The sequence below is a fragment of the Mesorhizobium sp. M1307 genome (assembly GCF_040318155.1).
In the GTDB taxonomy this organism is placed as follows: domain Bacteria; phylum Pseudomonadota; class Alphaproteobacteria; order Rhizobiales; family Rhizobiaceae; genus Mesorhizobium.
Genome location: NZ_JAMYLR010000026.1, coordinates 1 through 53,291, shown reverse-complemented (window position 1 = coordinate 53,291; position 53,291 = coordinate 1). Strand labels below are relative to the sequence as shown.

At 63.8% G+C, this 53,291-nt stretch carries 65 protein-coding genes and 1 pseudogene (1 of these 66 running past the window's edge); 30 read left to right on the top strand and 36 right to left on the bottom strand.

From position 1 onward, the window contains the following. A protein-coding gene (locus NKH16_RS23730; RefSeq protein ID WP_352744153.1) for a xanthine dehydrogenase family protein molybdopterin-binding subunit crosses the window boundary here: on the top strand, window positions 1-1,117 show its end. 1,205 nt of this gene lie to the left of the window's left edge; the window shows 1,117 of its 2,322 coding nt (coding positions 1,206-2,322); its start codon lies beyond the left edge, outside the window; it ends in the stop codon at window positions 1,115-1,117. 109 nt (window positions 1,118-1,226) lie between these two features. Here the strand turns inward: NKH16_RS23730 and NKH16_RS23725 are convergent, their stop codons facing one another. Further along, the gene (locus NKH16_RS23725) at window positions 1,227-2,237 is read right to left on the bottom strand and encodes a zinc-dependent alcohol dehydrogenase family protein (RefSeq protein WP_352744154.1); all 1,011 of its coding nucleotides are present in this window, start codon (window positions 2,235-2,237) and stop codon (window positions 1,227-1,229) included. Window positions 2,238-2,342: 105 nt separating this feature from the next. Between NKH16_RS23725 and NKH16_RS23720 the strand changes: the two genes are divergently transcribed. Further along, a complete protein-coding gene (locus NKH16_RS23720; RefSeq protein ID WP_352744156.1) occupies window positions 2,343-3,272 on the top strand; it encodes a LysR family transcriptional regulator in 930 nt (309 codons plus the stop codon). A gap of 126 nt (window positions 3,273-3,398) precedes the next feature. On the opposite strand, the gene NKH16_RS23715 is transcribed toward NKH16_RS23720, so the two are convergent. Together NKH16_RS23715 and NKH16_RS23710 are read right to left on the bottom strand one after the other, a co-directional pair. Next, window positions 3,399-4,169 (bottom strand): slipin family protein, encoded by a 771-nt coding sequence (locus NKH16_RS23715; protein ID WP_023680344.1) that lies wholly within the window; start codon window positions 4,167-4,169, stop codon window positions 3,399-3,401. Further along, window positions 4,166-5,557, bottom strand: coding sequence for an NfeD family protein (locus NKH16_RS23710; RefSeq protein WP_352451433.1), 1,392 nt, complete (start codon window positions 5,555-5,557; stop codon window positions 4,166-4,168). The genes NKH16_RS23715 and NKH16_RS23710 overlap by 4 nt, the downstream gene beginning before the upstream one ends. 88 nt (window positions 5,558-5,645) lie before the next feature. Here NKH16_RS23710 and NKH16_RS23705 point away from each other — a divergent pair. Then, window positions 5,646-5,772 (top strand): annotated as a pseudogene (locus NKH16_RS23705) (HAD family hydrolase); the annotation flags it as partial. Between the two features lie 74 nt (window positions 5,773-5,846). On the opposite strand, the gene NKH16_RS23700 reads toward NKH16_RS23705, so the two are convergent. The 4 genes from NKH16_RS23700 to NKH16_RS23685 form a co-directional block, all read right to left on the bottom strand. Then, on the bottom strand, window positions 5,847-6,134 hold the full coding sequence (locus NKH16_RS23700) for a hypothetical protein (RefSeq protein ID WP_352472174.1): 288 nt from the start codon (window positions 6,132-6,134) through the stop codon (window positions 5,847-5,849). A gap of 69 nt (window positions 6,135-6,203) precedes the next feature. Next, entirely contained in the window at window positions 6,204-6,794 is a 591-nt protein-coding gene (locus NKH16_RS23695; RefSeq protein WP_352579470.1) for an RES family NAD+ phosphorylase, read from the bottom strand. After that, the gene (locus NKH16_RS23690) at window positions 6,795-7,142 is read right to left on the bottom strand and encodes an antitoxin Xre/MbcA/ParS toxin-binding domain-containing protein (protein WP_254819704.1); all 348 of its coding nucleotides are present in this window, start codon (window positions 7,140-7,142) and stop codon (window positions 6,795-6,797) included. A gap of 157 nt (window positions 7,143-7,299) precedes the next feature. Next, window positions 7,300-7,467 (bottom strand): pseudouridine synthase family protein, encoded by a 168-nt coding sequence (locus NKH16_RS23685; RefSeq protein ID WP_502911738.1) that lies wholly within the window; start codon window positions 7,465-7,467, stop codon window positions 7,300-7,302. Window positions 7,468-7,634: 167 nt separating this feature from the next. On the opposite strand from NKH16_RS23685, the gene NKH16_RS23680 reads away from it, so the two are divergent. After that, window positions 7,635-8,144, top strand: a complete 510-nt coding sequence (locus NKH16_RS23680; RefSeq protein ID WP_245274855.1) for a hypothetical protein — start codon at window positions 7,635-7,637, stop codon at window positions 8,142-8,144. Window positions 8,145-8,364: 220 nt separating this feature from the next. On the opposite strand, the gene NKH16_RS23675 is transcribed toward NKH16_RS23680, so the two are convergent. Further along, complete coding sequence (locus tag NKH16_RS23675) at window positions 8,365-9,129, bottom strand: pseudouridine synthase (protein ID WP_352451429.1); 765 nt, start codon at window positions 9,127-9,129, stop codon at window positions 8,365-8,367. Between the two features lie 115 nt (window positions 9,130-9,244). Between NKH16_RS23675 and NKH16_RS23670 the strand changes: the two genes are divergently transcribed. Then, on the top strand, window positions 9,245-9,835 hold the full coding sequence (locus NKH16_RS23670) for a DUF922 domain-containing Zn-dependent protease (RefSeq protein ID WP_352451428.1): 591 nt from the start codon (window positions 9,245-9,247) through the stop codon (window positions 9,833-9,835). A 46-nt stretch (window positions 9,836-9,881) separates the two neighbouring features. Here NKH16_RS23670 and NKH16_RS23665 read toward each other — a convergent pair whose 3' ends face one another. Then, entirely contained in the window at window positions 9,882-10,625 is a 744-nt protein-coding gene (locus tag NKH16_RS23665) for an SDR family oxidoreductase (RefSeq protein ID WP_352743728.1), read from the bottom strand. A 283-nt stretch (window positions 10,626-10,908) separates the two neighbouring features. Between NKH16_RS23665 and NKH16_RS23660 the strand changes: the two genes are divergently transcribed. From NKH16_RS23660 to NKH16_RS23625, 8 genes are all read left to right on the top strand, one after another. Beyond that, a complete protein-coding gene (locus NKH16_RS23660; RefSeq protein WP_352614374.1) occupies window positions 10,909-11,532 on the top strand; it encodes an NAD(P)H-dependent oxidoreductase in 624 nt (207 codons plus the stop codon). Between the two features lie 55 nt (window positions 11,533-11,587). Continuing rightward, window positions 11,588-13,675: a tetratricopeptide repeat protein gene (locus NKH16_RS23655; protein WP_352902050.1), complete on the top strand. Its 2,088-nt coding sequence runs from the start codon at window positions 11,588-11,590 to the stop codon at window positions 13,673-13,675. A gap of 99 nt (window positions 13,676-13,774) precedes the next feature. After that, a complete protein-coding gene (locus NKH16_RS23650) occupies window positions 13,775-14,107 on the top strand; it encodes an ArsR/SmtB family transcription factor (RefSeq protein WP_352744160.1) in 333 nt (110 codons plus the stop codon). A 4-nt stretch (window positions 14,108-14,111) separates the two neighbouring features. Next, window positions 14,112-14,804 carry an aquaporin gene (locus NKH16_RS23645; protein WP_352822058.1) on the top strand — a complete coding sequence of 231 codons (693 nt, stop codon included), beginning with the start codon at window positions 14,112-14,114 and terminating at the stop codon, window positions 14,802-14,804. Continuing rightward, complete coding sequence (gene arsC / locus NKH16_RS23640; protein WP_352744162.1) at window positions 14,801-15,223, top strand: arsenate reductase (glutaredoxin); 423 nt, start codon at window positions 14,801-14,803, stop codon at window positions 15,221-15,223. The genes NKH16_RS23645 and arsC overlap by 4 nt, the downstream gene beginning before the upstream one ends. 69 nt (window positions 15,224-15,292) lie before the next feature. Then, window positions 15,293-15,625 (top strand): ArsR/SmtB family transcription factor, encoded by a 333-nt coding sequence (locus tag NKH16_RS23635; RefSeq protein WP_352744163.1) that lies wholly within the window; start codon window positions 15,293-15,295, stop codon window positions 15,623-15,625. A gap of 50 nt (window positions 15,626-15,675) precedes the next feature. Next, window positions 15,676-17,052 (top strand): NAD(P)-binding domain-containing protein, encoded by a 1,377-nt coding sequence (locus tag NKH16_RS23630; RefSeq protein ID WP_502911740.1) that lies wholly within the window; start codon window positions 15,676-15,678, stop codon window positions 17,050-17,052. Beyond that, window positions 17,049-18,272: an MFS transporter gene (locus NKH16_RS23625; RefSeq protein ID WP_352451419.1), complete on the top strand. Its 1,224-nt coding sequence runs from the start codon at window positions 17,049-17,051 to the stop codon at window positions 18,270-18,272. The genes NKH16_RS23630 and NKH16_RS23625 overlap by 4 nt, the downstream gene beginning before the upstream one ends. A 24-nt stretch (window positions 18,273-18,296) precedes the next feature. Here the strand turns inward: NKH16_RS23625 and NKH16_RS23620 are convergent, their stop codons facing one another. Together NKH16_RS23620 and NKH16_RS23615 are read right to left on the bottom strand one after the other, a co-directional pair. After that, on the bottom strand, window positions 18,297-18,521 hold the full coding sequence (locus tag NKH16_RS23620; RefSeq protein WP_031213090.1) for a hypothetical protein: 225 nt from the start codon (window positions 18,519-18,521) through the stop codon (window positions 18,297-18,299). Between the two features lie 229 nt (window positions 18,522-18,750). Continuing rightward, window positions 18,751-19,116 (bottom strand): VOC family protein, encoded by a 366-nt coding sequence (locus NKH16_RS23615; protein ID WP_023680367.1) that lies wholly within the window; start codon window positions 19,114-19,116, stop codon window positions 18,751-18,753. Here NKH16_RS23615 and NKH16_RS23610 point away from each other — a divergent pair. After that, window positions 19,111-19,572, top strand: coding sequence for a hypothetical protein (locus NKH16_RS23610; protein ID WP_352744167.1), 462 nt, complete (start codon window positions 19,111-19,113; stop codon window positions 19,570-19,572). The genes NKH16_RS23615 and NKH16_RS23610 overlap by 6 nt on opposite strands. Window positions 19,573-19,580: 8 nt before the next feature. Beyond that, window positions 19,581-20,492, top strand: coding sequence for a sigma-70 family RNA polymerase sigma factor (locus NKH16_RS23605; protein WP_352744169.1), 912 nt, complete (start codon window positions 19,581-19,583; stop codon window positions 20,490-20,492). Between the two features lie 188 nt (window positions 20,493-20,680). Here the strand turns inward: NKH16_RS23605 and NKH16_RS23600 are convergent, their stop codons facing one another. Then, the gene (locus tag NKH16_RS23600) at window positions 20,681-21,838 is read right to left on the bottom strand and encodes a sulfite oxidase (RefSeq protein WP_352744171.1); all 1,158 of its coding nucleotides are present in this window, start codon (window positions 21,836-21,838) and stop codon (window positions 20,681-20,683) included. A gap of 250 nt (window positions 21,839-22,088) precedes the next feature. Here NKH16_RS23600 and NKH16_RS23595 point away from each other — a divergent pair, with 250 nt between their 5' ends. After that, the gene (locus NKH16_RS23595; RefSeq protein WP_352744173.1) at window positions 22,089-22,268 is read left to right on the top strand and encodes a hypothetical protein; all 180 of its coding nucleotides are present in this window, start codon (window positions 22,089-22,091) and stop codon (window positions 22,266-22,268) included. Window positions 22,269-22,429: 161 nt separating this feature from the next. Here the strand turns inward: NKH16_RS23595 and NKH16_RS23590 are convergent, their stop codons facing one another. The 4 genes from NKH16_RS23590 to NKH16_RS23575 form a co-directional block, all read right to left on the bottom strand. Then, window positions 22,430-23,074, bottom strand: a complete 645-nt coding sequence (locus NKH16_RS23590) for a hypothetical protein (protein ID WP_352744175.1) — start codon at window positions 23,072-23,074, stop codon at window positions 22,430-22,432. A 168-nt stretch (window positions 23,075-23,242) separates the two neighbouring features. Beyond that, window positions 23,243-24,484, bottom strand: coding sequence for a DNA polymerase IV (gene dinB, locus NKH16_RS23585; protein WP_352453495.1), 1,242 nt, complete (start codon window positions 24,482-24,484; stop codon window positions 23,243-23,245). 130 nt (window positions 24,485-24,614) lie between these two features. After that, complete coding sequence (gene ybiA / locus NKH16_RS23580) at window positions 24,615-25,163, bottom strand: riboflavin biosynthesis intermediates N-glycosidase (RefSeq protein WP_352453496.1); 549 nt, start codon at window positions 25,161-25,163, stop codon at window positions 24,615-24,617. A gap of 98 nt (window positions 25,164-25,261) precedes the next feature. After that, window positions 25,262-25,720 carry a GNAT family N-acetyltransferase gene (locus NKH16_RS23575; RefSeq protein WP_352453497.1) on the bottom strand — a complete coding sequence of 153 codons (459 nt, stop codon included), beginning with the start codon at window positions 25,718-25,720 and terminating at the stop codon, window positions 25,262-25,264. 119 nt (window positions 25,721-25,839) lie between these two features. Here NKH16_RS23575 and NKH16_RS23570 point away from each other — a divergent pair, with 119 nt between their 5' ends. Both NKH16_RS23570 and NKH16_RS23565 read left to right on the top strand, forming a co-directional pair. After that, complete coding sequence (locus NKH16_RS23570; RefSeq protein WP_352744178.1) at window positions 25,840-26,289, top strand: hypothetical protein; 450 nt, start codon at window positions 25,840-25,842, stop codon at window positions 26,287-26,289. Window positions 26,290-26,331: 42 nt separating this feature from the next. Further along, complete coding sequence (locus tag NKH16_RS23565; RefSeq protein ID WP_352744179.1) at window positions 26,332-26,718, top strand: hypothetical protein; 387 nt, start codon at window positions 26,332-26,334, stop codon at window positions 26,716-26,718. A 27-nt stretch (window positions 26,719-26,745) separates the two neighbouring features. Here the strand turns inward: NKH16_RS23565 and NKH16_RS23560 are convergent, their stop codons facing one another. Beyond that, window positions 26,746-27,108: a hypothetical protein gene (locus tag NKH16_RS23560; protein ID WP_352744181.1), complete on the bottom strand. Its 363-nt coding sequence runs from the start codon at window positions 27,106-27,108 to the stop codon at window positions 26,746-26,748. Window positions 27,109-27,301: 193 nt separating this feature from the next. Here NKH16_RS23560 and NKH16_RS23555 point away from each other — a divergent pair, with 193 nt between their 5' ends. Continuing rightward, complete coding sequence (locus tag NKH16_RS23555; protein WP_352638087.1) at window positions 27,302-27,601, top strand: hypothetical protein; 300 nt, start codon at window positions 27,302-27,304, stop codon at window positions 27,599-27,601. A gap of 219 nt (window positions 27,602-27,820) precedes the next feature. Here the strand turns inward: NKH16_RS23555 and NKH16_RS23550 are convergent, their stop codons facing one another. After that, window positions 27,821-28,516 (bottom strand): XRE family transcriptional regulator, encoded by a 696-nt coding sequence (locus NKH16_RS23550; protein WP_352579488.1) that lies wholly within the window; start codon window positions 28,514-28,516, stop codon window positions 27,821-27,823. 238 nt (window positions 28,517-28,754) lie between these two features. On the opposite strand from NKH16_RS23550, the gene NKH16_RS23545 reads away from it, so the two are divergent. From NKH16_RS23545 to NKH16_RS23535, 3 genes are all read left to right on the top strand, one after another. After that, complete coding sequence (locus NKH16_RS23545; RefSeq protein WP_352744183.1) at window positions 28,755-29,015, top strand: hypothetical protein; 261 nt, start codon at window positions 28,755-28,757, stop codon at window positions 29,013-29,015. 52 nt (window positions 29,016-29,067) lie between these two features. Beyond that, complete coding sequence (locus NKH16_RS23540) at window positions 29,068-29,691, top strand: high mobility group family protein (RefSeq protein ID WP_352453501.1); 624 nt, start codon at window positions 29,068-29,070, stop codon at window positions 29,689-29,691. A gap of 65 nt (window positions 29,692-29,756) precedes the next feature. Beyond that, window positions 29,757-30,362 carry a DUF6456 domain-containing protein gene (locus NKH16_RS23535; protein ID WP_352902034.1) on the top strand — a complete coding sequence of 202 codons (606 nt, stop codon included), beginning with the start codon at window positions 29,757-29,759 and terminating at the stop codon, window positions 30,360-30,362. Between the two features lie 44 nt (window positions 30,363-30,406). Here the strand turns inward: NKH16_RS23535 and NKH16_RS23530 are convergent, their stop codons facing one another. Together NKH16_RS23530 and NKH16_RS23525 are read right to left on the bottom strand one after the other, a co-directional pair. Then, window positions 30,407-30,712, bottom strand: coding sequence for a hypothetical protein (locus NKH16_RS23530; RefSeq protein ID WP_352453503.1), 306 nt, complete (start codon window positions 30,710-30,712; stop codon window positions 30,407-30,409). Window positions 30,713-30,935: 223 nt separating this feature from the next. After that, on the bottom strand, window positions 30,936-31,253 hold the full coding sequence (locus NKH16_RS23525) for a hypothetical protein (protein ID WP_352453504.1): 318 nt from the start codon (window positions 31,251-31,253) through the stop codon (window positions 30,936-30,938). Window positions 31,254-31,474: 221 nt separating this feature from the next. Here NKH16_RS23525 and NKH16_RS23520 point away from each other — a divergent pair, with 221 nt between their 5' ends. Beyond that, entirely contained in the window at window positions 31,475-31,753 is a 279-nt protein-coding gene (locus tag NKH16_RS23520) for a hypothetical protein (protein ID WP_352453505.1), read from the top strand. A gap of 228 nt (window positions 31,754-31,981) precedes the next feature. Here NKH16_RS23520 and NKH16_RS23515 read toward each other — a convergent pair whose 3' ends face one another. The 3 genes from NKH16_RS23515 to NKH16_RS23505 all read right to left on the bottom strand — a co-directional run bounded on the left by NKH16_RS23515 (window position 31,982) and on the right by NKH16_RS23505 (window position 35,050). Next, window positions 31,982-33,955: an acyltransferase family protein gene (locus NKH16_RS23515; protein WP_352902031.1), complete on the bottom strand. Its 1,974-nt coding sequence runs from the start codon at window positions 33,953-33,955 to the stop codon at window positions 31,982-31,984. A gap of 192 nt (window positions 33,956-34,147) precedes the next feature. Then, complete coding sequence (locus tag NKH16_RS23510) at window positions 34,148-34,369, bottom strand: alkylphosphonate utilization protein (RefSeq protein WP_023675660.1); 222 nt, start codon at window positions 34,367-34,369, stop codon at window positions 34,148-34,150. Between the two features lie 384 nt (window positions 34,370-34,753). After that, on the bottom strand, window positions 34,754-35,050 hold the full coding sequence (locus NKH16_RS23505; protein WP_352453507.1) for a hypothetical protein: 297 nt from the start codon (window positions 35,048-35,050) through the stop codon (window positions 34,754-34,756). Between the two features lie 260 nt (window positions 35,051-35,310). Between NKH16_RS23505 and NKH16_RS23500 the strand changes: the two genes are divergently transcribed. Next, a complete protein-coding gene (locus NKH16_RS23500; protein WP_502911735.1) occupies window positions 35,311-37,308 on the top strand; it encodes an AI-2E family transporter in 1,998 nt (665 codons plus the stop codon). 124 nt (window positions 37,309-37,432) lie between these two features. Here the strand turns inward: NKH16_RS23500 and NKH16_RS23495 are convergent, their stop codons facing one another. The 9 genes from NKH16_RS23495 to NKH16_RS23455 all read right to left on the bottom strand — a co-directional run bounded on the left by NKH16_RS23495 (window position 37,433) and on the right by NKH16_RS23455 (window position 45,126). Continuing rightward, the gene (locus NKH16_RS23495) at window positions 37,433-38,368 is read right to left on the bottom strand and encodes a phosphatidate cytidylyltransferase (protein WP_352472202.1); all 936 of its coding nucleotides are present in this window, start codon (window positions 38,366-38,368) and stop codon (window positions 37,433-37,435) included. Window positions 38,369-38,390: 22 nt separating this feature from the next. Beyond that, window positions 38,391-39,053 (bottom strand): lysophospholipid acyltransferase family protein, encoded by a 663-nt coding sequence (locus NKH16_RS23490; protein WP_352453509.1) that lies wholly within the window; start codon window positions 39,051-39,053, stop codon window positions 38,391-38,393. Between the two features lie 8 nt (window positions 39,054-39,061). Further along, window positions 39,062-39,490, bottom strand: a complete 429-nt coding sequence (locus tag NKH16_RS23485; protein WP_352902028.1) for a hypothetical protein — start codon at window positions 39,488-39,490, stop codon at window positions 39,062-39,064. Next, window positions 39,487-40,788: a phosphatase PAP2/dual specificity phosphatase family protein gene (locus NKH16_RS23480; RefSeq protein ID WP_502894855.1), complete on the bottom strand. Its 1,302-nt coding sequence runs from the start codon at window positions 40,786-40,788 to the stop codon at window positions 39,487-39,489. The genes NKH16_RS23485 and NKH16_RS23480 overlap by 4 nt, the downstream gene beginning before the upstream one ends. Before the next feature lie 44 nt (window positions 40,789-40,832). Further along, window positions 40,833-42,620: a bifunctional alpha/beta hydrolase/class I SAM-dependent methyltransferase gene (locus NKH16_RS23475; protein ID WP_352822047.1), complete on the bottom strand. Its 1,788-nt coding sequence runs from the start codon at window positions 42,618-42,620 to the stop codon at window positions 40,833-40,835. Window positions 42,621-42,646: 26 nt separating this feature from the next. Further along, complete coding sequence (locus NKH16_RS23470) at window positions 42,647-43,249, bottom strand: CDP-alcohol phosphatidyltransferase family protein (RefSeq protein WP_352902025.1); 603 nt, start codon at window positions 43,247-43,249, stop codon at window positions 42,647-42,649. 105 nt (window positions 43,250-43,354) lie between these two features. Beyond that, window positions 43,355-44,035, bottom strand: coding sequence for a hypothetical protein (locus NKH16_RS23465; protein ID WP_352744207.1), 681 nt, complete (start codon window positions 44,033-44,035; stop codon window positions 43,355-43,357). A gap of 63 nt (window positions 44,036-44,098) precedes the next feature. Continuing rightward, window positions 44,099-44,620 carry an Hsp20/alpha crystallin family protein gene (locus NKH16_RS23460; protein ID WP_352685157.1) on the bottom strand — a complete coding sequence of 174 codons (522 nt, stop codon included), beginning with the start codon at window positions 44,618-44,620 and terminating at the stop codon, window positions 44,099-44,101. A gap of 29 nt (window positions 44,621-44,649) precedes the next feature. Beyond that, window positions 44,650-45,126, bottom strand: coding sequence for an Hsp20 family protein (locus tag NKH16_RS23455; RefSeq protein ID WP_352744210.1), 477 nt, complete (start codon window positions 45,124-45,126; stop codon window positions 44,650-44,652). Window positions 45,127-45,470: 344 nt separating this feature from the next. Here NKH16_RS23455 and NKH16_RS23450 point away from each other — a divergent pair, with 344 nt between their 5' ends. Further along, on the top strand, window positions 45,471-45,683 hold the full coding sequence (locus tag NKH16_RS23450; RefSeq protein ID WP_245274651.1) for a hypothetical protein: 213 nt from the start codon (window positions 45,471-45,473) through the stop codon (window positions 45,681-45,683). Between the two features lie 137 nt (window positions 45,684-45,820). Next, window positions 45,821-46,090, top strand: a complete 270-nt coding sequence (locus tag NKH16_RS23445; protein WP_352744213.1) for a DUF982 domain-containing protein — start codon at window positions 45,821-45,823, stop codon at window positions 46,088-46,090. 108 nt (window positions 46,091-46,198) lie between these two features. Here NKH16_RS23445 and NKH16_RS23440 read toward each other — a convergent pair whose 3' ends face one another. Continuing rightward, window positions 46,199-46,468: an usg protein gene (locus NKH16_RS23440; protein ID WP_023675672.1), complete on the bottom strand. Its 270-nt coding sequence runs from the start codon at window positions 46,466-46,468 to the stop codon at window positions 46,199-46,201. A 338-nt stretch (window positions 46,469-46,806) separates the two neighbouring features. On the opposite strand from NKH16_RS23440, the gene NKH16_RS23435 reads away from it, so the two are divergent. The 4 genes from NKH16_RS23435 to NKH16_RS23420 all read left to right on the top strand — a co-directional run bounded on the left by NKH16_RS23435 (window position 46,807) and on the right by NKH16_RS23420 (window position 49,754). Further along, a complete protein-coding gene (locus NKH16_RS23435) occupies window positions 46,807-47,121 on the top strand; it encodes a co-chaperone GroES (RefSeq protein WP_352453513.1) in 315 nt (104 codons plus the stop codon). A 58-nt stretch (window positions 47,122-47,179) separates the two neighbouring features. Beyond that, window positions 47,180-48,811: a chaperonin GroEL gene (groL, locus tag NKH16_RS23430; protein WP_352902020.1), complete on the top strand. Its 1,632-nt coding sequence runs from the start codon at window positions 47,180-47,182 to the stop codon at window positions 48,809-48,811. 103 nt (window positions 48,812-48,914) lie between these two features. Further along, a complete protein-coding gene (locus NKH16_RS23425) occupies window positions 48,915-49,130 on the top strand; it encodes a hypothetical protein (protein WP_352453516.1) in 216 nt (71 codons plus the stop codon). 291 nt (window positions 49,131-49,421) lie between these two features. Then, window positions 49,422-49,754 (top strand): DUF982 domain-containing protein, encoded by a 333-nt coding sequence (locus NKH16_RS23420; RefSeq protein ID WP_352744216.1) that lies wholly within the window; start codon window positions 49,422-49,424, stop codon window positions 49,752-49,754. Between the two features lie 171 nt (window positions 49,755-49,925). On the opposite strand, the gene NKH16_RS23415 is transcribed toward NKH16_RS23420, so the two are convergent. From NKH16_RS23415 to NKH16_RS23405, 3 genes are read right to left on the bottom strand one after another with little or no spacing between them, the layout of a single operon-like run. Next, a complete protein-coding gene (locus NKH16_RS23415; RefSeq protein ID WP_352744219.1) occupies window positions 49,926-50,417 on the bottom strand; it encodes a GNAT family N-acetyltransferase in 492 nt (163 codons plus the stop codon). Window positions 50,418-50,463: 46 nt separating this feature from the next. Then, window positions 50,464-51,480: an ABC transporter permease gene (locus tag NKH16_RS23410; protein WP_352453856.1), complete on the bottom strand. Its 1,017-nt coding sequence runs from the start codon at window positions 51,478-51,480 to the stop codon at window positions 50,464-50,466. Then, window positions 51,477-53,051 carry a sugar ABC transporter ATP-binding protein gene (locus NKH16_RS23405; RefSeq protein ID WP_352744222.1) on the bottom strand — a complete coding sequence of 525 codons (1,575 nt, stop codon included), beginning with the start codon at window positions 53,049-53,051 and terminating at the stop codon, window positions 51,477-51,479. Before NKH16_RS23405 ends, NKH16_RS23410 begins: the two co-directional genes overlap by 4 nt. Window positions 53,052-53,291: the final 240 nt, after the last annotated feature.

Here is a 53,291-nt window from a genome sequence, read left to right as displayed (position 1 = left end):
GGATCCGCATGCGAAGAAGCCGTGGTCGACACGGCAACTGCGTGAGGCCTTCGCGGCCGGCGCCGAAGCCTTTGGCTGGTCGAAGCGGAACCCCCGGCCGCGTTCGATGCGCGACGGCAACCAGCTGATCGGCTGGGGTGTCGCGGCAGGCACCTACCCGGTGCGGCGCGCCTATGGCGAGGCGGTCGTGCGCATTCTCGCCGACGGCTCGGTCGAGGTCGAAAGCTCATCGATCGACATGGGGCAGGGCACCTACACGATCCTGGCGCAGACCGCCGCCGAGGTGGTGGGCGTGCCGGCGGAAAACGTCGTCGTCAAGCTTGGCGATTCCCGCTATGCCCGTGCCGGCGTCACCGGCGGTTCGCGGCTGGCCGGGGTGATGACCGGCGCCGTCCACAAGGCGGCGAGTGCCGCGCTCGACCAACTGATCGGGCTCGCCATCAGCGATCCGGCTTCGCCGTTCCATGCACTGCAGGCCAACACGCTCGTCGTCGCCAATGGCCGCGTCGCTTCACCGCGCGGCAACGGCCCCGAAGTTTCCATCGCCGAACTGCTCAGCAGCGTCGGGCGCGAGCATATCGAGGCGAAGGGCGACACCATGCCGGCCAATTCGACGGTCGAGGACCGCTACAAGAACTACACCACCATAGCCATGGCGCTGCCGCACACCGAGGGCGACTATTCCCGCCACAGCTGGTGCGCGCATTTCATCGAAGTCCGCGTCGACGAGGACTTTGGCACGGTTCGCGTCTCCCGCGTGGTGTCGGCGCTGGATTCGGGCCGGCTCTACAACCCCAAGCTCGCCGAAAGCCAATGGAAGGGCGGCATCATCATGGGCATCGGCCAGGCGCTGCTCGAGGAGGGCATCGTCGACCGCCGCCACGGCCGCATCGTCAACAACAATCTCGCCGACTATCTCATCGCCACCAATGCCGACATTCCCGACATCGAGGTGATCTCGGTCGGTATTCCCGATCCGCATTCCTCGGCGCTTGGCGGCAAGGGGGTCGGCGAGCTGGGCATTGTCGGCGTGGCGCCGGCGATCGCCAACGCGGTATTCCACGCCACCGGGAAAAGGGTGCGGGACCTGCCGATCACGCTGGAGAAGCTGATTTAGGCGGAGGTCGGGACTGTCGGCGCATTGGCGATTGGCGAAAGCCGAGGTGACGACCGATCTCCCCACGAGAGGGGAGATCGGCAGCTTCAACGCTCTGCCTTTTTCAGGCTCACCACGACAGACTGAACGCGAGCTTGCCGAAATGCCGGCCGCCGGCCGCCATGTGGGCGTAGGCCTCGGTCGCCTGGTGCTGGCTGTAGACCGTGTCGATGACCGGATCGATACGGGCGGCGCCGATGGCGCGCGCCGCGTCGCACAGGTCGGATACCGAACCGGTGTTGTTGCCCACAACCTTGAGTGCCTTGATGATGATCGGCAGCAGGTTCGTGGTGGCCTCGGCGCCGGTGACGAAGCCGATGGCGAACACCGTGCCGCCGGGCGCCGCGGCATTGATGGAGCGGGCGAAGGTAGCCGCGCCGGCGGTTTCGACGATCAGATCGGCGCCGAGCCCGTCGGTCAACTCGAGCACCTTGGCGTCCCAGTCCGGCGTCTCACGATAATTAATGAGATGATCCGCACCCAAGGCCTTGGCGCGCGCCAGCTTTTCGTCAGACGACGAGGTGATGATGACCGTGGCGCCGGCTGCCTTGGCCAGCTGCAGGGTCAGGATCGAGACACCGCCGGTACCGAGCAGGACGACGACCGACCCCGGCCCGACATCGGCGGCGCGAAGCGCATTCCACGCGGTGGTGCCGGCGATCGGCAGCGTCGCTGCCGATTCGAAGGACAGATGCGCCGGCATCGGCACGACGGCATTGGCCGGCAGCGCGACGTATTCGGCGAGCGAGCCGGGCAGTGTCAGCCCGCGCATCTCTCTGGTCTCATAAGGCCGCGGACGGCCGCCGATCCAGCGCGGTTTTGCATGGGCGATGACGCGGTCGTTGATGGCGAGCCTCGACACGCCCTCGCCGATGCCGACGATCTCGCCGGCGCCGTCGACGACGGGAATGAGCGGAAAGCTCGGACCTGGATAGTTGCCGCTCGCTATCGCGACATCGACAAAATTGAGGCTTGCGGCGCGCAGGCGGATCAGCACTTCGCCGCGCTGCGGTTCAGGCGTGGGAACGGTGGCCGCGCGAAACGCGTCCAGTCTCGGGGCAGTCAGTTCGATCGCTTTCATGTCTCACTCCGGTTGATGGCCGATTGACGGGCCGGGATTGAATGAAACTAGCTGCTGCGCTATTGGTATATAATCCTTGTGTTTTACATTTGAGCTCTGCGCCTGATGCAGCAATCGCACGAACCGGCAGCATTGGTCGAAATGGCCGCCTTCGCGGCAATCGCCGAAGCACGCTCCTTCACCAAGGCGGCTGCTCGCATCGGCCGCGACGCGACGATCCTGTCGCGGCGCCTTGCCTCGCTGGAAGAGCGGTTGGGCGTGCGCCTGCTGCACCGGACGACACGAAGCGTGTCGCTAACCGAGGCGGGTTCGGAATTTCTCGTTCGCGTCCGCGCCATCCTGGCTGCGGTCGACGAGGCCGAGGCTGCCGCGTCGGCGCATGCCGGCGGCGGGCCGCGCGGCGTGCTGCGGCTGGCGCTGCCCGGCTCGTTCGGGCGCATGTGGATCGGGCCGCTGCTGCCGCAGTTTCTCGCCGAATTTCCCGACGTTCGTATCGAGGCCGAGTTCTCCAACCGTTTCGTCGATCTCGTCGCCGAGAATTTCGATGTCGCCGTGCGTCTCGGCGCGCTGCAGGATTCGCGGCTGGTGGCGCGTAAGGTCGCGACACGCCGGCGGCTGCTGTGCGCCGCGCCGTCCTACCTCGCCCGCCGGGGCACGCCGACTGAACCTGAAGCACTGCTGGAACACAGTTGCCTGGGCTTCTCAGGTTTCCAGACCTTTCCGGCCTGGGAGATGACCGACAGTTCGGGCCGGCGCGTCAGTATCGAGGTCTCCGGGCCGCTGGTCACCGACGACGCCGAGGTGCTGGTCGAAGCCGCCGTGCAAGGCGTCGGACTGATGATGAGCACGGATTGGCTGGTCGGACGCGAGCTCGCCGACGGCCGGCTGGTGCCAGTGCTGGAGGACTGGACGCTTGCCGACGAGGGCGCCGTCTATGTCGTCATGCCTTCGGCCAAGGGGCAAGCCGCCAAGACACGTGCCTTCGCCGACTGGATCGGCAAACGCTTTGCGCCGGTCCCGCCGTGGCGGAGGTGAGGGTGGGTCGCGGCGCGTGGAGCGTCAGCGCCGTCTCTCGTAGAGGAAGGCGTCGGCGATCTATGTGAGACGACCCCCTCTGGCCGCTTCGCGGCCATCTCCCCCTCGAGGGGGGAGATTACGCGCTCAGCCGCCTCCGCCTCCACCACCCTGCTTGATGAAATGACCGAGCAGATCCATCGGCACCGGAAACACGACCGTCGACGAGCGCTCACCGGCGATGTCATGGAGAGCCTCGAAATAGCGTAGCTGCATGGCCTGCGGTGCTTCGGCCAGCATCTTGCCGGCCTCGACGAGCTTTGCCGCCGCCTGCTGTTCGCCGTCGGCATTGATCACTTTCGCACGCCGCAGCCGTTCCGCCTCGGCCTGCTTGGCGATGGCGCGGACCATGTTCTCGTTGAGGTCGACATGCTTGATCTCGACATCGGAGACCTTGATGCCCCAGGCATCGGTGCGCTGGTCGAGAATCTCCTGGATATCGCTGTTGAGCTTGTCACGTTCGGCCAGCATTTCATCGAGCTCATGCTTGCCGAGCACCGACCGCAACGTGGTCTGTGCCAGCTGGTTGGTGGCGGTCATGAAGTCTTCAACCTGGATCACCGCCCGCTCGGCGTCGACGATACGAAAATACAGCACCGCGTTGACCTTCACCGAGACGTTGTCGCGCGAGATCACGTCCTGCGGCGGGACGTCCTGGACCACCACTCGCAGGTCGACCTTCACCATCTGCTGCACGAAGGGGATGAGGATGATAAGGCCGGGGCCCTTGACCCCGGTGAAGCGGCCGAGCGTGAAGACCACGCCGCGCTCATATTCCCGCAGGATGCGAATGGCCGCGGATAGGAACATGACCACGACGAGCGCTGCTGCCAGATAGGCCACATAACCGATGATCATTGCCTCGCTCCATCGCTTCTCACATTGCGGCGCCGTATCGTCAGCACAAGATCCCTGACATCGGCCACCTCGACGCTGTCGCCCACTGCAAGCGGTTCGTCGGCTTTTGCCCGCCAGCGCTCGCCCCGGGCGAGCACGTGGCCCTCGCTGCCCTGCCAGTCGAGGACCTCCGCCGGCAGCCCCTGCATGGCCTGTGCGCCAACACGCGGAACGTTCTTGCGGGCCGCCCACAGATAGCTGCCGGTCAACAGCGCCAGGCCGAGCGTCAGGACGGCGGCGGTGCCGATAACGGCCCACGACATCTCGAAGCCGGGCCCCTCGATCCTGAGCAACATTGCAGCGCCCAGCAGAAACGCAGCCACGCCTCCCAGCCCAAGGACCACAGTCGGGTTCAAGGCTTCGACGACCAGGAAGATGATGCCAAGCAGCATCAAGGCAAGGCCGGCATAGCTGATCGGCAGGAGATTGAGCGCATAGAGTCCGAGCAGAAGGCAAATCGTGCCGATCACGCCGGGCGCGACCGCGCCCGGGCTCGTGAATTCGAAGACGAGGCCATAGACGCCGACCAGCATCAGGATGACGGCGATGTTCGGGTCCGTGATCACGGCGAGAAGCCGGATGAGCCAGCCTGGCTCGAGCGTTTCGACCGGCAGTCCTTTCGTCGCCATTGCCTCTTTTTTGCCGACGATCTCGACTGTCCGGCCGTCGGCCAGTTGAAGCAGTTCGGTGGTGTCGCGGGCGACGAAGTCGATGACATGCTGCTGCAGCGCCGCGCCGGCCGACAGGCTGGCCGCCTCGCGCACGGCCTTTTCTCCCCATTCGGCATTGCGCCCGCGCAATTCAGCCAGGCTGCGGATCAGGGCAACGGCATCGTTCGTCGCCTTGGCGATCATCGCATCGCCCGCGGGTGCGTTCTTCTTGTCCTTGTCCGCCTCCGGGCCATCGTTCTTGCCGCCGGGAAACGATGGCAGCGGCCCGCCCATCTCGATCGGCGTTGCCGCGCCCAGATTGGTGCCGGGCGCCATCGCCGCCAGATGGGTGGCGTAGAGGATGTAGGTTCCGGCGCTCGCCGCGTGCCCGCCGGCGGGCGCGACATAGCCGATGACGGGAACCGGCGAGGCGAGAATGCCGGCGATCATCTCGCGCATGCTGGTGACCAGCCCGCCGGGCGTGTCCATCTGCAGGATGAGAGCCTGGGCATTTCGGTCCGCGGCCACCGCCAGTGCTTCCTCGAGCTGCCTGGCACTCGCCGGACCGATGGCGCCGTCTATCTCGACGCGCAACACAATTTTCTCCCGGCCGTCCGCCTCTCCGGTTGCGGAAGAGGGACAAACGGCCGCAACAGCCACGAAAGCCGCGGCAAGCAGGACCGCACGCGCGAGTTTCACGCTCAAAGCTCCACATCTAGGAATATGGGCTGGATTTTGCCGAAATCCATGACGCGGCGCGCGGCGGGTGACGCATCGCACGGTCCTACTGGATGTCGGCCTGCTCAGCGGCGGCTACGGCACCGTAGAAGCTCCGCCAATCGGGCACGTTCCGCGTCTATGAAGATCCCGACGACATGCTGCGCCATGTCGACGAAGTCGGCGGCCGCACATGAAGGCGACCGGCGGGCTGTCGCCGTCATTCGATCACACCTATGTTTTGCGCATTGGAGCCATCTCTGGCGGGCTTCTATTGCGCGGCGTCCTCCTGGATTGTCTGTTCCTGGATTCGGGCGGGTGCCCCGAGACACTGATCGTAGCCGATGGTGCAATTATTCAGACATTCGTTGCGCCCCTGGATGGATTTGACGCTGTTGTAGTCGATCGGCACAGCCTGGCATTTCTTCTGGCACGCCTGGTCCTTCTCGGCGCAATTCGTGCCGTGGCCCTTAGGGTACTTCTTCGTGGTCGCTTCAGCGTTCAATGGCAAGACGGCCAGCAGCGCCAGCAGCGTCGGTATCAGTCGGAGCATACGCATGGATCCTCCCTTGCGCGTTAGACCTCTGCACTTGGAGGCAATGTTAGCGCGCCACTTCCGTTGGCCGCATCACCCGTGCGGGGGATGGATGGCAGCGGGGCCGCCGCTAGCCCAGGCAATTTCCCCGTGATCGGTTCTGATCGTCATCGCTCCGGCCGGCAGCCGATCACAAAACGCGACGACGTTCAGGCAATCATATCGCGCGCTGGGCACGATCAGACCGTCATAATCGAGGAAATGCGCGGCCTCGCCGATGTCTTGCGACCTCGGATATTCGGCGTGCTTTTCCTGATACGAAAGCTGCCCGTAGCGCGCGGTGTCGAGGCCAAGGGTCTGCAAGGCTGCCAGGTCGAGCAGTCTGAGCGTCCGGTCCAAAGCAAGATCGATCTCGAAGAGATTGTATCTGACGCGCGAAGGGATCACTGGCTGCCCCCGCGTCAGGTGGAATCTCATCTCGCTCAAGGCACCTTCGCGCTCTTGCGAGGTGTAGAGCACGTCGAACGTTCCATCGTCCCAACGGCCGCCGGAGCTCGAGCACTGGATCGGGCTGCGGCCCTGGCGCACCACACGCCAAACCGTCCCGGAGTATTCGACCGGAACCATTTCCTCGATAGCATCGATGAGCCGACTGTCTCGTCTCATCCGCCCGGCGATCGCCAATTACAGAAAGACCTCGTTCTCAAGCCGGTCGATGACTTTGAGCACGTCGAGGGCGCGGTCGTCGTGAATGAGATCTATCGCCCTTTCACCGTTCAATTGCGGGTGGCGAGCGTAAAGCCAGGTGCGGATATCGCTTGGCTCGTAGAATTCCTGCAGTCGGCCGACGATATAGTGCAGGTCCGACAGAATGAGCTCGCTGCGCGGCTGGGGCTTGATGTCGCCGGCCTTCCACCTCGAAACCGTGGCCTTGGACACGTCGGTGATGTTTGCAATATCGGTTCCCTTGAGGCCGCCAAACGTACCCAATTCGTCCAGGAATCTGGGAACCGCCCGCAACGCAGTAGCCATGTTTTCTCTCCGGCTTCCAAGCCAGCTTCGCCCATGCGTGTCAGCCCTGACACTTTGACTGCATCGGCGCATTTCAGTTTCACAAATGGAAAATATGAAACAGAGATGCAAATGTCAATTGCCGCTTCGGTTCAAGGGGCCTCCAGTGCCTGGTCGCTCAGGCCTGAAGCAGCGCCAGCTCTTCGGCGCTCAGATGGCGTGCCTTGCCCTTGGCAAGGTCGCCGAGTTGCAGAGATCCGATCGCGATCCGTACCAGGCGCAGCACCTCGATATCGTGGGTGGCGAGCAGCCGGCGGATGTGGCGGTTGCCGCCCTCGTCGAGCACGATCTCCAGCCAGGCGGTGCTGGTGCCGCTTCCACTCGATCGAAAATCAATCGCCTGAATTGCTACAGCGCCCTGGTGTCGCCGGTAATGCCACGGGACAATTTGTTTTGTATAGTCCTTGATGCCACGTGGCCGACGATGGTTCGATGACTTGGGAAGGGAAGATCATGCGAAGCGGATTGGCGAAATTCGTCGTGGCGGGTTGCGTCGCCGCTCAGGTCGTCCTGCAAGCGGCGCAGCCGGCGTTTGCCGCGCCGTGCGGCTGGACGGCGAAACTGGAGGAAGAGGAGGGCGGCAAAGTGCTGATGGCGTCGGTCTGCGGCGGCTCGAATGGCGGCGCCCAGCTGACGCTGGCCTGTTTCGGCAAGCCGACGCTGAGCTATGATTTGGGCGACAGCGGTCCGCAACTGGAACCCGGCATCGCTTCGTTCGCGTTCAAGGCCGGCGGCAAGGCGGTGACCAAGACGCTTCAACTCGAAGAAATGTACAACACCTTCACCGTGGAATTGAGCAGCACCGACCCGCTGTTGGCCCTGCTGCGCTCCAAGGGCGAGGTCACGGTCGCCTCGGGCAAATATGGCGAGAACAGCTTTCCGCTTGCCGGCTCATCCGCCGCCATCGGCAAGGTGCTGGCCCAGTGCGGCAAAGCCAAGGCTTCTTCCGACAATGACAACTGATGAGCCCCTTACATTTCAATTTGAACCGCGCGAGACGTTGGTTGCGAAGATAGAGCGTGATCCCGCTAACCTCGATCCCTGGACAGGGCTTGTCGAACCGAGGCCGAGGAAAGCAGCCTGGACACCGCGGTGTCGGTTCTCTTGCGGGCAATTGATGCTGTATCCGACAGGGAACAGCTTTGGCGGGCAGCTGCCTGACAATCGAGTCGCCGCCAGCCGGCTAGGCCTGAAGCAGCGCCAGCTCTTCGGCAGTCAGATGGCGTACCTTGCCCTTGGCAAGGTCGCCGAGTTGCAGAGATCCGATCGCGATCCGTACCAGGCGCAGCACCTCGATATCGTGGGCGGCGAGCAGCCGGCGGATATGGCGGTTGCGGCCCTCGTCGAGCACGATTTCCAGCCAGGCGGTGCTGGTGCCGCCGCGCAGCAGCTCGATGGACCGGGCCGTCAGCAATTCGCCGTCGACCGTCGCGCCGGCGCGCAACCGCGCCAGCATGGCCTCGTCGGGCAGCGCGCCGATCTGCACGTGATAGGTCTTGGCGACATGCGAGGCGGGATCGAGCAGGCGCTGCGCGAAGCGGGTATCGTTGGTCATCAACAGCAGGCCTTCGCTGGCCTTGTCGAGGCGGCCGACCGGCGAGACGAAAGGCAGGTCGAGGCCTGCCAGGCAATCATAGACGGTGCCGCGGTCCTGCGGGTCGTCGCGAGTGGTGACCAGCCCGCGCGGCTTGTTGAGCATCAGATAGACCTTGCGCTCGGCGGCGACGCGGCGGCCGTCGACCTCGATGCGATCGCGGCCTGGATCGACACGCATCGAGCCGTTGCGCACGATCTTGCCGGCGACCCGCACGCGCCCCTCGGCAACCAGAAGCTCGGCCTGCTTGCGCGAGCACAGGCCAAGCTTCGACAGTGCACGACAGAGGCTGACGCCGGGAGGCTGGGCCCCGGGGGCAGGGCGTTGCCGGGCAATGTTCGGTCGCGGCGACATGATGTTGCCTGTGGATTCTTGTATACGAGCATCCCACTATAGCCGGCCGCCGGCTATGTCCACGGAAGGGAACTGCATATCGTTTGCGTCGTGCGCAGCGGCTGCGAGGACTTGCATGAAAACAGCCATTCGCCTTTGCCTGCTGCTCGCCTTCCTGCCGACATCGCCGGCGCATGCCGGCTGGCAGGCGGTCGAGAAGGTCGAGACCTATGCCATCTCAGGGCAATCCGGGCCGGAGCTCTACGCCTCGATCGGCGGGCGCGGGCCGCTGCTCGGCGAACGCCGCGTCATCGCGCATACCAATTTCAAGCTGACCTGGGTGAGGGACTACCAGCCGCAAGGCGACGCCTGCGTGCTGGTGTCGGCGCGGCCGAAGCTGATCATCACCTACACCTTGCCGAAGCCGGCCGCGCAGCTGCCGGGCGCAATCCAGAAGAACTGGGAGGTTTTCGCAGCCGGCCTCGCAGCTCACGAGAAGGTGCATGGCGCCAGCATCGTCGACATGGTGCACAAGATCGAGGCGGCCACCATCGGCCTGACCGTCGCCGATGACCGCGGCTGCAGCAAGATCAGGATCGAAGTGACGAGACGGCTCGCCGGAATCTCGCAGGCACAACGGCAGGCGAGCCGCGATTTCGACCGGGTCGAATTCGGCCCGGGCGGCAAGTTGCGGCAGCTTGTGTTCACGCTGATGATCGGCGGATGATGCTGCAGGGCTGCGGGGGCGGCGCAGGGTACCACCTTTGCGGCCCTCACGCCTGCTCGGTCGGATAGAGCGTCAGGATGTTGACGTTGACCCTTGGCGGCTGCGTCACCGCATAAAGGATGGCGGCGGCGATGTCCTCGCTTTCCAGTTGCTCCATGTCGCCCAGCCTTTGCTCGACCGCCTGGCGCACATCGGCGCGCATATTCTGGGTGAACTCGGTCTTGACGGCGCCAGGCTCGATGCAGGTGACACGGATGCCGTCTTTGCCGATCTCGCGACGCAGCGATTCCGCCATCGCGCTCACCGCGTGCTTGGTGCCGGAATAGACCACCGAAGGGTGGATGTAACGGCCGGTGCCGGACGAGACCACGACGATGTGGCCGGCGCCTTGCCGTTGCATCGTGGGCAGTGCGGCATGGATCGGATAGAGCAGCCCGAGAATGTTGACGTCGACCATCCGGCGGTACTCTTCCGGCGTCGTGTTGCGGAACGGCGCCGCGACGCCAACGCCGGCAATGGCGAGCAGCATGTCGAGCCGGCCGTATTCACGCGCGACCCGTTCGACCATGGCCGAGGCCTGCGCCTCGTCGGTGACGTCGACCGTCATCGGCAGTGCCGCGCTGCCGGTCTCACGGATCCGCCTCGCCAGGTCGTCCAGGCGCTCGGCGCGCCGCGCGGCAATCGCCAGCGTGGCGCCCTCTGCCGCCAGTGCCAGGGCGGTGGCCTCGCCGATGCCGGAAGAGGCGCCAGTCACCAAGGCGATCTTGCCGCTCAGTTTTCCTGTCTGCATCTTTTTCTCCTGACGCTTTGGACCCGCCCTGAAGCTAGGGCGCCGGCTTTCTGGAACAATGCTGATCGAAAAACCGAATCCACCGTTAGGGTTTTGGCCCCAGCAAGCCCACGTCTGCGCATGAACGGGCCTTGACGCGACCGGAGGTGTTGCGTCTTGATATGGGGGCTGCGGGGCTTCGCATGAAAACAGCTGATCGACTACGTCTGCGGGTGGCTTGTTTGCATGCGACGCTTGCATGCACCCCCGCGATCCTCTCGCGACCGACAGGTCTGAGCGCCAGATGAAGGTCCTCGTCGTCCATTGCCATCCCTGCGCCGACAGCTTCAGCGGCGCGGTGCGCGACACGGTGCTGGAGACGCTTGCCGAAAGCGGCCACCAGGTCCACCTGCTCGACCTCTATGCGACCGGCTTCGATCCGGTCATGCGCACGCAGGAATGGCGCGGTTACCACGACAAGGCGGCGAACCTGCAACCGGTGCACGAACATGCGCAGGAGCTGCTCTGGGCGGAGGCGGTCGTCTTCATCTATCCGACCTGGTGGTATGGCCTTCCGGCGATGCTGAAAGGCTGGCTGGAGCGTGTACTGGTGCCGGGCTTCGCTTTCGAGATGCCGACGGCACGACGCGGCCCGCGGCCCAAATTGCGGCACATACGCCGGGTGATGGCAATGACCACATGTGGCGCCACGCCGCTGATGTCGTGGATCATGGGACAGCCCGGCCGGCGGACCCTGCTGCGCGGCTTCCGCTCCGTCTGCCATCCACTATGCCGGACCAAATTCCTGGCGCTCTACCGGATGGACAGCGTCTCGGCCGCCGGACGCCAGGCGCATCTGCAGCGGGTCAGAAAAGCGGTTGCCGGCCTTGGTCGCGCTGATGCGGTCGCCGCCACAGTGCCTGGCTGATTTGGACCAGGCGAGCCGCCGCTGTCTCCGCCGAATGTCACGGGCGGGTGTCGGTTTGGCAAAGGTCAAAAAAATCAAGTCTCACCTTGACCCAAGAATGGTGCAGTGTTGGGTTGCAAAGATCAAGGCCTTCTTGATCAAGCGCACTGCGATGCAAATAAACGACATGATCCATGAGCCGATGATTCGAAAATGGCATAGGTCTTTTTGTCGGTCGCTGCTGCGTGGGCTCATGGTCTTGTTTGCCCTGAGCGGCCCAGCTTTGGCTGCCAGCAGCGATTGTGTCGGGGACGACGAGGCCGATACGGCTCGGCGAATTGGCGCTTGTACACTCATGATAGAGGATGTGACAGAGCCCGCCAGCAGCCGTTTGACGGCCTATTTCAAGCGCGGCGTCGCCTGGGCGAGGCAGAATGATTATGATCGCGCCATTGCCGATTTCGATAAGGCGATCAGCCTCGATCCGGAAGATGCCAGTGCTTATTACTACCGAGGCATCACCTGGGCACTCAAGAGCGACGCTGATCGCGCTATCGCCGATTTCGACCAGGCGATTAACCTCGACCCGAAGAGCGATGCATACCGCATCCGAGGCTCTGCCTGGCTCGACAAAGGCGACAACGACCGAGCTATTGTCGACTACGATCAGGCCATCAGCCTCGAGCCCCGGAATGCCGGAGCTTATGGCGACCGGGGCCTGGCCTGGGCACGCAAGGGCGACAACGACCGCGCTATCGCCGATTTCGGCCAAGCGATCAGCCTCGATCCCCGTGATGGCCGAACTTATAACAACCGAGGTCTCGTGTGGAAAAGGAAGCGGGACTACGACCGTGCGATCGCCGATTATGACCAGGCGATCAGCCTCGATCCGAAGGAAGCCAGCGCCTACGATAATCGGGGCATGGCCTGGCTACTCAAGGGCGACTATGACCATGCCATTTCCGATTTCGGACAGGCGATCAGCCTCGATCCGAATGTCGCCGGAGTCCATCATCATCGAGGCATGGCCTGGTCACTCAGAGGCGATTCTGATTACGCCATTGCCGACTACGACCAGGAAATCAGCCTCAATCCGAAGAACGCCCGTGCCTACCTCGATAGAGGCCTGACTTGGACAATCAAAGGCGATTACAATCGTGCGATCGCCGACTACGACCAAGCGATAAGCCTCGACCCGAAAGACGCCAGTGCCTATGGCAATCGAAGCCGGGCCTGGAAATATAAGGGCGACTACGACCGCGCCATCGCCGACGCCGACCAGGCGATCAGTCTCGATCCGGAACGCGCCAGTGCCTTCTACAACAGAGGCAACGTTTGGGCTGACAAAGGCGACTATGACCGCGCCATCGCCGACTTTGACCAGGCGATCGGCCTCGATTCGAAAGACCCCAATGCTTACGACGATCGAGGTACGGCTTGGGCACACAAAGGCGATGACGACCGCGCGATTGCCGACTTCGATCAGGCAATCCTGCTCGACCCGAAACACGCCAGTGCCTACAGGAAGCGCGGCTGGATATGGGACAAGAATGGCGAATACGACCGCGCCCTCGAGGACTATGGCAAAGCAATTGGGCTCGATCCGAAATATGCCCATGCTTATCTCAGCAGAGGTCTCGTCTGGTCAATAAAAGGCGAATACGTACGTGCAACGGCAGATTACGACCAGGCAATCAGCCTCGATCCGACGATTGTCTACGCCTATTTGGGCCGGGGTATCGTCCATTTCTACTCCGGTGCCATGGAGAAAGCCCAAGCCGATTTCGCGCAAGCCGCCACAGTCAAACCAGAGGATGCGTATGTTGCGATCTGGCTCGATTTTGCCGAGCGTCGCAATGGCGCAGCAGGGCATTTGCAGGAAGCGACCAAGAAGCTCGACATGACGCGATGGCCGGCGCCGGCTGTTCGAATGCTGCTTGGCGAGCAGACTCTCGCCGCGACAATTGCAGAAGCCGACGACCCTGATGCGATAAAGAAACGCGGAAACCTGTGCGAGACAAACATGTTCAGCGCCGAGCTGAGCCGACTGCAGGGGCACAGCGATGAAGCTTTGCGGCTCTATCGGCTCGCCGCCAGCGATTGCCCCAATAACTCCTACGAATTTGTTGCCGCCAACGCAGCCCTGCGCGAGCTGTCGCCTTAGCTGCCGCCGCTACGGACTTCCCCGCCTTCGGTGAGATTTCGTTACTCAACACAGTCTTCGCGCGTTGACTCTATTCCCCATTTCTGGAAATCTGGAAATATGGACAAGACGCTCGCCCTTTCGGCACTTGCCGCGCTCGGCCAGGAGACCCGGCTGGACGTTTTTCGCCTTTTGGTGCGGGCTGGAGCCGACGGCGTGCCGGCGGGCGAGATCGCCACGCGGCTCGCCGCATTTCCGAATACGGTATCGGCTCATCTCAAGATACTGTCGCATGCCGGCCTGGTGCGGACCGAACGGGAGGGCCGCAGCGTGCGCTACTTCGCCGACATGACCAGGTTTCGCGATCTGCTGGCCTATCTCATGGAGGATTGCTGCAATGGCGCGCCGGAACTTTGCCAGCCTGTCGTCCAGGCCGTGACCTGCAACTGCTAGCTAGATGAGCTCCGGCAATCTTCCCCGCCGCCTTGCCGCCGAAGCCCTCGGCACGGCTCTGCTGGTCGCCACCGTGGTCGGTTCCGGCATCATGGCCGACAGGCTGAGCAATGATGTCGCCGTCTCCCTGCTCGGCAACACCTTGCCGACCGGGGCGATCCTGGTCGTGCTCATCACCATATTCGGGCCGATATCCGGAGCGCACTTCAACCCGGCGGTGACGCTGGTATTCGCGCTTCGACGCGAGATCGAAACGAACGCAGCGCTGGCTTACGTCGCCGCCCAGATTGCCGGCGGCATCGCCGGAACATTCCTAGCGCATGCAATGTTCGAATTGCCGATCCTGCAAGTGTCGGCGACGGTGCGGACCGGAAGCGGGCAATGGATTGCGGAGCTGGTCGCCGCATTCGGGCTGGTCTTCACCATCCTTGCCGGCCTGCGTTCCCGTCCGGATTCGATCCCCTGGCTGGTCGGGCTCTATATCACCGCCGCCTACTGGTTCACCGCATCGACATCCTTCGCCAATCCGGCCGTCGCCATCGCCCGTGCGTTCTCCAACACTTTTGCCGGGATCCGCCCCGCCGATCTGCCGGGCTTCATCGGCGCCGAACTTTTGGGCGCGTTGCTCGCCATGGCCTTTGCAGGGTGGCTGCTCGCCCAACCGAAACCAGCCGGACAGATGAAAGCTGCGCAATGACCGTCACCATCTTCCACAACCCCAATTGCGGCACTTCGCGAAACGCGCTGGCCATCATCAGGCAGTCCGGCGAGGAGCCGGAGGTGATCGAATATCTGAAAAATCCGCCGTCGCGCGAAAAGCTCGTCGAGCTGATCGCAGCGATGGGCATGACGCCGCGCCAATTGCTGCGCGAAAAGGGCACGCCCTATGCCGAACTCGGCCTGGGCGATCCGAAGTGGAGCGATGACGAGATCCTCGATTTCATGCTGGCGCATTCGATCCTGATCAACCGGCCGATCGTGGTGACGCCGCTCGGCACCGTGCTCGCCCGACCATCCGAAGCGGTGCTCGATATCCTGCCCAATCCGGATATCGGCCCGTTCACCAAGGAGGACGGCGAGATGGTCATCGACGCCAGCGGCAAGCGCGTCGGCTAGATATCGTCTTATTTCGATCTTTGTCGAAATTCTCTTGACGTGCAGCGATTCTGGAAATAGCTTATTTCCATGAAACTCGAAAAAGCAGCCTCGCAACTCGAAGCCCTCGGCAGCCCGACGCGGTTGCAGCTCTATCGGACGCTGGTGCGGGCGGGCGATGAGGGGCTGCCGGTCGGGCGTATCCAGGACAGATTGGGCATCGCTGCCTCGACGCTCTCGCATCACCTCAAGCGGCTGGTCGACACCGGCCTGGTGACACAGGAGCGCCAGGCGACGACGCTAATCTGCCGGGCCAACTATCCCGCCATGAACGGGCTCATCGGATACCTCGCGGACGAATGCTGCGCCGACGCCACCTGTGCGCCGGCATCGGCGGAAGCGACGGCCAAGACGGCGGCATGATTTTTTTGCCACTATAATTCGAAATTACCGGAAGGATGGAAGACATGGAGATGATCGAAAAACTCCCCGTTGCGGTGATCGGCGCCGGGCCGGTCGGTCTGGCGGCAGCGGTCCACCTGATCGCGCGGGGCATTCCTGTCAAAGTCTACGAAGCCGGCAATGCGGTTGCATCCAATCTCAGGGATTGGCGCCATGTCCGTGTGTTCACGCCCTGGCGCTATTGCGTCGATCAGGCGGCCAGAAACCTGCTCGAGGCGCATGGCTGGCGGATGCCTGAGCCCGGGGCATTCCCAACCGCGGACGACCTCGTCGCGGATTATCTCGAGCCGCTTGCAAAGCTTCCGCAATTGTCGCCGTCGATCGAAACCGGCGCCCGGGTCGTCGGCATTTCGCGCTGGGGCGCCGACAAGGTGCTGAGCAAGGGACGCGAGAACCGGCCGTTCATGCTGGCGGTCGAGACTGCCGATGGTACAAAACGCGACAGCGCACGTGCCGTCATCGATGCTTCGGGAACCTGGCAGATGCCGAACCCGCTCGGCGCCGGCGGAATTCATGCCGAAGGCGAGGCCGAATTTGCCGACCGCATCGCCTACGGCATCCCCGATATTCTCGGCCGCGACCGCAGCCTTTACGCGGGGAAGACGACGCTGGTCGTCGGCTCCGGCCATTCGGCCGCCAATGCGGTGCTGGATCTCGCCAGCCTGGCAAATGTGGAGGCCGGCACCGCTTTCATCTGGACAACGCGCGGCACCGACCTGGTGCGCATCTACGGTGGCGGTGATGCCGACCAATTGCCGGCACGCGGCGAACTCGGCGCCGAAGTGCGCGAACTCGCCGAGAGCGGCGGCGTCAGGCTGGTGACGGGCTTTGCGGCTGTTTCGATCCGCGATGCCAACGGCCGGCTGGTCGTCGAAGGCCAGACCAGGGACGGCTTGCAGGCGCTGGGTCCGGTCGACCGTATCATCGCCGCGACCGGACAACGCCCGGATCTGTCGCTGACCCGTGAGCTTCGGCTCGAGCTCGATCCATGGCTGGAAAGCGTCAAGGCACTGGGACCGTTGATCGATCCCAACGAGCACTCCTGCGGCGACGTGCCGCCGCACGGCCACCGTGAGCTCAGCCATCCAGAGCAAGGGTTCTACACAGTCGGCATCAAGAGCTATGGCCGCGCACCGACCTTCCTGCTGCTGACCGGTTATGAGCAGGTCCGCTCAGTCGCGGCGGCGATCGCCGGAGACATGGTGGCGGCCGACAATGTCCAGCTCGTGCTGCCCGAGACCGGCGTCTGCACGGTGCCGCGGATCGGCGTGGCCGACAAGGGGTGCTGCGGCGGTCCGGCGCCGGCAGCGGTGGATGCGTGCTGTGTCGCCGACGCCAAGGCGAAGGCGGTCGGCAAAGGCGGCTGTGGCTGCAGCGTCGCGGCATGAGTCTTTCGCCGCCTTCGCCGGCCATCCTGCGCAGCCGCGGCGCGATTATCACCGCGCTTGGCCTGACGCAGATCATGGCGTGGGGTTCTTCCTACTATCTTCCCGCGGTCATCGCGCCGGCAGTCTCCTCCGATACCGGCTGGCCGCTGGCATGGGTTGTCGGCGGCCTGTCCCTCGGCTTGCTCACGGCAGGATTGATCTCTCCGCGCGTCGGGTCGTCGATCGAGCGGCATGGCGGCCGCAACGTTCTGGCGTTCAGCGCCGGATGCATCGGGCTCGGCCAGATCGGGCTGGCTCTTGCCCCTAATCTTGCGGCCTATATCGCGGCCTGGCTGGTCATCGGCCTGGGCATGGGGGCGGGGCTCTACGATGCCGCTTTCGCAACGCTTGGCCGCCACTACGGCCACGGCGCGCGCTCCGCCATCACCATGCTGACGCTGTTCGGCGGCCTTGCGAGCACCATCTGCTGGCCGATCTCAGCCTTGCTGCTGGGGGAGGTCGGCTGGCGCGGCACCTGCCTGGTTTACGCCGCCTTTCAGCTGGCAATTGCGCTTCCGCTCTATCTGGTGATCCTGCCCCGGGAGCCGCCGCAACCGGCAGTCAAACCGGGAGTGAAGAAGGCGGCACCCATTCTCGACAACCAAGCCGATCCGTCGATCATGATCGTTCTGGCCGCGACCCTGACACTCGCAGCGGTGATCTCGTCGACACTATCGGTGCATCTGCTCACAATCCTGCAAGGCAGCGGCATGGCGCTTGCCGTAGCCGTCGGGCTCGGCGTGCTGGTTGGTCCATCACAGGTGGCGGCGCGCGCGATCGAGATGATGATCGCGCGCTACCACCATCCGATTTTCACCAAGTTTGCCTCGGTTACGTTTGTGGCGATCGGCGTTTCGACGCTCTGGGCCGGCATGCCAATCATCCCGCTGGCGCTGGGCTTCTACGGCGCAGGCATCGGCCTGGAATCCATCGCGCGGGGGACGTTGCCGCTCGCGCTGTTCGGCTCTAACGGCTACGCGAGACTGATGGGCCGCCTCGCCATGCCGAGCCTGATAGCCCAGGCGGCGGCACCCTCGGCCGGAGCATTGCTGCTGGAGCGCTTCGGCCCGCACGGGACGTTGGCCGCGCTTTCTGGTCTAGCGCTGGCCAACGTCATCCTCGCATGCGGCTTGGGCTGGCGGATGCTCCGCCGGCGGCAATCGCAGGTTCAAACCCGATAGGATTTCGACCTGCGTTCGGCGCCTTCAACTGGAGAGCGGGAGATCTTCCAAGGGATCGACAAGGAAAGACGCGGCGATCAGATCGTCCGCATCGAGGCGCAGTGAGCCTTTGGCGCCGCCCATGATGGCGGCAACCTTTTGAAACGTCTTGATCTCATGCTCGGTAATCTGGGCACTTTGCATTCTGGATTTGAGGTCAGCGACGCGCAGCCCCAAACTGTGGGACATTCCGATTTTACGGTTCGACATGGTAAGATGCTCCTCCCCGGCCCATGTTTGTTTTGCCACCCGCCCTATTCGTATTTCCTCCGCCTGCCTAAATATGAGGCATCGCGATACAGCGCCCGAACGCCCGATGCAAGGGAAGGTTCCGGCGCGCAGAGGTCACGAAATAATAATACGAAGGAAGTACGGCCGATGGTCCGGCCGGAGGTAGGACTTAGGTACGACGCCCCGCCGGACAGAGGGCTCCGGTGCCTTATCGGCTGGCGAGGACCATGCGGTTGCCTTCGCTGTCGCGAAACTCCGCCACCGTTCGCCCCGGCTGCCACGGCGCCTCATGCGCTTCGGTGATGATCTCGACGCCGCCCGCTTTCATGGCCGCGATCATTGCCCCGACATTTTCGTCGACCAGCACCAATACCGGCTCCGCGCCGGGTGCGTCGTCGGCGCGCCTGACAAAATGCAGGTTCGTCACGGCATGCGGAAATGCCAGCTCGATCCAGCGCCAGCCGCCATCACCCATCTTCTGGTCGGCCATGACCTGGCAGGCGAGATGCCTGGTGTAGAACGCCTTGGCGCGGTCCTGCTCGAACACCGGAAGCTCGGCAAACTGGATATGCATGATCGTCTCTCCTGCTTGATGGCTGCCGCGCAGCCGCCCACGCGGGAAAGACGATGCGGGCAACCGAAAAGATTCTTCGGCAAGGAGAATCTTTTCAGCGCAGCCGGTCGTCCTTCGTTCATACCAACCAGTCAGGAGACGATGATGAACTACGCGCTCATTCGATACGGTGTGAAGCAAGCCGACCTGGAAGATAACCGCGCGCTGGTCGAAAAAGTGTTCGAAGCGCTTGGCGAGGCGGCACCGCCGACGGTGCGTTATCTCGTGCTCGAGCTGGACGACGGCTCGTTCGTCCACATCGTCGGCCAGGACGGCGATTCGTCGGCGCTGACCGGGCTTGCGGCCTTCAAGGCGTTTACGGAAAACCACGCCGAGCGCCGTTCGACCCCGGCATTGCGATCGCCTGCCAAAGTCATCGGCAATTACCGTATGCTGGCGGATCAGAAAGCCGGGTAGCGCCTGCCATGCCGCTCGCGCAGAAATGGGACGCTACGCCGAAAATGAACAGGGCGACTTTGGAGGCGATGCTCGTCGGGTTGCGGCCAAGGCTGCATCGCTACTGCGCACGCATGGCCGGCTCGGTGATCGACGGCGAGGACATCGTCCAGGAGGTGCTGATCAAGGCGCTGCAGGCGATCGACGGCGGTGCGATCGTCGAACGGCCGGAGCAATGGCTGTTTCGCATCGCCCACAATGCCGCGCAGGATCATCTGCGGCGGCGCAATCGGGAAAGGTCGCGCATGACCGAGGCCGACATGAGCGTCATCGAGGATCCCTCCGGCAGCGCCGACAGCCGGCTCGCCGCCCAGACCAGCCTGCGCTCCTTCATGCAGCTTTCGGTACCGCAGCGCAGCGCCGTGATCCTGGTCGACGTGCTCGGCCTCAGCCTGCATGAGACCTGCGAAGTGACCGGAGCGACCCTCGCCGCCACCAAGGCCGCGCTGCATCGCGGGCGGGCGCAGCTCAAGCAGCTGGCGCTGCAGCCCGAACAGGCGCTCGCGCCGAGGCTGGACGCCGATGACGAGCGCCGGCTGCGGCGCTATGTCGACCTGTTCAACGCGCGCGACTTCGACGCGGTGAGGGCACTGATCGCCGAGGACGTCCGGCTCGATGTCGTCAACCGCGTCCGCCTGCGCGGCAAGGCCGAGGTTTCGACCTATTTCGGCAATTACGACCGTATCAGCGACTGGACATTGTCGCTCGGCGTGGTCGACGGCAGGCCGGCGATCCTGATCCGCGACCCGCAGGCGGCCGACGGCGCTGTGCGCGGTTTCATGCTGGTCGAGTGGCGGGACGATCAGGTCATCCAGATCCGCGATTTCCGCTATGCGCCCTGGTGCCTGGTCGACGCGGAGATCAGGGCCGTGGAGGGGTGAGGAGAGCGCTGGAAATGGTGCGAAATGGCGATCAGGCAGCCTCCTCCTGTTTGACCCAAACGCAATTGCCACATGGCAGCAAGTTCTTAGAGCGGTTCCGGTTCTCTTAGAACCGGCAACTCGCTCTAACTATCTGTTTTGCCGCATCTATGCGGACGCCAAATGCTTCCATTTGGCGGCAAAATGCTCTAGCCGATACGCACGCGGCGCGTCACCTGGCCATTGCTTTCCCAGTATGTGTGTTTCTTGGCAATCAAGGGATCGTCCATCGCCGGTTGAATTTGTCCTGTGGTGCTGACCGCGCGCGAGGTTACCGTGTGTTCTCCAGGAGAGGGATTTGCCCAAGCCAGGGACCAAATTTTCCAGGCGTGTTCGGCCTCCTCACTGTGGTCAATGGTCGCTGGTATCCAAGGCCCTTGATCGATTTGCACTTCGACCCGGTCGATCGGCGCCCCCCAGGCTGCCCCAACGATGCGGTAATCTGAATCTTTCCGGGTAACCTTCGCAGGCGCGGACTTTATCAGCGCTCGCCCGACTGACGTCTCGGCCCATACGGTCTCGCCGTTGTGGTCCTCCTCCCGGATGGTGACATAGTCACGGGCCATCAGAAGGCTCATGAACCGCGTATCGCGAACCTCGATGCGCTTTAGCCACTTGACGTTGGCGATCCCGTACCAGCCTGGCGCAATGAGCCGTACCGGGAAGCCATTGGGCGCCGGCAAGGCGGCCCCGTTCATTTCATAGCAGAGGAGATTGTCGGGGTTCATCGCGTCGGCGAGCGACATGCTACGAGCGAAGTTCTGCTGCATCTTGACGTCGCGTATCGGGATCTCGCCTGTGTCGGTACCGAAAAAGACGACCTCGATGCCCTTCTCCAGAACGCCGGCTTCCTCGAGGATCGGGGCGAGCGGCGTCCCTGCCCAGCGAGCATTGCCGATGCCGCCGGTGAAAAAGGGAAACCCGTGGTTGCCCGAGCATTCCACTGTGAAAACGACCTCCTGCCGCGGTCGCGCCCTGATGTCGGCGAGCGTTAACTCCAGGGGCTTCTTAACCAGGCCTCCGATTTCCATCGACCATGTCTTCTCGTCGATCGTTGGTCGGTTGAAATGCGAGATGCTGAAGAACTTGTCGTTTGGCGTTATCCAGCTATCCAAATCCTCCCAGACAAGCTGCTTCTGGATACCCACCGGATCGGGATTTTCGGTCGGCTGATCCAGCCATCGAATAACTTCCTCGTTCGGCCGTGTTGGAAAAGCGTAAGCCCGGCGCGAGGTATAGAGAGCAGCAATTGCGGCAAGAGCCGCGCTTCCTTGAACAAGAAGTTCTCTGCGCTGAAAATCAGGCATGTTGTTTACCTCCCAGTTGATCCGGAACGGGCTGCAACGTGCCTTAGGCCGTAGCCTGATCACGGATAGGCGACACAATGTGAGGTCTGCCCACCCGGAAGTATCCGGGTAGGTCAGATAATCACCGACGCAAGTCAAGCATGTGAAGCGTTGCACGAAACGCTAGCTCGCGTTTCGCATGCTAAGAGTGCGCCTTTGAGAAGGAACTGTCCACAACTTGGACGGGACATGATGATGATTGCAGCATTCCATGCCGATTTCCGGTCCTGCCAAAATCGTTGCTGCTCGGATCGCTGCCGACCGCCCGCTTCTGGGTCATTTCCGGACCTTCGCGGTTCTCGTCGAACCGGTGTTTCCTGCCGGCCCGTGGGTTGGCCGGGCGGCCGGCATCGCCCTGATTGCCTGGGGCACCGCAACGCTTTTGGTCTGACGACCAGGGCCGCCTCGAATGTCGCATTTGCAGGAGGAGGGCGGGCCCGGGCGGCACATCAGAACCAATCTGCATAACGAGGTGGCCAGCAAGCAGGCCGCCTGGCTCGGGCGCGGCAGATCATTCACACGTGAACCATTCGCCAATCGAGCGGGGACACCCTAATTGGTGGTGACTTGCGTCACCGCCACGCCGGTTATCCTGCCGTTCCCGGCTGTGTAGGTGAGCGTCTGCGTGACCGTGGCGTCCTTCTCGTCGGGAGACGAAGGAGGATAAGAGGCGGCGAAGCCGAAATGGCCGTAACGATCGGGCTTGGCGGCGCCAAATTTCGCGGCCACGTCGCTCAGCGGCGCTCCGACGCCGGGCGTATCGAGTTCAATAGCTGTCAGGCTGGCAGGCGCGCCGGCGCATCCTTCCGGCACCTTGCCTTCCGGGTTCGGCTCCAGGGTGACGGACAGGACACCATGGTCGGAGCCGCCCATCTCGCCGGATACGAACCAGAAGATCGACGGCGATCCGCCGGCGTCGGGGCCGGCATAGCAAAGCCAGTGGCGTGAATCTCCGGCGTCACCTTCATCGTGCATCGCTCCGCCGAAGGCTTTTTCGACATCGGCAAGCGTGGTTTCCTCAAGCTTTATCTCCAGCGGCCCAGCCTTGACCTGCTTGAACAGCGGGCTGGCCAGCGGCGAGTTGATATCGCCCAGGGATGGAATCGCCCGGTCCGGGTTGAGCGGCTTGGCCAGCGTCGTTGCGTTGGTCACCAGTCCGGCAACGATGAGCGCGAAATATCCGGCGTTCTGTCCCATGCCGATCTCCTGTCGTTCGAAGTGAGGGCGGAAGGATTTGCGAGCGGGTGCTACCCTGTCTGGCTGATACCCAAACCGGTGCACGACGAACTGGTCCCAAGATAAATTCACAACGGCGCAGCCTTCAACGTCATTCCGGCGACTTGGCAACCAAAGTGCAATCGAGGCTCACAATTCCTTTTCGGCCAGCTCGCGAAACGCGTCGGGAACCGACCGCTGTAGCTCGAGCGCGACCGAGGCGTAGCCCACCGCCTCCCAGCCGAAGCGGTCGCGGATCTTGTCGACGGCGCGATCCGCGGTCCAGCGCGCCGCGCCCTTGCTGGTGCCGGGGCGGCGGCGATCGTCGTCGAGCCCGAGCGGCAGTTCCAGTTGCAGGCCGGCATGCTGCTCCAGATGCGATACGGCGATCGCCAGCAGCGAGATTGTCTTTTCGTGCGGATGGTCGATGAGCACCTTGCGCACCAGCGCCTCGGCGATCTCGGCCAGCATGGCGGTCGCCGAAATCGGCTGATCGAGCGTGATCGAGCGCGTCACCGAGCGCAAATCGGCAAAGCGGACGCGAACCGTCACCGTGCGGCCGGGCCGGGATTTCGCCCGCAATCTTGTGGCGACCCTGTCGGCCAGATGCAGCAAAGCCGGCACGAAGACCTGCTCCTCGGCCGGTTTTCGGCCAAGCGCCGACTGCGCACCCGCCGAGCGCGCCCGGCGCTGCGTCTCGAGCCTGCGCGGGTCGCGGTTCCACGCCAGCGCGTTGAGTTTCTCTCCCGCCGCCGGCCCGAGCAGGCGCTCAAGCGCCGCACCATTGGTCTTCGCCAGCTCGCCGATGGTGTTGACGCCGATGCCGGCCAGCCGCTGCCTGGTGACCGGGCCGACGCCCCACATCAGCTCGACCGGCAGGTGGTGCAGGAACTCCAGCTCGTGGCGCGGATCGACCACCACCAGCCCGTCCGGTTTTGCGACCTGTGAGGCGATCTTGGCCAGATGCTTGGTGCGGGCTACGCCGACCGAGATCGGCAGGCCGACCTCGGCCCGCACGCGGCGGCGGATCTTGCCGGCGATCTCGGCCGGCGAGCCGAACAAATGGATGCAGCCGGCGACGTCGGCAAAGGCCTCGTCGATCGAAATCCGCTCGACCACCGGCGTGAAATCGCCGAGCACCTTGATTGCCGCATCGCCCAGCCGCTGATAGTCCTTGAAATGGCCGCCGACGAAGATGAGTTGCGGGCAGAGTTCCCGCGCCCGCCGTCCCGGCATACCGCCGCGCACGCCGAACGCCTTGGCTTCATAGGATGCGGCAAGCACTACCCCGCCGCCGACGGCAATCGGCTTGCCGCGCAAGGCCGGGTCGAGCAATTGTTCGACCGAGGCATAGAAGGCATCCAGATCCGCGTGGAGGATGTTGGCTTCCATCCGGCCCGTTCGCCCGCGGCGGTTCGAACGCCGCATTGTCTCGAGTTGTGATGAGAACATAAAGAGAACATTGTGGGTGAATTGTCAAGCAGCGCGGAGGCCGCCGCAGCTGACGAGCGCACGGCAATGTTCAGCCGCACAGCCGATCGCGGGCCTGCATCAGCGCGAATCCCAACAGGTTCTCGCCGCGCCACAGCAGCGGGTTCATCGCCCTCTCGTCATCCGCCGCAAGGCCGATACCCCACACCCGGTCGACAGGGCTCGCCTCGACCAGCACCCGGTCATGCGTCGACAACAGATATTCGCGCAGCGCCGCGTTCTGACGGAACTTCTGAAAGCTCCCTTCAGTCACGATGCGATATTTGTCTGCATCCCATTTGGTGCCATCGAAGCCGCTCACCTGGCGGCCAAGCTGCTTTGCCTGCTTGGGGCTCGCCGCCCTGAGGATTTGTGTTGCCGTCGGAGCATCACCGAACAGTCGTGCCTTCTCGGCCATCATCCAGTGTTCGGCAGTCGGATAGCTCAGGCCATCGACGGTAAAGGGCGCATGCCACCACTGGCTGAAGCACGACGTGGTTATGCGGCCGTCCTTAGACGGCTGATGGCCCCAGAAGAACAGGAACTTCTGCCGGGGTTTTGCGCGAAAGGTTTTCTCAAGCCAGGTTCGGTCGTAAATCATGGGCGGATGGAGCAGGGCGAAAGGCCGGCTTGTCAATGCTCCATCCAGAGTGGGTAGCGAAGATGAGCGGTCGGCGCTGAATGCGATGAAATGCTGATCTACAGCGCCATCTTGTAGCCGAGATGACTGGCGGTGAAGCCGAGGCGCTCGTAAAAAGCGTGCGCCTCCCGTCGACCTTTGTCCGTGGTGAGCTGGACGAAGCTGCAATTGCGCGAACGGCATGTTTCAATCGCCCATTCGATCATCAGCTTGCCGACGCCGCGAGAGCGCCATTGCCGGGCGACGCGAACGCCTTCGATCTGGCCGCGCCAGGCGCCTTTTCTCGAAATGCCTGGAAGGAAGCTGAGCTGCAGCGTTCCGACCACTTGCCCGGCGTTGACGGCGACGGCCAGCAACTGGTTGGGATCGGTATCGATTGCGCTGAAGGCATCGAGGTAGGATGGCGCGAGCGGCGTGGACGGGTCTTCCCGGTTCGCGCCGAGCACGTCGTCGGCAAGCATTGCAACAATTGCCGGCAGGTCGGGCGCTTGCGCGCGACGGAATTTGATCTCGCTCATCGCGTGGAGACATACGGCGCGGATTTGGGGACGACAAGCGTGAAGGGATGCAACTTTGCCGGTCTACTGGAAAGCAGCCGTTGAAAGACCTATGACAGGCGAGATCGGGAGGCTACGAAATGGATGTTCCAGCCAGCATGAAGGCTGAATTGGCAGCCTGGAACAATGGGTCCGGCATCGATCTACAAAGCTGGGTCGGGTGCGAGGGCCGATTTGCGCTTGCTGTGGGATACAGCACCATTTTCTGGCCGAAATTCGTGACGTTCGAACGCTACGTTTTGATGAAAGGGTTTAGCGAGGAAGGCCTGCGAAGCTTTGAACGAGACCCCAACGCCACACGACAGTCCGTGGAAGCGGTTATGAACCACCTGCACATTGCCGACATTCACGCCTTCGGCGCCGCCGACATTTCTCGCGACAAGCTCGTGTTTCTCGGCTCGGTTCTCAAGGAGATTTATGAGGCAAAACTGCAATGGCAGTTTGCGAACCGAAGGTTTGTCGTCGAGTTTTTCGCTTCAGACTCCAGAGACCTGGAGGATTATCAGCTGTCTTTCTGGCAAGCAGACTAGGGCAATGGGCGAGGCGAGCAACTTAGCGAGGGTCAACCCTTCATGCGGATCGAAATCGAGGGTGTCTCCCTGGAGACGTTGAGGGCGCTGTCGCGCGCGGACCAGGATGCGTTGCTGACGTTCGGCCGGCCGATCTCCTTCGCCATGGGCAGCGCCACCGTCCTGGCCGAATTCAATCGCGATGGCGGCACGCTTCTGGTCAATTTTGCCCATATCGACGGCGGTGGCGAAGGCGTCCTGCTCGTCTTGTGGAGGCTTGTCCGGGCCTATGCCATCGATCGGCAATTCAAGCTGATCCGTTGGAATGTCCATGCCGCCACATGCGCCACACCGAATCCCCGGCTGCAGCGTTTCCTGCGCTCCCACCACTTCGCAGAGATCGACGATGCCAGCTACGGCCGCATTTTCGCTCGCAGCCAGCAGCTTTGATCGGCTGGCTGGCCGTTCCGCTCGGGCTTACGCCGCCTCGAGCGCCCAGAGGCGGTGGCCGTAGCGGCGGAAGAAGCGGGCGAAGAGGCGCTGCTGTCTGGCACGGGCGAGGTCGGCGGCGCGCCTTTCCTGCCGCCAGCGCGGCATGTTGCGGAACATCGACAGGAAGCGGGCGGCGTCCTCGAGTGCCTCCTCGGCTGACTGCGCCGGGCGGATCGCCGCCAGGAACAGAGCGCGGCTCGGCTTCATCCGGTCGATCGTCGCCTTGCGCTGGCGATGGCCCTGGCGCGCCGTGCGGATGCCGTCCTGGCGGGTGGCCGCGAAAGCGGCAAGCATGGCCGGGCTGTCGCCGGCATAACCGCAGGCCTGGGCGAACTGAGCGAGGTCCATCGTCACTCCCTTGCTGCCGGCGGACGGAGCGGGCGCGGTTCTGTTGCTCGCGCCGATTTCCAGCGCTGCACGAGATAGAAGCATAACTCAAGTACCTGAACAAGTGAAACTTTCACGTTGGTGCAAGCGGAACCGACTCGACTCCGCCCCGAAAACCGATAATGATGTGAACAAAGCAGGAACAATGATGGGGATGGCTATGGCATTAGCGGGCAGGGAAGCGACGATCGCGGATGTTGTCTCGATTGCCGTCGAGTGCATCGATTGCGGCCGCAACAGGTGGTGGAAACCGGCCGAACTCAAGCGGCATGGGGTGAGGCCGGAGACACCGCTGGCCGCACTTTCGGGGCGCCTGATCTGCAAGGCCTGCCGGGCCGACGGCCTGCCGGGCGCCGCCGTCTCGATCCAGGCCGCCTTCATCGACGACCGGCAGCGGACCCGCGCCGAGGCGCGCCTGCTCAACGGTCGAGAGCTGCAGTCGAGGCGGGCTTGAGGGGGCGGGCGTGCTGCTCTTCCCTTCTCCCCTTGTGGGAGAAGGTGGCCGAGCGAAGCTCGGTCGGATGAGGGGTGTTGGACGGATCGCTACCTTGATGGCGTAAGTGCTTAAAAATCGCTTCTACATTTCCTCCGCCGCGTTCCTTCCAGCACACCTCATCCGGCTCGCGCTGTGCGCCGATCCACCTTCTCCCACAAGGGGAGAAGGCAACAAGCCTCAATACCCCAGCAATTCCTTGAGCGGGATGACGCGGAAGACGTTCTTGATGGCGTAGCGGTTGAAGGACAGCGTCTTGGGCGGGTTGTACTGCTCGACGATCAGCTCGGCGGCGGTGCGCTTGACCAGCTTCTTGATGAAGGCCTTGCCGTTTTGCTCGTTCTCCTCGGGCAGGGTCTCGATCACCACATGGTCGCCGGGCAACGCTTCGCGGCCGCCGCAATAGATCATCTCGCCGGGCTCGTAGCGCGGCACCATCGAATCGCTCAGCACGTGCAGCGCAAACACATTGCGCAGATGTCGGATCCCCGGCGGCCGCTGGACATAGCCGGCCGGCTGGCCGTTGAAGGTAAAGTCGCCATCGTCGCCGCCGACGGCGGTACCGAGAAGCTGGATGTCCATCGGCCCGGCGGGCAGGGGGCCGGGATCGGTGACGATCTCGGCATCGGCGACCGGTCCGGCATCATCGAGGAAAACGACCTCGCCCTTGCCGAGTGCCACCGGGTCGACGCGCAGGAAAGCGGCGGTCTTCAAAAGGTTCTCGGTCTTGGGCAGGTTGCGCCCGGTCTCCCAATTGCCGACGGCAGCGACGTCGGTGTCGTTGTGCTCGGCAATGTGACGCATCACCAGGCCGCGCTGCTTGCGCGCCCGGCGGATCGCCGCTCCGACCTTGATCGACAGTGCAGTTTTCGCCATGGCTCCATCTGTGGCATAAGATTCGGTTTAGTCTATGCAAGAATCGCTTGCATTATGATTTGAGTTATGCTCTTATGTAGGCATGCACAAGTCGCTTCGCCAGCTTTCGGTCCTTGAATCCGCCGTTCAGCGCGCCGGCAGCGCTCGCCTGGAGGTGGTAGCGCAACCGATCGCCGGGGCCATGCATGTGCCAACCCTGTCCCCTTCGTCGCGGCTGTCCTCCTCCCCGGCCGGGACGATGCCCGAGGCTCGCGCCTCGGATCCGGCAGCGCAAGCGGCCGGAACGGCCGGAGCCGTTCCCCTCACGGCTCCGGCCACGAATTACCTGCCGGCCAGCAATGCGGATGCCGCGGTTTCCTGCATCCGCAGCGAAGACGGCACGGTCATCGCCTTCGACGAGCGGACGGGCAAGGCAGTGTCCGGCGCAACAAAGGCAGGCGGCCGAGATGAAGCTCGATCGCAGCAGACCACGCGAAGGCTGACCGGCTTTCGAGCCTGAGGCCGGCGAAGCCGGCGCCGCACACAACCATTTTTGCAGGGAATGAAACATCATGGCCGCCCGCTATTCCGCCTCGGAATTGGAACAAATCGAGAACTGGCTGATGAGCGGACTGTCGGCCGCGAAGATCGCCACCCGGTTGACCGCGCTGCGCGGCCGCCCGGCCTCGCGTGCAGCCATCATCGGCATCGTCCACCGCACCGCCCGTTTGCGCACCATCGGCCTTGCGAAATCCAAGGGCTGGTATGGCGGCCGGCTCGGAAATTCGGCGCCTGAGCCATCAAGCACTGCTGATCAAGCGCAGTCGGCCCCGAAGGCCGAGCCACGCTGCCGCCCGGCAAGGCTGTCGGCCAGGCTGGCGCCGCCGGCCTGGCAGCCGGGTCCGGCTCGGATCACCGGGACCGATGGCGCGCCGCTCGAAATGCCGGCACCGCGCCCGATCGCCGCCGGCGGTCGCCAGCCGCATTTCGCCGCCATGCGCTTCATCGATTGCCTGTTCGAGCGCTGCCGCGCGCCGCTCGATACGACGCTGCAGGAGGATGCGGAAAACGACGCCCCCGGCAGCCGGCCAGGTTTGGACATGCTGTGCTGCGGAATGCGCACGAACCCATCGAAAAGCTACTGCGCCTATCACGCTGCGCGCTTCTTGCGCACGCTGCCGGCCGAAGCGATTTGAGCTCGCTGCAATGAGGCTGGAAGTTCGCCAGAGCCCGACGACCAAAACCCAGGAGGACCGAGCCGATGAGCACCAAAACCGCCCAAAAGGCCAAAGCCAGGCCACCGAGATTGCCGAAAGGCGAGGCCGAGCAGGTGCGCATCCGCAAGGAGATCGGCCATGATTTCGCACTGAAGGACGACCGGTTCGGCCGCAAGCGGCTGGCGAAGGGGACGCAGGAGGGAGCGCGCCTCTATGAGGTCTCCAATGACGGCCACACAGCGACCGGCGGCATCGTGCGGGTGCGCAACGTCGACCCGCTGAGCGGCCTCACCTCACTGTCGCGCCAGCAGCGCGAGGCGGGCATGCGCTACCGCCAGGATTTCCGCAACTCGTCCGAGGCAACCGCCAAGCCGATGGCCTGGGCCGAGCGCGTCGACGGCGGCCGCACCGGCAGCGGCGTCGCCGAACACATCCTGTCCGCCGGCCGCGACCATGCCGAGGCCACCAGGGCGCTTGTCCATTGGGAGATCGCCGGCATCGTGCAAAAGGTCTGCTGTGCCGACGCAACGGTCAAGAGCCTGGCCGAACAGGCCGGCGAGCCGCGCGACGTGGTGGTGAAATTACTCAACATCGGGCTCGACATATTGGCCGTGCATTACGGCATGATGCTGATGCGCAAGCCGAGATGAGGAGCCCCGCCGATCCGGCCGGCACTACCGGCCGGATCGATCCGTCAACGACGGCAGACACGGATTCTTTCGATGATCCGGTGGTGATGACGCCAGTGCCTGATGACTTCGGTGTGGCAGCGCCGGTGGTGGTACCGGTAGCGCGGCCTGTAGTCCTCGTCGTAGACATCATAGCGGTAACGGGGGACGTACTCATCGTCGTAATCGGAATACCGATGGTGGCGATAATAATAGTCGTCGTCATAGCCGTTGCCGATGCCGATCGTGACGCTGCCGCCGGCATTCGCCGGGCCGATCACGGAAGCCGCCGATGCGATGGCGATCACCGAGGCAAGCAGGAGCTTCTTCATAGCTACCTCCTTCTTTAACGTCCCTCTAATAGAAAAACCCCCGAGGGGCAGCCTCGTTCCATAGATTGGCAAGATGTAACGAACGGACGAGCCCGAAGTTTAGCGCCTGCTGGCGCGAAAACGCCGCTGGCTGCGCCGGGGTCGGATCGTCGACGCAGCGTGGCCGCTCCTCTCATCAAACAGCGGCAATCGCGCGTCAGTCCCGTCTTTTGCCGACGTCTGCCTACAGAACATGGCCCAATTCCAGCAAAACGAACGCGGTCGCACCCAGCACAGCGAGGGCGTAGGCCGCATAAAGAACAAGCAGCATTACCTCAAAGTCCCGGACGAAGCTTGCGGCAATCCTGGTCTCCTTAGGCTCTGCTTTCTCGATGCGGTCGGTTTCCAACTCCTCCGTTGCCACGACGAGGCAGACAATCCTGTCGTTGTCGGCCGCCTGCAATATCCGTTCCGTCAAATCGACTGCAATCACTGGATCATCGGCCAACTGATCCCGCGATAGCCGGCTTTCAGTGACGGTCTGGATTTCACGCTTTCTCACGCACGCATAATTGCGTTGACTAAATTAGGTTCCACTAAAATAGATAGATTGCCTCGACCTGATCACGACGTGGTGAGGCGTGAGTCCAGCTGGGCGGTGAACTCCGTCTGAGGCCCCCCATTTGCCGACCGTCGGGGCGAATCTCGATCGGCGCATCCTCCGATCAAACGGCGCGGGCTTCTTTATAGGCTGCTACGGTGCGCCATTGCTGGTAGGTCGCAATGCCAAAGCCGCCAAACTCTCATATCGCGAACGCAGCGCCGACGTCTTCGGTGCCGACCGGTTATGACGAAGATCGCATGCTTACTTATATCCGGCTGCTCGACGCTTCGGCGGAAGGAACCGACTGGCGTGAGGTCGCCCGCATCGTTCTGCACATTGATCCGGAGCAGGAGCCGGAGAGGGCTTTCCGGGCGTGGGCGACACATCTGGCGCGTGCACGATGGATGACCAGGAAGCGGAACGAGTTGCGCCAATTGCATGATGAGTGGTGGGGATGAGCACTATCTAAGCGGAACTGCCGTCTCGGTCTGGCCGTTGAGGGAGGAGGCCAACATGGAAAAGCGCCCAATGACTTCTTGGCCAGCCAATACTTTCGAGCTGTGCTGCCTTCTTGCAGTTCCGCTATCGCTTATCCTCACCGTTTTACTGGCTGGTCTCATCCTTAGCTGACCCCGCATGGTTGCCTGCCGAGGGGCTGGGTCGTGATCCGATAAGATCCGGAGCCGTTACTTTACAGCCGCCGCCATCACATCCGAAAACAGCGCCCGCTCCACTGCCGGTTCCAGCGTTTCGGCGAAGGGCGTCGCCAAGTGGTGGCGGTCGCGGAAGGCTAGTTTGCCGTCGATGAAGACATGGCAGGTGGTCTGGTCGCAAAAGCGGTCGGTCATGTCGATGTAAGCAGCGTTCGGTGTCGAGCGCACGATATCGCGCTCGATGGTGGCGATGTCGTCGTTTGCCGCCATGATCCGCGGCGTGTCGCATGTCGCGGGCGTCTGGCCCCGCCACAGCGCCCGCGCCACGCATTTGTCGGCGTAGCTTGCATTGTAGGGAACGTCCCTGATGACCGCGACCTTGATGCCGGCCTGGCTGAAGGCTTGAAGCGTCCAGGTGAGGCCCGTCCGCCACTGCGCTTGCCAATCGGCGTGCTTCAACTCCTCGGGCGATTCCTTCATCACATTGCCGATCGAGAATTCCGAGATCACCACCAGTTGCGGATGGAGCGCGATGATGTCCTTGACCGACTGCTCGCGCCACTGGTCGCATTCGGTATAGTCGCGCTTCAGCCGCCAGTTCCAGGTCGTGACCCGCGAAGCCCGGCAGGAGGATTTGAGAAAGGTGACGACACGAAAATCGTTCTTCTCGGCCGCCTTGATCAGCGGCGTCGACCAATGGTCGGCATGCGAGTCGCCGAACAGCACGACCGAGCGCTGGGCATCCTTGCGGCCGAACATGCAGGGTTTTGGCTTGACGGTCTCGAAATCGAGCACGCAGCCGCCATTGCTCGCGCGCACGGTGGAGAGCTGCGCGGCGCTGTCGGCGATGACGTGCTGTTCGGGGCTGAGATTGTGCTCGGCAAAGCGCGCATTGCCATAGGCCGCGACCACGCCGGCGCCGGTCAGCGCGACGGCGGGCACCAGCGCCCGCGCTGCTCCGGCCATCAGCCAGCCGTTGCGGCGGATCGGGTTCTCGATGAAATGATAGGTGAACATCGACAGAAGCAGCGTCAGCGCCGCGCAGGCAAGGCGGTCCAGGATGGACAGGCTGGGAACCACCATCGCCGCATAGACGATGACCGGCCAGTGCCAGAGATAGAGCGAATAGGACAGCCGGCCCAACCATTGCATGGGCGGCAGCGCCAGCACGGCGCTCGGCAGATTGCGGCCGCCGCTGCCGCTGAGCAGCAGCAGCAGCACGGTGCCGGCAACAGGCGCCAGCGCATTCACCCCGGGAAACGGCGAGTCTTCGTCCAGCATCAGATAGGCCCAGGCGATCAGCGCCAGACCGAGGCCTGCCTGGAGCGTGGCCAGCAGCGGCCGGTCGCGCCAGATCTTTGCCGGCGCCATGGTCGCGAGGCCGCCGGCGGCGAATTCCCAGGCCCTGAGCGGCGAGAAATAGAAGGCCCAGGGCTGCGACACGTCCGTCAGCCAGGCGCAGGCGGCGAAGGAGGCCGCGCCGGCGACGCCGATGACGATTATAGCGGCGCGCTTGCCGGGACGCAGCCAAGCGGCGGCAAGAAGCAGCGCCGGCCATGCCAAATAGAACTGTTCCTCGACCGAGAGCGACCAGAAGTGGATGAACGGGTTGTTGGTGGCGTCGGCGGCGAAATAGTCGAACGACCAGCGGATCAGCCAAAGGTTGATCATGTAGGCGGAGGCGAACATGGCGCCTTTCGAATAAAGCGCCTGTTCCTCCGGCGACAGGATGAAATAACCAGCAAACAGCGTGGCGAGGATGACGAACAGTGCCGCCGGCAACAGGCGCCGGGCGCGCCGGGCGTAGAAGCGCCAGAGGTTCAGCCGCCCGGTCTCGGTGATTTCCGTAACCAGGTGACGGGTGATCAGATAGCCGGAGATGACGAAGAAGATGTCGACGCCGGCAAAGCCGCCGGGCAGGCCGGACAGACCAAAATGGAAGGCGATAACACCCGCCACCGCCAGCGCGCGCAGCCCTTCGATGTCAGGCCGAAATGATGCCGACACAATCACCTCATGCAAGGAATGCCCACCTCGCAGAGGCTCGACCCGATGCGACGATATTGCAATGCAACAAATCTAACGCAGTGCAACATAGGGGGAGGGCGCGGCTCCTCAAGTTCCTCGCGTGGGCGATTCACTCACATGAGCGATTCGAGAGCGACTGATATGGAAGCGAAGCGAAGGATGCCGAGGCGATCACGCCTTTTTCAAAAACTCGGTCTTCAGCACCAGGCCCTTCACCTGCCTGGTGCTGCATTCGATCTCGCCGGGATTGCCGGTGAGGCGAATATTCTTCACCAGCGTGCCGCGCTTGATCGTCTCCGACGTGCCTTTGACCTTGAGATCCTTGATCAGGGTCACGGAGTCGCCCTCGTGCAGCGCCGTGCCATTGCTGTCTCTTATGATCGCGTCGGTCATGGCAGGTCTTTCGTGGGACTCCGATGCGGAGGTGGTTGGCTCATTACCCGGCCTATCCCACGGTTGGCAGCGAGGTCAAGCGTGCCGGGGGCAGCGTGCCGGTAATCAAGCGTGCCGGCCGCTAATGCCAGGCGGACGGCCGACCGGAAAACCCGGATTGTGAGCAGACTGGGACCCCCTGGGCGGTAGTGGCATTGCCGCTTCGCGACATGCGCTCCGGCCAAGCCATGCCAATGGCGCCACGGCAATCGAAGTCGTGGCCTTTTACGCGGATATTCCGGCACGAGTTCAAATAGATGAGCGCCCGCCCGTGCGGACAGGAAGGTCGCACAGTGACAGACCTGCCCGCCCTTTCGCTTGGTGCGTTATTTCAATTGGCAACGATCACTTGCTGGCGCCACCGAGCTGGTTGGCCATCTTGCAGAAGTCGGCATGCATCGTGGCAATGCCTGCGTCGCTGCATTCCTTCAACATCATGGCCCGGTCGCTCGTGGACATGGCCATCCATGCCGCCTTGAATTCGGCTTCCGACTTCATGGTCTTCATGCCGGCGTCGGTGAAGAAGGGGTTCATTTTCTGCGGATCGTCGAGCGCCGAAGTGCCAGTGGCACCGGCGGCAAGCGCTGCGCCGGTCATCATCGAAAGCGCCATCGCGCCCATGCAAAGCGTCTTGATGTTCATGATCATTCCTCCTGAGCTGCTGCTTTGAGGTTGTCCATCAGCGATCTACGAAGGAACGGTGTTTTGATCCAAAAGTTCCACGTTCTGGCGCAGACATGGAACAGGATTGCCCGTGACGTCATTAATGCAAAAAATTCTACCATGACTGAATTTGCGGCGCTGCCGACCAGGGCAATCGGCGTCCAGCTGGGTGAGACGCTGCGAAGTTGCACGCCGGCTCAATATGCCCGATCATGGCGACGGCGGGGCGGAGGTATCAAGTGGCGGCAAATCGTCGAAACGACGCGCACCTGTCGGAGCCCCGGCGGGCGGGCATTGTTTCCGCGGCCAGGGCGCTTCCGCGCACATCGTTGCCCAGCGTAGCGTCGGTCGTGACGGCCGTCGCGGCGCTCTATTTCGGGCGCGAGGTCTTTCTGCCGATCGCAATCGCGCTGCTGCTTACCTTTGCGCTCGTGCCCATGGTGTCGGCACTCAAGCGAGCCGGCATTCCGCGTCTTCCTGCCGTGATCGCCAGTGTGCTCGGCGCATTCACGGTGCTGGCTCTGTTCTCCTTCATCGTCGCCACGCAGGTCAGTGAACTGGCGCAGAACATTCCGCTTTACCAGGCGAATATCCTGACCAAGGTCCGGTCGCTCAAGGAAACCGGCGTCGGCGGCGGCATCGTTTCCAGATTGAGCCGGGTGATCGAACGCGTCGGCCAGGAGCTCGACAGACCCGAGCCCGCACAACCCGCCGCCGATCAGCCTCCGCGGGAACCGATCCCGGTCGAAATCGTCGCGCGCGAACGACCGCTCGAGGTTCTCCAGAATCTGATCGGCCCGCTGCTGAGCCCGCTGGCATCGGCCGGACTGATCGTCGTGGTCGTCATATTCATGCTGCTCGAGCGGGAGGACCTGCGCGATCGTTTCATACGCCTCGTCGGCTACGGCGATCTGCACCGAACCACCGAGGCGCTGCAGGATGCCGGCAAGCGCGTCGGCCGCTATCTGCTCATGCAACTGGTCGTGAACATCGTCTATGCCGTCCCGATTGCCATCGGACTTTGGCTGCTGGGCATACCCAATCCATTGCTGTGGGGCTTGCTGGCGCTGGCGCTGCGCTTCGTTCCCTATATCGGCCCGGTCATTGCGACGTTGTTGCCTCTGTTCCTGGCGCTTGCCGTAGCGCCCGGCTGGTCGCTCGTGCTATGGACCGCAGGGCTTTTCGTCGTGGTCGAACTGATCACCGGCAACGTGATCGAACCCTGGCTCTACGGCTCGCGCACCGGGCTGTCGCCATTGGCCATCATCGTTGCGGCGATATTCTGGACCTGGCTCTGGGGGCCATTGGGCCTGGTTCTGTCGACGCCGCTCACCGTCTGCCTCGTCGTGCTCGGCCGTCATGTGCCGCAGTTCGAATTCCTCGACGTTCTGTTCGGCAACGAACCCGTGCTCGAACCGCACGCCCGGCTTTACCAGCGGCTGTTGGCCGGCGATCCCGAGGAAGCGACGGACCATGCCGAGGAGATGCTGGACGAAGAATATCTGGTCGAGTTCTACGACAAGGTCGCGATTCCCGCACTTCTGCTCGGCGAGCAGGACCGGGTGCGTGGTGTGCTGAGCGATGAACAAAGACAGCAGGTCGCGGGCAGCGCGCTGACGATGGTGGCGAACCTCGACGACAGCGCGCAGGAGGAGGCGGAAGCGGACGACACGGCCGCGGCCGAGGACAACGGCTCACGCGAGGACAAGCACGTTCAGGGGGAGGTTCAGGGCGAGGAGTACACCGAACTGCCGGATGGCACGGGCATGTCGGTGCTGTGCGCCGGAGGGCGCGGCGAACTCGACGACGCGGCGGCCGCCATGCTGGCGCAGGTGCTCGAAGTCCAGGGCGCTACGGTGTTGAGAGCGAGCTTCGCCGAGATGGAACCGGGGAGCATTCGCCGCCTTGAGCTCGACGCCGTCGATACTATCGTCGTCGGATTTTTGAACCGGGATTCCGTCAAGCACGGGCGGTTCCTGGTCCGTCGGCTGAAACGCGCCAAACCAAGGTTGCGAGTGGGCATCGTGTTGTGGTCGGAAGCCGACAGCGACAACCAGGAGGCAGATGCCAGATTGGCCAACGAGATCAACGGCGATTTCGTCGCACATGGCATGGTACGCGCGGTGCTCGGTGCGTTGTCCAGCGCTCCGCCGGTGGCGCTGAAGACCACCGCCAAACGCCGCATGCGCCGCCTGACGCCGGCGCGCAAGAAAGAGCCGCTCGCCGCGGCAAAATGAGCGCGGCGAAGACCGCGGCAGGTCGGGTTATTACCGCTTTCGCGAAAGCGGTAATAACGAAACGGATCAGGTTATCTTCGCAAGGTCGCGCTGAACCGTCCGCTGCGGCAAACGGCGCCAACCTTCATACAGTCCAGAAATAGCGCACCGTATGGAAGAAGACCGGGGCGGCGAAGACCAGGCTGTCGGCACGGTCCATCATGCCGCCATGGCCTTCGATCAGATGGCCCCAGTCCTTGACGCCTTGATCGCGCTTGATGGCGGAGGCGACCAGCCCGCCAAGGAAGCCCATCAGGCAGGCGATGAAGGCGACGCCGGCTGCCTGCAGCGGCGAGAACGGCGTCAGGAACGACAGCAGCGCGCCGAGCAGGCTCGATGCCGCCAGCCCGCCGACCAGCCCCTCCCAGGTCTTCGACGGCGAGACCATCGGCGCCAGGAGATGCCGGCCGAACAGCTTGCCGAAAATATATTGCAGCACGTCGCTGCCTTGCACGGTGATGATCAGGAAAGCGATCAGCAACAGGTTGCGGCCTTCGAAGCCTGGCACCTCGAGCGTCAGCAGCGCCGGCACGTGGCTGACGCAGTAGACCGAAATCATCACCGCCCATTGCTGCGCCGAGACGCGCTCGAGAAAGCGTTCGGTGTCGCCGTGCAGCGCGGTGATCGCCGGCATCAGCAGGAAGCAGTAGACCGGGATGAAGATGGTGAACAGGCCGTACCAGGCGGTCCACACCAACCAGTACTGGAACGGGATGACGATGCCGAACATGCCGAGCAGCACCCAGTGGTCGCTGCGGCGGCTGTGCGTCAGCGTCACGAATTCGCGCAACGCGGCGAACGAAATCAGCGCGAACAGGATGGTCATGCCGGGGCGGCCGAAGAAAAAGGCGACGGTGATCGCCACCACCATCACCCACCAGGCATTGATGCGCTGGGTGAGGTTGACCAGCGTCGGCGACAACGGCTTTGGCGCGCGCCATGACAAGACGCCGGCGACGACGCTGGCACTGATCAGCACCGCCAGCAGGCCGACAATCAGAATGAGGGTTTCGTGCATCATCGGCAGCATTTTGCCTTGGTCCTCAATCGTCTCGCTGCGGCCGGGGGTTGAGCGCCAGCAGCGTTTCGCGGGCGCGGTCGAGAAAGGCGCGGCGTTCCTCACGCGGTTGAATGGCGATCGGTGCGCCGAAGACGACACGGCAAAGCAGCGGCACCGGCACGAATTGCCCCTTGGGCAGCACCCGCGACATGTTCTCGATCCAGCACGGGATGAGTTCGACATCGGGCCGCGCCATCGACAGATTGTAGAGGCCGGAACGGAACGGCAGCAGCGGTTCGTCGGTCATGTTGCGCGTGCCTTCGGGAAACAGGATCAGCGAATGGCCCTGGTCGAGCACCGACAGCATGATCGAGATCGGGTGCTGCGTTTCATCCGTCCACTGCCGGTGGATCAGCACGGAAGACAGCATGTCCTCGGCAATGAAACGGCGCAGCCGCGTCTTGCTCCAATAATCGGCGGCCGCCACCGCATGGGTACGGGCGCGCTCCTTCTCGCTGAGGCAGGCCGACAGCAGGATGAAATCGCCGTGGCTGGCATGGTTGGCGAAGTAGATGCGCTGCCGGTCCGATGGCTGGCTGCCGTTCCAGATCGGCCGCACTCCGGTGACTACCCAGGCCAGTGCTGACAGGCCGACCGAGGTCACCGTCTGCAGCAGGGTATAGGTGCTGACGCGAAGCTTTGTCATGGACGGGTTCAAAAGAATGCCGCGACGACCGAGGCCGCCGCGAACAGGCTGAAGGCGATGCGCTGCTTGGCGAGCAGACGGCGCGTGCCGGCCATCCGCTGGTCGAGCGAGCGGCCGCCGGCGGCCGTGGGTTTCAGCCGCATGCGCGCCAGCACGTCGTCGATCGCCGCACCGCCGCCTGCTTCGCTGGCGTGGTTGGCCATCAGCCGGAACAGCAGCGCGTCGAACAAAAGCAGGGCCGAGAGAATAATTGTGGCTATGGCACCCGCGGCGGCGATCAGCCAGGCCGCCGCGGACAGCGACGATGTTTGCGGCGCAGCCGCCAGGCCGATGACCGGCGCCGCCAGCGAGGCAGCAGCAATCAACAGCAGCGGCCATGCCACCTGCACAATCAGCCCGGCGGCGAACGTCTCGGCCTTGTCTCGAAAGGCGGTCATGTCGCCGCGTCCATGCCAAGATGCACAGGCCGGCCCGCGGCGGCGAGCTGGCCTCGCGCCTGATCCGGCGTGGCGGCCCGGCCGCTGGCGACCAGCCATTCGGCGACGACGGCGGCGCTGCGTTGGAAGCCGAGCGCACAGCAGACCAGCACCGTGCCCTGGCTCTGCGCCGTCTCGATCGCCGCCACCGCTTGCGCACGCGCCTCGCGAGACGGCGGCAAAAGGTCGACCATGGGCAGGCTCAACCAGTGGATCGAGGCGCGACGCGGCCTTTCCAATTCGCCGGCAAGGTCGATCACCGTGCCGAAGGCGTCGGCCTCGGCGGCGGTCGGAAAACGGCCAAGGCAAACACCGTCGGCAATGACGATCTGCGCCGGAAGCTTTCGCGTCCATGCCCACACATTGACCTTGGCGGCAACCCGGTAGGGCCACAGCAGAAGACGGCTGGCCAGCGACACGCGGCCATCGGCTGTTTTCTGGAACACCTTGGCGCCGGCGCCGGCATAGGCGAAAGCGACTATGGCCAGCGCCAGTGCCGGCCACAACAGGATGAGCCACAGCGCCGAGACCAATGCGCCGGCAGCAGCGCCGGCCAGCGCAAAGGCTGCGCCAAGCGCATAGAACAGCGCCAGAAGCCGCGCTTTCGGGTCCGCGGTCAGGCGGAAGCCGGCGAACGGCAAGGCGCCGTCGCGCGGAAACAGCCACAGCGCGAAAAGGCCGAGCAGCGCGCCGGTCGGAATGTCGATGAAATGGTGCTGCCACGTCGTCAGCACCGAGGCGCCGATCAGGAAACACCAGACATGCCAGGCGACGCCGGCGATGCCGGTCAATCTGTGACGCCAATGGTCCCAGATGATGACCAGCAGCGCGATGTGCAGCGACGGCGCCTGGTTGAAGGGTTTGTCGAAGCCGCCGAGCACGGCGAACATGAAGCCGGGCAGGCCGCTCGTCTGCGGGCGCACGAACGTCGCAGTCAGCGGGAACAGGATGAAGCAGGCGACGGCGACGATCTGCGCCGTCAGATAGCGGCCGGCAAGGCGGTCGACGCCGCTCTTCGAATTGTTCAACAGCAACGACAAGCCATAGAACAGGTTGATCGACCAGTAGGGCACGATCGTCCAGGCAAGGAACGGGATGCCATGCTCCCAGCCGAACACGATGCTGCCGATATCGTCGCGCCGCGACGCCAGCCAATTGGCGAAGCCGTAGGTGGCGTAGAAGAACGGCGCCAGAAATGGCAGCCACAGCGCGGCGCGCAGGACTATTCCGGGATACGGCTCGTGCGGCAAGGCCGGCAGGGCAGGGGCATCGCGAGGAACGGCAGAAGCAGGCAAGTCCATGCTCAGACGCGCCGCGCGACCGAAACGGTGAAGATGCCCCACTGGTCGATGCGCTGGTCGAGTTTCTCGAAACCGGCGGCCGCCACCAGTTGGTCCATCTCGGCCTGCGTGCGGCGGCGCATCACCCAGGCCTGGCCGCCGCGGTGCGAGGTCAGGCTGCGCGCGATCATCTCGAGCTGCGGATGCCAAGGCTGGTTGGTGTAGACGAGCAGGCTTCCGGGCTGCATGGCGCTGGCCAGTCCACCGAGCGAGCGGGCGATCATGGCATTGTCGGAAAACAATTCGTAGAGCCCCGAGACGATGGCGAGATCCGGCGCCGGGTCGAGCCCGGCCAGCATCGTGGCGTCGAAGGCGTCACCTTGATGGAACGAGACGGTCGCCGGCAGCTTGCGCTCGGCGATCAGCTTGCGGCCGAGCGAGACGTTCAGCTCGGAGAAATCCTGCAGCCGCACGCTTGCCGGCGGCGCGGCGCCTTTCCGCACGGCATCGAGCACATAGCGGCCATGGCCGGCGGCGATATCGACGATATGGACCGGCCGGCCGGCGGCCTTGAGCGAGGCGGCGGCGCTGCCGATCAGCTCTTCCAGATGCAGCTTGCGCTGGCGGATGCCGCGCCAGCCGATGGCATCGAGAAAGGTGCGGTCGATCATGCGGCCGATGGGGCTGATGCCGCGCGCCTCGTTCTCATAGACATAGTCGAGCGTCGAGCCGGAATCGAAGCCGGTGGCAATCCCCGTCTTCATGCCGGACGACAGCCAGGCGCCCATGCGGATCGAAGCGCGACTGATTGTCCAGTAGAGCCCCCTGGGAGACAGCAGCGGCAGCGGCGAGGCCAGCCGGTCGGCCTCGTCGCGCGTGTAGCCGGCACGGTCGGCCCAGGTCAGGTCGACCGGCTCTTCCGGCGCCGCGAACTGCTTTTCGAGGAAAGGCCTGATCAGGTCGAGTGCCTTGTGGCGGTCGCGCTCGCCCAGCGTGTCGTGGGAGAAGCCGGGCAGCACGTGCCGCTCCTTGGCCGGGCTCGCCAGATTGACGAAGAATTCGTGCTGCGGTCCATGCCGCACCACCCAGTCGCTGCCGGAGATCAGAAGCTGTGTCGGCACGGTGATGGCGCGGGCGTCGGCGACGATGCGCGCGGCATGGTCGTAGAGCTCGACCAGGATGTTGGAGGCGATCGGCCGGGTGATCAGCGGGTCGGCGTCGAAGGAGGCGATGCGCTCGGGGTCATGCGTCAGGAATTTCGCCTTGACGTAGGAATTGACGAAGAAGCGGCCCTTCAGCTTCTGCCACAACGCAATGCCTTGCTTGGCGAAGGGCACGTAGAGCTTGACCGAGAAGGCCGGCGAGGCCAGCACCAGGGCGCGAATGTCGGGCGCATAGTCATGCACCCAGGCGGCGGCAAGCACGGCGCCGAAGGATTGCGCGATCAGCGCGATGTCGCGCCGGGCAAAGCCGTCGCTGCCGATCTCGCGCACAAAACAATCGATGTCGCGCACCAGCGCGGCAAACGACGGCGCATAGCCGCGTTCGCCGGCGGAGCGGCCATTGCCGCGCGCGTCCCACGCATAGAAGGCGTGGTCGGGCATCTGGAGCTCGTCGACCAGATGCGCCATGCGGCCGCCATGCTCGTGGCCGCGATGGAACAGCAGGATGGCGCCCTTGCGGTTTTCCGACAGCGCCGGCCAATAGCGATAGAAGATCTCGGTGCCGTCATGGCTCTTGAAGCTGCGCTCCTGCGCAACCCGCTCGATATTGGCTGAAGCCACTGCGGCAACCGTCTGTTGGTGAAGCATGTTGTTCTCCCTGGCGAGACCGGAATTCAGCTGCCGCTCCCGTTAAGGCCGCTGCGTATCCGGTTGATGGCGGTCGCCAGCGAGAGTGTAGCCATGGCCGGAAACACGAGCGGCGTGAGCGCCGGGACCCACAGGCCGGACGCGATAAGCACGGCGAGGATGCCGAGCGCCAGCGCCCGGTCGCTTTTGCCGGACGGGCCGGTATAGTTGCGCCCGGTTCCGGCGGCGATGCCAAGCACGCCGGCGAATTCCGCGATCATAGCCGCCATAGCGAATGCGACGACGCCCCAGACAGGAAAAATGACGGCAAAGGCCAGGATCAAAGCGAGATCGGAGACAACATCGCAGAGCTCGTTGAGATACATGCCGAGCTTCGAGGCCTGGCCATGTTCCCTTGCGAGCATGCCGTCGATGGCGTTCAGCGCCATTCGCGTAAACAGCACGAGCGGCATCAGCAGAAAGACCGCGCGGTGGCCGGCAAGGGCTGCCACCGCAAGGCCGGTGGCGAGCGAGAGGGCAGCGGCAAGCAACGTGATCTGGTTGGCGGTGACGCCGGCTCTGGCCAGGCCGTCGGCAAGCGGCCGCAGCCTGGCCTGGAAGGCCGGTTTCAGCGCATAAAGCGTCGGCATGTGCGAACCCCCCGGCCGCGGTGCAAATGATGTTGGCGAGGATGGTCAATTGGCGCGCAAGGCGCAAGGGCGGCGCCCATCACTTTCCGCAAACTTGCCGGACGGCTATGTCCTCGCTTTGACCGTGTCGCCCGGGAACAGGGCGGGCAAGCTTTCTTCGGCCGCCGCCCAGGCGCGACTATGGTAACGCCGCAGGATGAGAATGCATGTCGCGAAGACCGCCAGCCCGCAAATCACGCCGGGCGACATGCCTCCGCCGAAAGCGGACTTAACAACGATGCCGGTGAAGACGCCGGCGATGGCGCCATTGATCGTGCCCACCATCCCCGCGGTGGTCATGAAATATTGCAGCGGCGAGGGTCTGAGGCCCTTGTCGACCAGCACCGCCGAGGGGTCGTCATGCGTGGAATTGACAAGGTATTTTTGCAGAACGGGCGCCAGCTCGACGAAATAGTGGCGGATCCGGGCCATGCCGCGGGCATGCACCATGTCCTCGATGGCAACCTGTACAGCGCGAACGAAGGTGACCAGGCCGATGAAGAAAAGGCAAGGCAGCAAGATCAGGCTGAACAACACGAACGGCCTGCCCATCTCCGTGACCTGCGCGACGAAGGACAAGGCAATCGTTGCGCTCGAGACCGAGGTCAGGAACAGATCGGCTCGCTGATTCGCTTCCTGAATGGTCGCGGCGCGAGCGTTTTGCAGCACGAAATGCTCGGTCGTCAGGCACTGCAGGGCCTGCTGCGCCTGGTCAGGCGGAACCGGAGCGTCGGGAGAACGGGTCATCGACATTTGCCCGCTTCTGCCCGCCGGAACCGGTAGGCAGAAGGGGCGTCGTCCTACGAGCCGTCAGGACTTGCCGTCGCCGCCGGTGATGGCGATACGCTTGGCCTTTGCCTGGGCGCGCTCCGTCTTGGGCAGCGTCACGCTGAGCACACCGTTCCGGAACGCGGCGTTCACCTTGTCTTCGTCGACTTCGTAGCCGAGCGGGATACGCCGCTCGAAACGGCCATAGAAGCGTTCGGAGAACTGCCTGTCCTTGTCCTCGGTCTCTTCGCGCTTCTCGCCGCGCAGCGTCAGCACGCCGTCATCGAGCAGCAGCTCGACGTCCTTCGCGTCCATGCCGGGGATCTCGGCGGTGACGCGGATCTCCTTTTCGCCATCGGCGATGTCGATACTGGGCCAGCTGACGCGGGCAGCGGAGAAGCCACCGAGCGACGGCAGCCTCGTGTCGAAGCCGCGGAACGCCTCGTCGAACAGGCGGTTCATTTCGCGATGCAGCGTCAGGAAGGGATCGCGATCGGCGTCACGGAACAGGCTGGGGGTCTGATTGTTCTCCCGGCCCCAGGGAATGAGATCACGAATAGCCATTGCATAGTCTCCTTTCTCGACTGGTGCATTCAGGCAGCCTGCTTGTTTGCTTCGCCCTGCGCGACCTTCGGCCCGGTCTTCGGCGAGGCGACATCGGTCGCGATGGCGATGCGCCGAGGCTTCATCTCCTCGGGCACCTCACGTACCAGATCGATGCTGAGCAGGCCGTTGTCGAGCGAGGCGCCTGCGACCTTGACGTGATCGGCAAGCTCGAAACGGCGGGTAAAGGGCCGTGTTGCGAGGCCATGATGCAGATACTCTGCGTTGTCCGGCTCCTTGTGCTGGCCGGAGACAATCAGGAGGTTGGGTTCATGGGTGATTTCGAGGTCGTCCTCGGAAAACCCGGCTACGGCGATAGTGACGCGGTAGTTGTTCTCGCCGCTGCGCGCGATGTCATAGGGCGGCCAGGTGTCGAAGGCCTGCGGCGCATTTTCCAGCAGGTTGAAGACGCGGTCGAAGCCGATGCTCGACCGATAGAGCGGGGAAAAGTCGAATGCGGTTCTCATAGCTACATCCTCCATCGAGCAACATAGATACGAGGGACGCCAAAGAGCTGGCGCTCCCTGGTTCCGCCGGCCCCATTTCGGCGACCGGTGCCTTCGATTTGGTTATTGTCCGCCGCAAGTCAAGACCCGGTGGCTCTCGCGTTGCCGGTTTTTCGGGCCGGTTTTCGGTCGGTTCGGCGAGGCTGCCAATCTCGCCACAAGTGGGGAGATGTCCGGCAGGAGATTGCCTGTTGGTTTCAATTGCCAACGCTGACTTCCCCGGCCGGTTATTGTCTGCAGCAGGTCAAGACCCAGATTTCTTGTGTTGCCGGGCCCGTTCCCGGCACTCGCAGATGGAGCTGACCATGACACGCGACGAGATCATTTCTGTGCTGGGCCCGGTCGACGAAGCCGTGATCGCCGACATTGCGGCGACGGACGGGACGGTCCAGGAATTGCGCGAGGCCCTGGCGTGGATCGCCGCCGACGAGGCGTTGGTGAACGAGGGCCGACCGCTGCCGACGGCAAGAGTAGCGACGCTGATCGAACTGCTGCAAGGGCCGGACGAGGAGGAATAACCGGCTGTCGCCGCGATGCTCTTGAACCGCGCAGAGAGACGAACCATGTCCTTCAGCGGCGCCGGCCGGCCGCCGGTGCCGCCAGCATAACGTTGCTTGCTCAAACAAGAAGACGATCAGAAAACAAGGAGGAGGTGATGGACGACGTCCGCTTTGCCGAGCCGATCACGTTGAAATTCCAATCCAGCGAGCGCAAGGTCGCCAGCAGTTGGGAAGCCATCGAATGCATGCGCCAGCAGTGGCCGGACCGTGCACGCGGCCGGAGTTGGCGCGCCGCCTATCGGACCTGCCGCGACGCGCTCGACGGTTGGCGTACCGCGCGTGATGCGCGCAAGGCCTTCGTCCGGGCGGCGCGCAAGGGCGGATTGCTCGCATCGGCCCGCAAGCCTGTCGACCGCGCCGGCTAGTCCGGACCCCCTCCGATATTGTGAGATCCAAAACAAGTGGGAGAGGCAGCTGCCTTTCCCCCGCTTCGGAGACTTTGTCCGCTGTCTAGCGGCAGATCGGCTTGCTCCTCAGTGGACGGTGATAATGCCGTTTACGGCCCGCCATTCGGAGGGCTGGATCAGGTGATGATGAGCCACGCGCACCGAATGCAGCGGGCCTTCGATCTCGCGCTCCCAGAAATCGAGGAAATGCTTCAGCGTCGGGAAATCGGGGGCAATATCGTATTCCTGCCAGATGTAGAGCTGCAGAAGGCTTCGATGATCGGGCAGGCGGTAGTGGATCTCCGCCGTGGTGAGGCCAAACCCTTGCATCTGGAGCTGAAAGTCCCTGCTGATCATGCAATCCTTCCTTTCCCAATGAACCTCCGTCTGCAAAACGCCTCGCCTTCCACATAGGTTCCAGCCGCCGCACGCGGCTCAGGAGACGGGCAGATTTGGAAATCCGGCCGGGTCATCGCGCCGGAAACGGCGAATGTGCGAACAATTACAGCGTATTGGCACTCTCAGGTGTCGAGTGCTAAAATTTTTGCGTGATCCTCTTGAAAGCTGAAAAAAGCGCGACTAGTTCGTATGCGCGCGATGCCTGAATGAAGGGGTCGCGACCCCGTGCCGGGCCGATATTGCCGGTCCGGTCAGGAGGATGTTCGAAAATCTGTTTGTCGCGAGAGGAGAACGACATGGCGTTTCGTCCATTGCATGACCGCATCCTGGTCCGCCGCATCGAGGTCGACGAAAAGACAGCGGGCGGCATCATCATCCCCGATACCGCCAAGGAGAAGCCGCAGGAGGGCGAGGTCATCGCCGCCGGCCCCGGCGCGCGCGACGACAGCGGCCAGTTGCGGCCGCTCGACGTCAAGGTCGGCGACCGCATTTTGTTCGGCAAATGGTCCGGCACCGAGATCAAACTCAATGGCGAGGATCTGCTCATCATGAAAGAGAGCGACGTGCTGGGCGTGATCGAAGCCACGGGCGAAATGAAGAAGGCTGCCTGAGCGGGGCCTGAACAAGCATTCCAGTCGACGAAAAGCTGCCTATCGAAGGAGTGTTCCAATGGCTGCCAAAGATGTGAAATTTCATACCGAAGCCCGCGAGAAGATGTTGCGCGGCGTCGACATCCTCGCCAATGCGGTGAAGGTGACGCTCGGTCCCAAGGGCCGCAACGTTGTCTTGGACAAATCGTTCGGCGCGCCGCGCATCACCAAGGACGGCGTGACGGTGGCGAAAGAGATCGAGCTTGAGGACAAGTTCGAGAACATGGGCGCGCAGATGGTGCACGAGGTCGCCTCGAAGACCAGCGATACCGCCGGCGACGGCACCACGACCGCGACGATTCTGGCGCAGTCGATCGTCCAGGAAGGCGCCAAGGCGGTTGCTGCCGGCATGAACCCGATGGACCTGAAGCGCGGCATCGACAAGGCGGTCGAAGCAATCATCGCCGAACTGAAGGCCAATGCCCGCAAGGTGACCAGGAACGACGAAATCGCTCAGGTCGGCGCCATCTCTGCCAATGGCGATGCCGAGATCGGCCGCTTCCTCGCAGAGGCGATGGAAAAGGTCGGCAATGAGGGCGTCATCACTGTCGAGGAAGCCAAGACCGCCGAGACCGAGTTGGAAGTGGTCGAAGGCATGCAGTTCGACCGCGGCTATCTCTCGCCATATTTCATCACCAACCAGGATAAGATGCGCGTCGAGCTCGAAGAACCCTATGTGCTGATCCACGAGAAGAAGCTGTCCAACCTGCAGGCCATGCTTCCCGTGCTCGAAGCCGCCGTGCAATCCGGCAAGCCGCTACTGATCATCGCCGAGGACGTCGAAGGCGAGGCGCTGGCGACGCTTGTCGTCAACAAGCTGCGCGGCGGCCTGAAGGTTGCAGCCGTCAAGGCGCCGGGCTTTGGTGACCGCCGCAAGGCCATGCTCGAAGACATCGCCATCCTGACCGGCGGCACGGCGATCTCGGAAGACCTCGGCATCAAGCTCGAGAACGTCACGCTGGAGATGCTCGGCCGCGCCAAGAAGGTGCTGATCGAGAAGGAGAACACCACCATCGTCGACGGTGCCGGCCGCAAGGATGAAATCCAGGCGCGCATCAGCCAGATCAAGGCCCAGATCGAGGAAACCACCTCCGACTACGACCGCGAGAAGCTGCAGGAGCGGCTGGCCAAGCTCGCTGGCGGTGTCGCCGTCATCCGCGTCGGCGGCTTGACCGAGGTCGAGGTCAAGGAGCGCAAGGATCGCGTCGACGATGCCATGCACGCCACACGCGCGGCGGTCGAGGAGGGTATCCTGCCCGGCGGCGGCGTAGCGCTGCTCAGGGCGGCGAAGGCGCTCGACAACGTCGCCGTCGACAATCCCGACCAGAAGACCGGCATCGAGATCGTGCGTCGCGCCATCGAAGCGCCGGTGCGCCAGATCGCCGAGAACGCCGGTGCGGAAGGCTCGATCATCGTCGGCAAACTGCGCGAGACGGCCGATTTCGGCTATGGCTGGAACGCGCAGACCAACGAGTTCGGCGACCTCTACAGTCAAGGCGTCATCGACCCGGCCAAGGTCGTGCGTACTGCTCTGCAGGGCGCCGCTTCTGTCGCCGGCCTGCTGGTGACGACCGAGGCGATGGTGGCCGAGAAGCCGAAGAAGGAAACGCCCATGCCTCCGATGCCCGGCGGTGGCGGCATGGACTTCTAAGGCCAGGCTTCCAAAGCGCGACTTCGAAACGACAGATGGACAGTGTCCGCCAAGGGCGGGCACGGTCTTGCCGGTCCGGGACTAATGCTGAGCAGGTGTTGCCATGGATATGATGGACAGTTTTGGAAAGATCGCGGCGCCGACCCGCCCGAAAAACGATTTCAACTATGAAGCCGACTGCAGGGCGGCGCTGGCGCCTTTGGTCGACGGCTTGCTGGATATGGCCGAGTCGGCCGGCTGGGACCGCCGCAAGGCGGCCTACACGCTGATGTTTTTGTCGGCTCAACGCCTAGGGGCCGGCACGGAGGAGCGCAAATGATCGCGGCGCGGATGCGCGAATGCCTGCGCCTGCTGCGGTGATCGGAAACCGATTTCGCCGAGGAGGCGGGATACTCGCTCGTCAAGGCAAGGGCGTGGCTCCACGGGCGCGAACATCCGCCGCTGGGCGTGGCGGCCTGGCTCGAGGCGCTGGTCAAGATGCACCGGCTGCTGCCGCGGCCGGGCATGCAAGCCGTATTGCATTCGCCGATCGACGCCGTCCTGCAGGCGGATCGAAGCGCCCGCGGTTGAGTTCCGAAAGGAGCCGATCGAGCCAGGAAAGGAGAGTGTCATGGATCGTGCTTCGTTCGACAAGCCGGTTACCATCCTCACCGGCCTCGGTACGCCGACGAAGATAGAAAGCGCGGCTGAGGCTTATGCGCTTTTGTCTGAGTGGCCGGCAACGAGCCGGACGGCCGCGCATGACATCGCCGCCAAGGCCTGCCGGGAGGCAATGGAAGGAGAGATCGACGGCAAGACGGCGCGCGCCACCTTCGTTGCCTTCGCCCGCCGCAACGACCTGCTTGCGCCGCAGACGAACGGGATGGTTGCCGGCGAGAGCTTTGCTGGCGCGACGGTTGCCGAGTGGGCAACGCGCCCACAGCGCGTCAACGCCCCGGCCTGAGCGGTTGGAGAAGTCGCCAATCTCCCCCCTTGAGGGGGAGATGTCGCCGAAGGCGACAGAGGGGGTCGGTACGTCCTGGCGCGACGCCATGTTGGACGAAAGAGAAAGTTGGCGCCTCACGCGCGGCTACCCCCTCTGGCCTGCCGGCCATCTCCCCCTCGAGGGGGGAGATTACGCGCTCAGCCGGCGCATGATCAGCGAGGCATGGCCGCCCACCCCGTGTGCAGCCGGCCGGCGCTCGACGACCTCGAAGCCGTGCTTGCGATAGAAGGCGATTGCGCGGTCGTTGCCCTCGATCACTTCCAGGGCGATGCTGGGAATACCCGCATGCGCGGCAAGAACGGCATGCAGCAGGTCGGCGGCAAGGCCGGTGCCGTACTCGCTCTTGTCTATATGGAGCCGCTCGAGCATGACCTCGCCTGTGTCGTCCATCGCGGCCATCGCATAACCGGCGAGCGAGCCGTCAGCCCGCTCGGCGACGAAGGACATCTTGTTGTCATCCCCGAACTCGGACGCCAGCCGCTCCGGCGCATGCCTCTCATCCGACAGCCGTGCCGTGGTCTCGGCACCCAGGATCGGCGAATAGGTGTGTCGCCAGGACCCTCCAAGCAGCCGCGACACCGCCGGAACGTCCTGTTCGGTCATGGTTCTTATTTGGGGCATCGCCACCTCCCGGGCAGTTTACGGCACCGCAGCGTTCGCTCCGCCATCACCGCCTCACCCGCGATTTCAGCCAGCGGTCGAAGGCCACGGCGAGGATGAGGATCAGGCCGATGACGATGCTTTGCGTGTAGGACGAGACGTTGTTGAACTGCAGCCCGTTCTGCAAGACGCCGATCAGTCCTGCACCGACCACCGTGCCGCCGACGCTGCCGATGCCGCCGAACAGCGAGGTGCCGCCGATGACGACCGCCGAGATCACCGTCAGCTCGTAGCCGATGCCGGCGACGGCTTCGGAGGAGTTGAGCCGCGCCGACAAAACGAAGGCGGCGAGGCCGGCGAAGAAGCCGACGATGATGTAGACCGAGATCAGGATGCGGTCGACACGCAGGCCGGAGAGCCGTGCCGCCTCGGCATTGCCGCCGACGGCATAGACCGCGCGGCCGTAACGTGTGTAGCGCAGCACGATATGGCATAGGATCGCGGCAATCGCGAAGATGATCGCCGGCACCGGAACCGGGCCGATCAGGCCGGTACCGAACCAGCGCATCGAGGCGTCGAAGCCGGAGATCGGGCCGCCATTGGAAATCGTCAAGGTCAGGCCGCGAAACACGGTGAGGCCGCCGAGCGTGACGACGAAGGGCGGCACCTTCAGCCTGGTGATGGCAAAGCCCTGGACGCCGCCGGCCACGGCGCCGACGACGACGGCGGCGAGAAGGGCGGCGAACCAGCCATAGCCTTGCGTGCCCGACGTCGACAGCGACAGCGTGTTGGCGGTGCCGCCCTTGGCCACCACCGCCGCGACCATGCCGCAGAAGGCGAGCAGCGAGCCGACCGACAGGTCAATGCCGGCGGTAAGGATAACGAAGGTCATGCCGAGCGCGATCAGCCCGGTGATCGAGATCTGGCGCATGATGTTGAACAGGTTGATCGGGTCGATGAAGCTCGGCTTCAGCACGGTGAAGACGACAATCAGCAACGCCAGGAACATCAGCGGGCCGAAGCTCATCAGCAGGCGCGCAATATTGACGCCGCCGCGCTGGCTCCGTTCGGTCGTGCTGGTCATTGCGTTGCTTCCTGCTTCTGGTCGAGCGCCATCAGTTCCATCAGTTTCTCCTCGGTCGCCTCGATACCGGGCATCTCGCCGGTGATGCGCCCGCGCCGCATGGTGACGATCCTGTCCGACACCGCAAGCACTTCGGGCAGCTCGGACGAGATCATCATGATGGCGATGCCGCGCGCCGCGAGCTCCACCAGGATCTGGTGCACTTCCGCCTTGGCGCCGACATCGACGCCGCGCGTCGGTTCATCGACGATCAGCACCTTGGGGTCGCGTGCCAGCCAGCGGGCAAGGATGACCTTCTGCTGGTTGCCGCCGGACAGTCCCTCGATCGCCTGCTCGGGCGAGGCCATGCGGATCGACAGCGTCTTCCTGTAGTTCGCCAACGCCTCGCGCTCGCGCCGCTCGGCCATGAAGCCGACATTGGAGTAGCGGTCGAGCGCAGCGATCGAGAAATTGGTGAGGATGGCGAGTGCGGCGAAGATTGCCTGGTGCTTGCGGTCTTCCGGAACCAGCCCGATGCCGAGCTCGATGGCGTCGGCGGGTGAGGCGGGCGCGATCGGCTTGCCGTCGAGCATGATGGTGCCGGCTGCAATGCGGTCGGCGCCGAAGATGGCGCGGGCGAGCTCGGTGCGGCCGGAGCCGACGAGCCCGGCGACGCCGAGGATTTCGCCCGCCTTGAGGTCGAGATCGACGCCTTCGAGCACGATGGCGTGCGGCGCCTGCGGATCGCGCACCGTGCGCAGGCCGCGCACCGAGAGCCGGACGTCGCCGGCGACATCGCGCTGCGTCGGCCTGGCATAGAGCTCGGAAGCGGCGCGGCCGACCATCTTCTCGATGATCTTCGGCAGTTTGATCGGCCCGCCTTCGCGGTCGAGATGGCCGGCCAGCCTGCCGTCGCGCAGCACCGTCATGCGGTCGCAGATCGCCGAGGCCTCCTCCAGCCGGTGGGTGACGAACATGATGGCGACGCCATCCCTGCGCAGCCGGCCCATAATCGCCATCAGCTTCTGCACTTCGGTTTCAGTCAGCGCCGAGGTCGGCTCGTCCATGATGATCAAGCGGCTCTTCAGCGATAGCGCGCGGGCGATCTCGACCAGCTGCTGCTCGGCCACCGACAGCGCCGACACCGGCGTCGCCGGGTCGAGGTCGAGGCCGACGCGAGCGATGATCGCGCGCGAATCTTCCTCCATCTTCCGCCAGCTGACCAGCCCGAACCGGCCGAGCGGTGCGCGGCCGATGAAGATATTCTCCGCCACGGTCAGCGTCGGGATCAGGCTCAGTTCCTGGTAGATTGTTACGATGCCGTGGCGCTTGGCATCCTGCGGATTGTGCGGGCTGAATTCGACCCCATCGAAGACGATGCGGCCGCTGGACGGCGGCATCACGCCGGACAGGATCTTGAGCAGCGTCGATTTGCCGGCTCCGTTCTCGCCGAGCAGGCCGAGAATCTCGCCGGGGCGGACTTCGAGCGAAACGTCGTTCAGCGCCGTGACGCCGGCAAAGCGCTTGGTCACGCCCTCGACGGTGAGCAGGGCGGGAGAGGGTGAAGGCGCAGTGGCTTCAGTCGCGGGCAAAGGTTGCTCCCAATTTGCGATTGATGGCGGGACAGCGCCCCCTCTGGCCTGCCGGCCATCTCCCCCTCAAGCGGGGAGATTGCAGCTTCATTGGCTTCGCCTCTTCTGCAAGATCGAAAACTAGCGAAAGCCGACGTGACATCCAATCTCCCCCCTGTTTGGACCGGAGACATCGCGAACAGGTGTGCGAGGACATCGCGAACAGTTTCCCACCCTATCTGTTGCTTGCGTTGAGGTCGA

Coding starts and splice junctions, on each gene's coding strand:
- NKH16_RS23725 (WP_352744154.1), bottom strand. CDS start 2,237: ATGAAAGCGATCGAACTGACTGCCCCGAGACTGGACGCGTTTCGCGCG.
- NKH16_RS23720 (WP_352744156.1), top strand. CDS start 2,343: ATGCAGCAATCGCACGAACCGGCAGCATTGGTCGAAATGGCCGCCTTC.
- NKH16_RS23715 (WP_023680344.1), bottom strand. CDS start 4,169: ATGATCATCGGTTATGTGGCCTATCTGGCAGCAGCGCTCGTCGTGGTC.
- NKH16_RS23700 (WP_352472174.1), bottom strand. CDS start 6,134: ATGCGTATGCTCCGACTGATACCGACGCTGCTGGCGCTGCTGGCCGTC.
- NKH16_RS23690 (WP_254819704.1), bottom strand. CDS start 7,142: ATGGCTACTGCGTTGCGGGCGGTTCCCAGATTCCTGGACGAATTGGGT.
- NKH16_RS23680 (WP_245274855.1), top strand. CDS start 7,635: ATGCGAAGCGGATTGGCGAAATTCGTCGTGGCGGGTTGCGTCGCCGCT.
- NKH16_RS23675 (WP_352451429.1), bottom strand. CDS start 9,129: ATGTCGCCGCGACCGAACATTGCCCGGCAACGCCCTGCCCCCGGGGCC.
- NKH16_RS23670 (WP_352451428.1), top strand. CDS start 9,245: ATGAAAACAGCCATTCGCCTTTGCCTGCTGCTCGCCTTCCTGCCGACA.
- NKH16_RS23665 (WP_352743728.1), bottom strand. CDS start 10,625: ATGCAGACAGGAAAACTGAGCGGCAAGATCGCCTTGGTGACTGGCGCC.
- NKH16_RS23660 (WP_352614374.1), top strand. CDS start 10,909: ATGAAGGTCCTCGTCGTCCATTGCCATCCCTGCGCCGACAGCTTCAGC.
- NKH16_RS23650 (WP_352744160.1), top strand. CDS start 13,775: ATGGACAAGACGCTCGCCCTTTCGGCACTTGCCGCGCTCGGCCAGGAG.
- NKH16_RS23645 (WP_352822058.1), top strand. CDS start 14,112: ATGAGCTCCGGCAATCTTCCCCGCCGCCTTGCCGCCGAAGCCCTCGGC.
- arsC (WP_352744162.1), top strand. CDS start 14,801: ATGACCGTCACCATCTTCCACAACCCCAATTGCGGCACTTCGCGAAAC.
- NKH16_RS23635 (WP_352744163.1), top strand. CDS start 15,293: ATGAAACTCGAAAAAGCAGCCTCGCAACTCGAAGCCCTCGGCAGCCCG.
- NKH16_RS23630 (WP_502911740.1), top strand. CDS start 15,676: ATGATCGAAAAACTCCCCGTTGCGGTGATCGGCGCCGGGCCGGTCGGT.
- NKH16_RS23625 (WP_352451419.1), top strand. CDS start 17,049: ATGAGTCTTTCGCCGCCTTCGCCGGCCATCCTGCGCAGCCGCGGCGCG.
- NKH16_RS23620 (WP_031213090.1), bottom strand. CDS start 18,521: ATGTCGAACCGTAAAATCGGAATGTCCCACAGTTTGGGGCTGCGCGTC.
- NKH16_RS23610 (WP_352744167.1), top strand. CDS start 19,111: ATGCATGATCGTCTCTCCTGCTTGATGGCTGCCGCGCAGCCGCCCACG.
- NKH16_RS23615 (WP_023680367.1), bottom strand. CDS start 19,116: ATGCATATCCAGTTTGCCGAGCTTCCGGTGTTCGAGCAGGACCGCGCC.
- NKH16_RS23605 (WP_352744169.1), top strand. CDS start 19,581: ATGCCGCTCGCGCAGAAATGGGACGCTACGCCGAAAATGAACAGGGCG.
- NKH16_RS23600 (WP_352744171.1), bottom strand. CDS start 21,838: ATGCCTGATTTTCAGCGCAGAGAACTTCTTGTTCAAGGAAGCGCGGCT.
- NKH16_RS23595 (WP_352744173.1), top strand. CDS start 22,089: ATGCCGATTTCCGGTCCTGCCAAAATCGTTGCTGCTCGGATCGCTGCC.
- NKH16_RS23590 (WP_352744175.1), bottom strand. CDS start 23,074: ATGGGACAGAACGCCGGATATTTCGCGCTCATCGTTGCCGGACTGGTG.
- dinB (WP_352453495.1), bottom strand. CDS start 24,484: ATGGAAGCCAACATCCTCCACGCGGATCTGGATGCCTTCTATGCCTCG.
- ybiA (WP_352453496.1), bottom strand. CDS start 25,163: ATGATTTACGACCGAACCTGGCTTGAGAAAACCTTTCGCGCAAAACCC.
- NKH16_RS23575 (WP_352453497.1), bottom strand. CDS start 25,720: ATGAGCGAGATCAAATTCCGTCGCGCGCAAGCGCCCGACCTGCCGGCA.
- NKH16_RS23570 (WP_352744178.1), top strand. CDS start 25,840: ATGGATGTTCCAGCCAGCATGAAGGCTGAATTGGCAGCCTGGAACAAT.
- NKH16_RS23565 (WP_352744179.1), top strand. CDS start 26,332: ATGCGGATCGAAATCGAGGGTGTCTCCCTGGAGACGTTGAGGGCGCTG.
- NKH16_RS23560 (WP_352744181.1), bottom strand. CDS start 27,108: ATGGACCTCGCTCAGTTCGCCCAGGCCTGCGGTTATGCCGGCGACAGC.
- NKH16_RS23555 (WP_352638087.1), top strand. CDS start 27,302: ATGGCTATGGCATTAGCGGGCAGGGAAGCGACGATCGCGGATGTTGTC.
- NKH16_RS23550 (WP_352579488.1), bottom strand. CDS start 28,516: ATGGCGAAAACTGCACTGTCGATCAAGGTCGGAGCGGCGATCCGCCGG.
- NKH16_RS23545 (WP_352744183.1), top strand. CDS start 28,755: ATGCCCGAGGCTCGCGCCTCGGATCCGGCAGCGCAAGCGGCCGGAACG.
- NKH16_RS23540 (WP_352453501.1), top strand. CDS start 29,068: ATGGCCGCCCGCTATTCCGCCTCGGAATTGGAACAAATCGAGAACTGG.
- NKH16_RS23535 (WP_352902034.1), top strand. CDS start 29,757: ATGAGCACCAAAACCGCCCAAAAGGCCAAAGCCAGGCCACCGAGATTG.
- NKH16_RS23530 (WP_352453503.1), bottom strand. CDS start 30,712: ATGAAGAAGCTCCTGCTTGCCTCGGTGATCGCCATCGCATCGGCGGCT.
- NKH16_RS23520 (WP_352453505.1), top strand. CDS start 31,475: ATGCCAAAGCCGCCAAACTCTCATATCGCGAACGCAGCGCCGACGTCT.
- NKH16_RS23510 (WP_023675660.1), bottom strand. CDS start 34,369: ATGACCGACGCGATCATAAGAGACAGCAATGGCACGGCGCTGCACGAG.
- NKH16_RS23505 (WP_352453507.1), bottom strand. CDS start 35,050: ATGAACATCAAGACGCTTTGCATGGGCGCGATGGCGCTTTCGATGATG.
- NKH16_RS23495 (WP_352472202.1), bottom strand. CDS start 38,368: ATGATGCACGAAACCCTCATTCTGATTGTCGGCCTGCTGGCGGTGCTG.
- NKH16_RS23490 (WP_352453509.1), bottom strand. CDS start 39,053: ATGACAAAGCTTCGCGTCAGCACCTATACCCTGCTGCAGACGGTGACC.
- NKH16_RS23485 (WP_352902028.1), bottom strand. CDS start 39,490: ATGACCGCCTTTCGAGACAAGGCCGAGACGTTCGCCGCCGGGCTGATT.
- NKH16_RS23475 (WP_352822047.1), bottom strand. CDS start 42,620: ATGCTTCACCAACAGACGGTTGCCGCAGTGGCTTCAGCCAATATCGAG.
- NKH16_RS23470 (WP_352902025.1), bottom strand. CDS start 43,249: ATGCCGACGCTTTATGCGCTGAAACCGGCCTTCCAGGCCAGGCTGCGG.
- NKH16_RS23465 (WP_352744207.1), bottom strand. CDS start 44,035: ATGACCCGTTCTCCCGACGCTCCGGTTCCGCCTGACCAGGCGCAGCAG.
- NKH16_RS23460 (WP_352685157.1), bottom strand. CDS start 44,620: ATGGCTATTCGTGATCTCATTCCCTGGGGCCGGGAGAACAATCAGACC.
- NKH16_RS23455 (WP_352744210.1), bottom strand. CDS start 45,126: ATGAGAACCGCATTCGACTTTTCCCCGCTCTATCGGTCGAGCATCGGC.
- NKH16_RS23450 (WP_245274651.1), top strand. CDS start 45,471: ATGACACGCGACGAGATCATTTCTGTGCTGGGCCCGGTCGACGAAGCC.
- NKH16_RS23445 (WP_352744213.1), top strand. CDS start 45,821: ATGGACGACGTCCGCTTTGCCGAGCCGATCACGTTGAAATTCCAATCC.
- NKH16_RS23440 (WP_023675672.1), bottom strand. CDS start 46,468: ATGATCAGCAGGGACTTTCAGCTCCAGATGCAAGGGTTTGGCCTCACC.
- NKH16_RS23435 (WP_352453513.1), top strand. CDS start 46,807: ATGGCGTTTCGTCCATTGCATGACCGCATCCTGGTCCGCCGCATCGAG.
- groL (WP_352902020.1), top strand. CDS start 47,180: ATGGCTGCCAAAGATGTGAAATTTCATACCGAAGCCCGCGAGAAGATG.
- NKH16_RS23425 (WP_352453516.1), top strand. CDS start 48,915: ATGGATATGATGGACAGTTTTGGAAAGATCGCGGCGCCGACCCGCCCG.
- NKH16_RS23420 (WP_352744216.1), top strand. CDS start 49,422: ATGGATCGTGCTTCGTTCGACAAGCCGGTTACCATCCTCACCGGCCTC.
- NKH16_RS23415 (WP_352744219.1), bottom strand. CDS start 50,417: ATGCCCCAAATAAGAACCATGACCGAACAGGACGTTCCGGCGGTGTCG.
- NKH16_RS23410 (WP_352453856.1), bottom strand. CDS start 51,480: ATGACCAGCACGACCGAACGGAGCCAGCGCGGCGGCGTCAATATTGCG.